Genomic DNA, 57,671 nt, shown 5'->3' with positions numbered 1-57,671 from the left:
AGATGGGGTCATTGCAGATTTCGATATTACAACTCAGTTATTGAAACTAATCATGCAAAAAGCTAGCAAAAAGTTAGGTACTGCACTTCGAAAACCGACTGTCATTGTTTGTACTCCTTCAGGTGCAACATCTGTCGAGCGTAGAGCAATTCAAGATGCCGTTCGACAAAGCGGTGCCAAAGAAGTGCAACTTATGGAAGAGCCTGTTGCTGCTGCAATAGGAGCTGGTCTTCCCGTCAATGAACCTGTTGCGAGTATGATTGTGGATATCGGCGGAGGTACGACAGAAGTTGGAATTATTTCGTTTGGCGGTGTAGTTGCTTCTAACACGGTAAAATCTGCTGGTAATCGAATGGATGAAGCGATTATCCATTTTATTCGTAAAGAATATAATGTCATCATTGGAGAACCAACTGCCGAAAATATAAAAACAACAATTGGACATGCATTGGTCCCCCATACTGTAGAACAAATGGATGTCCGCGGAAGAGATGTGGTAACCGGTTTACCTAAAACAATCCATCTTTCTTCCACACAAATTCAAGGAGTTTTGAAAGAACCGCTTGAAATTATTTTAGAAGCAGTCCGAGCAACACTTGAAATATGCCCGCCTGAACTCTCCGGGGATATCGTAGATCACGGTGTAGTACTTACAGGTGGAGGTGCTCTTTTAAAAGATATAAAAGAATGGCTTTCAAGTGTTATTGAAGTACCTGTTCATCTTGCACCTGAACCTTTACAATCAGTAGCAATTGGTACAGGGAAGTCTTATTTTATATCTGAACGCAAACAAAAAATAGCAAAATAAAGATCAAACAAATGACAAGCAATCCCCTTTCATTTAGTATAAAATAAAAAGATAAATTAATTTTAGGGGGAACATTATGTCACAGTTAGATGAAATTTTATTATTCAATAAGTCTTTTGTAGAAAATAAGCAATACACGCCATACTTAACTACGAAGTTTCCAGACAAACGAATTGTTATTTTAACATGTATGGATACTAGACTTACGGAAATGCTTCATAAATCGATGAACTTTAAAAATGGTGATGTCAAAATGGTAAAGAGTGCTGGCGCCGTTATTAATCATCCCTTTGGCGGTATTATGAGAAGTTTGATCGTAGCCGTTTATGAACTTCAAGCAGACGAAATTTTCGTCGTTGGCCATCATGATTGTGGCATGAGTGCAATCCAACCAGATAAAATAGTAGGGAAAATGATCGAAAGAGGTGTAGATCCTCATACTTTCGATGTATTAAAATACTCAGGTGTTAATATGGATAAATGGTTAGAAGGCTTTTCAGATGTAGAAGAAAGTGTTTTACATAGTGTGGATATGATACGAAATCATCCACTCATTCTACCAAGCATTCCTGTTCATGGACTAATTATTGATCCAACTACCGGACGTTTAGATTTAGTCACAGATGGTTCTATCGACAAGAAATAAAATATTTCCCGGGAAATCGACACATAAAAGCCAGTTGTTCAGTAATGGAACAACCGGCTTTTTAATTTTTTATAAAGACTCTTACCCTTTCAATATTCTTCACTCAGTGAAGCATACATATAATGGTCTTCCCACTTACCATTAATAAATAGAAGTTTACGAAGTAGTCCTTCTCGTAGGAATTCATTTTTTTCCAACACTTTAATCGATCCAGCATTTCGTGGAGACACATACGCCTCAATACGGTTTAAATGGACATGTTCAAAACCAAATGATTTGACCATATGCACTGCCTCAGATGCTATCCCTTTTCCAACAAATTGTTCATCCATCGAATAACCAATTAATCCACTTGAAAAGGGCATTCTTTTCAGGCTATATAAGGAGATATGACCAATCATTTTATCCGTATTATGCTCGTATATACCAAAACCAAACTCTCTTTTTTCTTGCATCAAAAGCAGGGATTCTCTAATCTTTTCTCTTTGAACTGTAGTAGTATAGTAGTCATCTCGATGCAAAGGTTCATAGACGGACCAATAATATTTGTTTCGGTAAACAAGATCCGCTAAACCCGGTGCATCTTTTATATTTAACGTCCGTAAATAACAAGTATCCCCTTCAAAGTAAATCAAGCTTTTTCACCCTTTTGCATTAGTCAATTGAATAAATTCGTTTACATCTTGAATGCAAAGATTGATACCTTTTATCCAAAACGGTTCTTTCGTAATATCTTCTCCTAAATGTTTCATCGCTAAATCTTCCACCGTCATCATAGCTGTATCTTGAAGTAGAGCAATGTATTTTTCTTCAAAATTAGCGCCTTCTGAAATAGCTTTTGCATAAATACTTAAAGAAAATAAATATCCAAAAGTATATGGGAAGTTATAGAATGGTACGTCAGTAATATAAAAATGTAATTTAGAAGCCCAGAAATGTGGATGAGTTGTTTCCAGTGCATCGCCATACGCTTCTTTTTGAGCTGCTTCCATTAATTCATTTAATCTAGTTGCAGAAACGAATCCATTTTTATGTTCCTCATAGAATCTAGTTTCAAACAAGAAGCGTGCATGAATATTCATAAAAAATGCAACGCTACGCTGAATCTTATCTTCTAAAAGCGCAATTTTTTCTTCATCTGTTTTTGCTTCTTTTACCGCAGCATCTGCAACAATCATTTCGGCGAATGTAGAAGCCGTCTCCGCTACTCCCATTGCGTATTGACGATTCATCCAATGGACTGGTCTTAAAGCATATGAATGGAAAGCATGTCCCAATTCATGCGCAAGCGTCGAAACATTGGACATAGATCCACTATAGGTCATGAAAATACGAGATTCCTCTGATACTGGCATTCCTGTACAAAAGCCTCCTGGACGTTTGTTTGGACGATCTTCCGCTTCAACCCATCCTTTTTCAAAAGCATTTCTTGAAAATGCCGCAAGTTTAGGACCAAACTCTTTGAAATGCTTCAAAATAAACTCCGCACCTTGTTGGAAGTCCATCTTTTCTGTAGAAGCACTCACCGGGGCATCCAGGTCATACCAATGCATTCTTTTTTCGCCTAGCATAGACGATTTTCTGTTTAAATATTCAACGAATGGTGCTTTATTTTTGGAAATAGCACCCCACATTGCGTCCAGTGTTTCTTGTTTCATGCGATTGATTTGCAAAGGTTCCTGTAAAACGGAATCCCAACCTCTTTTTTCATATATAGCTAGTCTAAATCCTGCCAGATGGTTCAGTGTTTTAGCGAAAAAGTCTTCTTTCTCCGTCCAAGCAGACTCTAATGTATCAAATGTATCTTTCCGAATTGTAGCATCTTCATGCGAGCTTAAATTATTGGCTTGTCCAACAGATAACTCTTTTTCCTCTCCATCCATAGTTATTTTAATACGCATGTCACCTACTAGTAAATCGTATAATTGGCCCCAAGCATGATATCCATCAACACTAAGCGTTGTTATCATATTTTCTTCTTTATTGGAGAGCATTTGCTTTGATTCTTCTCTCCACTCGTTTAATACAAATGCAAATATAGAAAGTTCCTTTGTTTGAAGCAAATCTTGCCAAATAGATTCTTCCGCCTGCCCAAGCACTTGCTGGATCGTAAGCATCGCTGAAGATAGTTTTGCATATAGAGCTCCTACTTCTCCTTCTAATAATGCAGCATGCTTATCCCTTGTATCTTGTGCTAACAAGCAGCCGATTACTGCCCCACCTTCAGATAAATTTACCGCAATATCCTTCAAATTTTCAATCGTATGTACTATTTTACCTACATCTTGAATGGAGGAAGGTGTACAAAAACTTTTAAGCTCCTCTTCAAATGCCACCAATTTATTCTTTACTTCATCTAAGTGCTTTCGAAGTTCTGTTGAACTACTTCCTCCCACAAAAAAGGAATCTAAATCCCATACAAGTGAATAAGTTTCTGTATTCATTCAAATCTTCCCCCTCTAATGACAATATATTTAGAAATTTAGTATACCATGTTTTCACCTTGCAATTATGCGGTTTTCGTCACATAATATTCATATTTGCAATTTGTCCTCTCATTATTTCAAAGGTATACTTACTATATAGAAGGAGGAGATCGAATGGTCAAAATAATCCTTTTGATTTTAAGCTTAATCTCTACAATCACTGTGCATATACTTGCAAACGCACTCCCTATAAATAATCAAACAACTGAAAGTATTTTAAATAGACTTCCTATATTTTTCTCACCTGCCCATCATGTATTTTTTATTTGGATAATTATTTATCTATTATTGGCAAGTTGGATTTGGAATAGTATAAAAGAGTATCGTGCTACACAACAACTCCCTTTGAAACGAGTTTTACTCTTTGTCGTTACTTCTATTTTTCATAGCGCATGGATTCTTTTTTGGCATTTTGAGCTGTTTAATTACTCTCTCATTACACTATTTGTTTTACTTGGAACCTTATTTTTACTTTATATGACTTATCCAGGAAAACAACAGAATTGGATGAGCAGATTGCCTATTTCCATTTATTTTGGTTGGGTTTTTATTATGATGTTTATCAATCTTGATTATCTTTTAACTTATTATGAATTCAGTGGTTTAGGAATTACAAAGTCTCTATGGACGGTTATTTTCTTGACTATTGCCACGGCTATTGCCCTTCACTTTCGGTATCATTACGAAGACCGTTCGATTGTAATCGTTTTTATTTGGGCATTTTTAGGATTAGCTGTTCGTCATCTGTTTAACGAGCTACTCATATCTACTGCCTCTATATTTTTAAGTAGTGTGCTTGTTGCAGGCATCCTATTCATCAAAAAAACGCCATCGAAATAATTATTTCGAGTGGCGTTTTTGAATTGCTTAATCTAATTTTGTTAGTAAAATCGGTCCTTCTTTTGTTACAACAATTGTATGTTCGATTTGAGCTACCAATGATTTGTCAGGTGTGACGAATGTCCATCCGTCCCCAGACTCTACAATATGTTCTGCTTTTTCGGAGATAAATGGCTCTACCGCAAGTACCATACCTTCTTTTAAAATCGTTGGGTCCCATGCATCGTAATAATTTAATACATGTTGTGGTGCTTCATGCAGTGATTTCCCAATACCATGACCTGTTAAGTTCATAATAACGTGTAAATCATTGTCTTTTGCTTCTCTTGCCACTGCTTTACCGATTTGGTTTAAGCGAGCACCTGTCTTCACTTTTAACATCGCACGGTTGAAGGCACTTTCTGCTACAGTACATAGTTTTTCTTTTTCTGGGTAGCCGTCTCCAACTACAAAAGAGATACCTGTATCCGCAAAGTACCCTTCATAAGAACCTGACACGTCAATATTGACCATGTCACCTTCTTTTATGACACGTGAACCTGGAATACCATGGGCAACTTCTTCATTTACACTAATACAAGTATATCCTGGGAAATCGTATTCCCCTTTTGGTCCTGAAATTGCCCCAGTTTCTGTGAACATTTTGCCTGCAATTTCATCTAGCTCTTTTGTTGTGATACCTGGTTTGGTTGCAGCCTGCATCGCATCGCGTACTTCTGCCACAATTCGGCCGATTTTTTTTAACGCTTCTAACTCTTCATTTGTTTGTACAATCATCTATATAAGATCCCTTCTTCATTAACTGTACGATAATCATATCATATTTATAGTCTATTCGGCAGTAAAAGACGTGGTGCTTTTACGAACAGAATTGTGCAAATAAATACCGCAACTAAAAATACTGGAATCATATAAGTAGAATTATAAATGATTGAATATAAAATAGGGTTTTGATCTCCGGCAAATTCGCTAAAAAATAGAAAACCAGACGTTACATGTGCTAAATAACGGAGAAATGCTGCAACAAATGTACCAGCAATAACAGCTATAATCATTTTCTTCGTATCTTTGTTTTCTAATGCTTTCATAAATGAAGGTCTAAAGAAACCGGCAAATCCTGCCACCATAAATGCGATAAAATAATCGATTGCTACTTGTAAAACGACAATTTCAAAAGAAAGCGGTGCCGGGTAAAAACGGCCAGTTACTACTTGCAATAAACCAATTAAAAATCCAGTAATTAGCCCCGCCACAACTCCACGCCTGAAAGCAATTAAAATGATCGGTACAAGTACGAAGGTAACTGATCCACCTTGCGGCATACCAAACCCAATTAAGTCTAATACGTATCCTAAAGCTGCAAAAATAGCAATTTCCACTAATAATAATACACGTTGATTTCTCATTGTAATCCCCTTTTTTTGCCCACAAAAAAAACGACACCCGGGATAGACCCAGACATCGCGCGATTGTCAGTTTCCATCCACATCCCTACGCAAGTTTGAACTTACAGGTTCGAAGGGTACGATCTCAGCCGCATAAGCGACGCCCCTTGTGGTTATGAATTATTTAGTTCGAATTCATTGTAGCCCAATAAAATTAGGAATGCAACCCCTCTTATTTCATTGGTATACTTATAGAAATAATAGATAACGGAGGGTTATTCGAATGATAGAGTTATTAAAAGATTTAATCCGCATAAAAAGTGATGATTTAGAAGGTGCAAACAAAGCCCTGCTATTTTGTAAATCTTGGTTAGAACAACGTGACATTACTCCGACAGTGTATGAACATGATGCTAAACTTATGCTAGTTGCAGAAATGGGTAGTGGGGACGAATGTATTATTTGGAATGGGCATGTGGATGTGGTACCAGGTAATCCTGAACAATTCATACCCTTTATGGAAGGTGACCAGTTATTTGGAAGAGGTTCTGCCGATATGAAAGCGGGGGTTGCTGCTATGATGCAAGCATTTTATGAGCTTTCATTAGTTCCCCAAAAACTCACGAAAACAATACAATTACATATTGTGACAGATGAAGAAACGTTCGGAGATACATCTAAATTCCTAGTCGATCAAGGATTTCACGGAGATTTCGTCATTTGCGGTGAGCCAACCCATTTACATATAGGACTGCAAGCAAAAGGAATTATTCAATTAGATGTCATACTAAAAGGGAAATCCAGCCATGGAAGTCGTCCATGGGAAGGAATCAATGCAATAGAGCACGCTTTCTTATTCGATCAGGAAATACGTAAACTCTCTTTTTTAACGGCAAGTAATGCATTTTATGATTATCCTTCTTTAAACTTGGCAAAAATACATGCAGGTGAAAGATTCAATGTTGTACCAGACGAATGTATTATGTCTTACGATATTCGCTTTGTTCCGGGACAACATGCAGGAAGTATTATAAAGGAAATAAAGGATACAGCTAGCAGTCTCTTTCCAACTAGCGAAGTAATCATCCATTCCACTGCTCCGGCAGTAACGACAGAAGAAAATAATGAATATGTAAAAAGACTGCAACAAATAACGACTGGTATAAGGAAGCTGCCAACTAATTTATTTGGCCAACATGGATCTGCCGACACTCGTTTCTATGCGGAAAAAGGGGCTGGTGCCATTGAGTTTGGACCGAGCGGTGCTGATTGGCATGGAGAAAAAGAATATGTTACTATCTCGTCTGTAAAGCAATTTAAAGAAATTTTAGTATCATTTGCTTTGGAATGAACCGTAGTTTCTAAAATGGAAAGGAGATACAATACGTGCATAATAGTAAAATGTTAAGTGCTCTATCCTATTTTAGCGTATTATTTGCACCTTTTATTGTTCCGATTATTGTCTTTTTTGTTTCGCAAGACAAAGAAGTGAAGCATCATGCAAAAAAGTCATTAATCTCGCATATTATACCAGTCATTTTAATGATTATTTTATTTATTATCATTTTTGCAACTGTAGTTCCAACCTCGTATTCGATGAGCATGACCTTCGAACAGCCTTCTTTTTGGGCGGCATCTGGTCCCTTAATATTTATTCTTTTATATGCAATTGTTTATATTATTGTTTTAATATGGAACATTATACAGGGTATTCGCGTGTTGAGATAATGTTTATGGTACACTCATAACGGGAATATAAACAGCATAGAGAACAGCATGGGAGAGATCATGATGAAAGTAAAAGCGATCGTAAAAACTGCAATTAAATTGGCTCCAATCGTCATTCCAATTGTAAAAAAAGCAATACAAGCTAAAAAAACGACGAAATGATCAAAAGCTGTCTCCTGTAAATGGAGACAGCTTTTTAAATGTATGGTTTTAATGCTGTTAATGATAGATAATTATCGAAGCCTTCTATTCTGGAAACTGGTGATGTTACGGTTTCTTTTTGGCTGTTTATAATTTCTTCAAATGATAGAGGATTCGGATTTGGCAACTCGTTTGGTCGTACTTGTAAATTTTTATTATAATGTACGAAGAACGCGTTTGCCATTAGACGATATCCTTCCATCGAAGGATGCACATCTGCCGGATTCGGAATAAGTTCTTTTGCTTTAGGTGCAAATGCTTCTTCTACTGATATAAATTTCGCACCATTACTTTCTGCTTGCATTTTTAATATGGCATTTAATGTATCCAATTCTCTTTGAACACCTTGTTTTTGCGATTCATGTGCATGTGGATAAGCAAAATAATATCCCATTACATAAATTTTAGCTTTCGGAGCAGCTTCTTTCACTTCGTTTATAATTTCGGTGATATTTTTCCTTACACTATTTAATGCAAAATCAGCCGGAATTTGTTGATACGAAAGCGAGCCGTCCGATGGGTTTGCTTGAACAAGTCTTAGTAAATCATTTGCACCTGCAGAAATTGTAACAAGCGTCGCATTTTTTAGTAGTGCTTTTGCTTCTTCCGACTGCACCGTGGATAATACATCAGCAGTAGTGAACCCAGGAAAAGCCAGTTCTTTCGAATAAAACGCAAGCTGACGCGAACGTTTCAATTCTTCAGCTATTAAATCTGCATAACCAGCATCAATCGCACGGTTTGGGGTTTGTCCCGCAGCTAAGGAGTCACCGATCGCAATATACACTTCCGAACCCTTTGCTTCAACCGGTAAAGCCGAAAAAGGAAGCAGTAAAAAAACGATTATTATAAACCATTTCTTCATGCAATGTTCAACTCCTTAAAATGCCCATGTACCTTTCCGGAAAATAGGCTCCATTGTACCATCTTCTAGTTCACCCATAATATCCATATCTGCGCTGCCAATCATAAAATCTTCATGGACAATCGATGTATTAAGTCCAAGTCGTTCTAAATCTTCGTGAGATAATCCACGAGCTCCCTCCACACAAGTTGGATAAGCTTCCCCGATGGCAAAATGATTCGATGCATTTTCATCAAACAATGTGTTGAAGAACAATACATTCGACGCAGATATAGGAGATTCATGCGGAACTAATGCAATTTCTCCTAAATACTTAGCACCTTCATCAGTTTGTGTTAGTTCGTGTAAAAGTTCCTTACCAATTGATGCCTCTATTTTTGTAATGGCACCATTTTCAAAAGTTAACGTGAAATCATCCACGATATTTCCTTGATATACAAGGGGCTTTTTATTTTTCACATAGCCATTTACACCAGTTTTTAGAGGAGCTGTATATACTTCTTCCGTTGGCATATTGGCAATATAAGGATCATTTTGTGCATTTTTACTAGCCCCTGTTAACCATATATGGTCTTTCGGTAACTCTACTTGAATATCGGTTTCTTCTGCTTTGTAATGGAGCTTTTTAAAACGCTTTGCATTTAAAAGCGCGGCACGTTTTTCTAAGTTTTCAATATGTTCTTTCCATTTTTGTACCGCATTACCTTCCCCAACTCTCACTACTTTGAAAATAAGTTCCCATAATGCTTCCATTTGCTGTTCAGCATCTAACTTAGGGAACACTTTAGCAGCCCATTTTTCAGAAGGTATTGCAACGATGGACCAAGTAATGACATCATTCATTACTGCTTTTCGATAGTTTTCCAACGCTTTTCCGGATACCTTTTGAAAATTGGAAATTCTGTCAACTGACACACCTTCCAATAAATCTGGATTGTCCGCGTCAATCCATAATAATGCACCTTTGTTTTCGATTAACTCGTCTCGTTGCATTGCTAACCATTTTGGATATTCATGAAATGCTTGATCTGGGGCTAAATCGTAAAATGCACGAGCGTTTACTTCGTCCGTATAGTTGACGTCTACTCGTTTTGCTCCTGCTTCATACGCTTTTTTTACAACAAGCCGAGTAAACTCTAGGGTTTCTGTTGTTGTTCCAATTAATAAAGGCTGATCCTTTTGAATGTTTAAGCCAACTTTTACAACTAGCTCTGCGTATTCTTCTAGTTTTTGTTGGAAATTCATCTTTATTTCCCCTTTTTCTCTACTGTTTTAGAGTTTCCTTCTATTAACGCACCGCGATGCCAGATTTTTTGAACCGGTTTACTCGGAAGTTCTTTTGTCCATTTTTTATACGTTTTCTCATCTGAATAAGTTAATAAAGTCAATACTTCCCCATCTTTTCCTGCGCGACCAGTGCGCCCTGAACGATGTAAATATTGTTCGATCGAATGCGGGACATCTACATGAATAACATGAGTTAAACCAGAGATATCGAGACCACGTGCAGCAACATCTGTCGCTATTAATATGCTCACTTTTCCATTTTTAAAATCGTCTAATGCTTTTTTACGTTCTTCTTTTTTCATTTCTGAATGAAGTGAAACGATCGGTGCATCTCTATACGATAACTTGGAATCTTTCATCAATAATTGGTCTAAACTATTTACAAATGCAAGTCCTTTCATGCCTTCTAAATGCGAGAGTCTTCTTAACAGATCCGTTTTATCGCGAGTCTCTGTTTTAACAAAACTATGGATGACTTCGCCTTTTGCAGGAATCTCCTCCGCCGATACTTGAATACGAATAGGATTATTCATCATTCTTTCTGCCACTAGTTCAATTTCATCGGTTATCGTAGCAGAAGTAACAACTAACTGTCTTTCAACAGTTGCATCGATCAAGCCTTTGACAGTTGTTCGGTGTTCCCTACTTAATAGTTGGTCCCCTTCATCGAGAACAATCGTTTTAATTTCATGCATTTTAAGTTTTTTCGTTTTTACAAGTTCTTGCAGTCGCCCAGGTGTTCCTACTACAATTGTCGGCTTCTTTTTCAATGTGTCAATTTGTCTTTGGATATTAGCTCCTCCGATTAATTGTGCAACGGTAATGTCTGTACCTGCAATCCACTCGCGAAAAACTTCAATAATTTGCATGCCAAGTTCTTGAGAAGGTACAACGACTAATGCTTGTACTTGCTTCTTCGTAGGATCTACTTTTTGTAAAAGCGGAATAACGTAAGCTAATGTTTTTCCTGTCCCAGTTGGAGATTCTGCTACTATATCTGAACCATCCAACATATGTGGGATTAGTTTGGTTTGTATTGGCATCGCAAATGCGAAATTTGCCTTCTCCCATTTTTCTCGTAATGGTTCCTTTAAATTTTGTAAAAAAGTCAAGTTTTATTCCACCTCATCTATGTTTGATTCAAGTGTACCACACTTTTATTATCGGCAATTAGCGTTTCATAATTGTTAGAATTCATAAAAAAAGTGCCTGTCATATCGGCACTTTTTAACTTTCTTCTTCTGCTATATATTCTTTCATTAATTCATAATAATTTAGTTGGTACAATTGTCTTCCATTAATTTTAAATACGCCTTTCTTCACTAAATCCTCCATCATTTTATCTCGTTTTTCTTCCATTTTTGATTCTTTCGTTTGCATGTTCATAGATGTCTCCTTGCATAGTTAATACTGTGTATGTTTACCCGTTTAAGAAAACTTTAAACTATTTTTTAAACGCTTTCGAAAAAACTGGAAAACGCTTATGGATGAATAAATAACATAAATATCCGAAAAAAGCACCTAATGTATTTAACCAAAGATCGTCCACATCGCTGCTCCTATTTTGAGGAATTTGCGTAATTTCAATAAAAAGCGATATACATAATCCAATGATCACTGTATTCGGAAAATATACCAACCTTCTATAAAGCAAGGGCAATAAGAAACCGATAGGCATAAACAAAATAATATTCCCTAGAAAGTTAATATAAAAAGGTTGCCAAAACCCTAAATATACAATTGCATTATAAGTCTCTTTTACAACGCGGAACAGCTGTAGGTTGACGGCTGTTCCGTAAATTTGCTCCGCTCCTGACTTCGGAATAATAGTTTGCGAAAATAAGCCAATAAGTACACATACAAATAGAAGAAAACCGATTTCGTGCAAACTTTCCTTTACATTAAACCCTCTCTTTTTCCAACGAGCGATACGCCAAATAATTACAATCGGCAGTGCTATACAAATAAAAAAGAACATATCGTCTAAGTAAGCTATAATGATATTCATTTAATCACCTGCTAACAATTCCTCTAAAAATTTTTCACGATGGTCTAAAAAGTATTTGGTTATTTGGTAATGACCCGTCATTTCATATTCTACCTCTTCAATTTTGCCATGATCAAAACTAAGAATGGTTGCATTAGGATAACCTAAAATAATCGGTGAATGCGTTGCAATGATAAATTGACAACCTTCTTCCTCCACAAGATCATGCATAATGCGTAAAAAAGACAGCTGTCTTTGTGGAGATAACGCGGCTTCTGGCTCGTCCAATAAGTAAATAGCACGACCATTGAAACGATTTAAAAATAAGGAAAGAAATGATTCCCCATGCGATTGTTCATGTAAAGATTTCCCACCATAACTATCTAAAACACCCGGAATCTCCCTTTCCAGTTCGTCAATATGCGAAGCGAATTGATAAAATGATTCTGCTCGCAAGAAGAAACCATTCGTTACTTTCGGCATCCACGACAATCTGATATATTCTCCTAGTGCGCTTTCGGCAGCATCTGCTTCATACAAATTATTTTTGCTTCCACCAGCCATATTAAACTCACAATTATCCGCAATACCTTCTAGTAAAGTCGATTTACCCGTTCCATTTTCACCAACTAAGAAGGTCACACTACTTGTCAGCTCAAGCTCTGTTAAATTTCTGATTGTTGGAATCGTAAATGGATACTGATTTTCTACGTTTTCTGCACGATTCAATATCGAAACTTTTTTCAAAAACATATGTATCCCCTCCTGCTCATACTATCTATTAATAACTTCGAAAGGCTGTGAACCTTGAATCTACCCACTCGCATTGAAACAAAACATATCTTTAAACATTCGCCTAGTGTAAATATCTACTATCCCATTGTAACTAACTTAACCCATCCACATATAGAAAAAAAGATTAATGCGGATATTATTACCGTTTTGAATAAGCTTTTAATCGAACAAGGATTTTACAATGAAAATTTAGTAGAGATGATCGGCTACTTTGAAATAAAAAATAATCAACGCAATATTTTGAGCTTATCTTTGATTGTATACTCTTTTACCGGTGGTGCACACGGTCTAACTCTTTGCAAATCCCTAACTTTTGACGTCACGACTGGTAAGCAATATGCTTTAAAAGATTTATTTAAACATGACAGTAATTATGTAAAAGTTTTATCGGAAATAATAAAACAGAAAATGGTCGCATGGGATGTTCCTTTATTAGAAGAATTTAACGAAATGAGCCCCGACCAAGACTATTATATTGCCGATCATAGCCTCGTGATTTATTTCCAAGTGTATGAACTGACGCCTTATGTATTTGGCTTTCCTTATTTCCCAATTGCGATTAAAGATATAGAGGGCATCATTCGACCGGATGGACCTCTCGATAAAATGCTAGCATTCTAGTGACAGTCTCTCTTTACTAAGGTAAAGTATTAGTAAAGGGGGATTTACTATTGAAAGCACTATTTTTTGACTTAGATGATACGTTATTATGGGATAATAAAAGCGTGAAAACCGCATTTCAAAAAACATGTGCGCATGCATCCACTAAAGTAAATGTCGATGCAGCGTCACTAGAACTTGCCGTTCGAGAAGAAGCAAGCGCCCTATATGATACATACGAAACACGTCCTTTTACACAAATGATTGGCATAAATCCGTTCGAGGGATTATGGGGCACTTTCGATGACCCAACCGAAGATTTTCAAAAGATGAAAGCCATTATTCCCGAATATCAAAAACAAGCATGGACAAATGGATTAAAAAAATTGGGAATTGAAGATCAAGCACTTGGATTGGAGCTCGCTACCTATTTCCCAAACATGCGTAAAGAAAGTCCGTTTATATATGAAGAAACTTTCGAAGTACTTGATCAATTAAAAGGAAAATATACACTTCTTTTAATGACAAACGGTTCGCCTAGCTTACAAAACACAAAGCTAGAAATCTCACCAGAAATCGCTCCATACTTCGATCATATAGTCATTTCCGGAGCATTCGGAAAAGGAAAACCAGATCCATCGATATTTCAACATGCCTTAGATTTAGTCGGACTTACAGCGGATGACGTATTAATGGTCGGGGATAATTTAATGACCGATATACTCGGCGCATCCAAAGTCGGTATGAAATCTGTTTGGATCAATCGAGAGAATAAAGCGGCAAGTGATGAAGTAAAGCCTACTTATACGATTGAGAACTTAAGAGAACTTTTAGCGATTGTTGAATAAAGTAAAAGCTAGTCCAAGGTTTGGTGACCTTGAGCTAGCTTTTTTACTGGTTTCCGTTAGGGCATGCGCGCATAGCGGCGGTTTTTGCTCGATTAAGCACTTTTTATGCTCGCTCCCCTTGGATATGCGCGGATATCCTCTTTCTTTGCTCGTAATCGGGTTTAATTACAAATCAATCGGCGTTGCATCATAAATATCCTCTAAGCCTTTTAATTGCTCCACACCTGTTTCTTCCACATGCTTATCAATAGAAAGCATCATAATCGCATCCCCACCAACTTCAGAACGGCCAACTTGCATCCCTGCGATATTAATACCTTCCGTTGCAAGTAGCGTTCCTACGCGACCTATAGCACCTGGCTGGTCTTTATGGCGAATGAACAATAAATAACCTTCTGGCACTACGTCTACAACAAAATCATCCACACGCACGATTCGTGCTCCTAGACCGTTTAACAGAGTACCGGATACTTTACGTGTTTCCGTAGCTGTTTTCACTTCGACAGTTATCAAACTAGTGAATCCTTTAGACTTTGTTGTTTTATGCTCATTTACAACAATGCCAATTCGATCAGCAAGGAATTTAGCATTTACATCATTGACTGATTCGCCAAGTTTACTTTTCAATAAACCTTTCACTGCATTTCTTGTCAGTGGACCTACCGTCATATTAGCTAACTCACCAGAGTAGTAAATATTTAATTCTTCTGCTACACCGTCTGCTAAGTCACTTAAAAAGGCACCAAGTTTTTCTACTAGGTTAAAGTATGGTTCAATTTTTGCCATAATATCTTTTGGTACAGATGGAAGGTTTACTGGGTTCTTCACAACTCCACCTTGTAAAAAGCTTACAACATCATAAGAAACATCCACTGCAACAATTTCTTGTGCCTCTACTGTACTTGCACCTAAGTGAGGTGTTGCGATTACTTGCGGTAGCGTAAGAAGCTTATGATCTAAAAACGGCTCTTCTTCAAATACATCTAATGCCGCTCCAGCTACTTTTCCTTCTACAATCGCATTGTACAATGCATCTTCGTCGATAATGCCCCCGCGTGCACAGTTGATAATTTGCACGCCGTCTTTCATTTTTTCAAATGCTTCTTTATTAATTAGATGACGCGTTTCTTTCAGTAGTGGTGTGTGCACTGTGATAAAATCAGCAGCACTGATTACTTCATCGATTGTCCCAAATTGAACGCCTAGTTTTTCTGCTTTTTCCGGTGTCAAAAATGGATCATAAGCAATCACATTCATTCGTTGACCTTTTGCACGCGCTGCTACTTCTGCTCCTATTCTCCCTAGGCCGACTACACCTAGTGTTTTGTTTTTAAGCTCCACCCCAATAAAAGATTTGCGATCCCATTTTTGATTTTTCAAAGCATGGAAGGCTTGTGGAATATTGCGTGCAAGAGACATAAGCATGGCTACTGTATGCTCGGCAGCTGAGTTTGTATTGCCGTCTGGTGCATTTACAACGATAATTCCACGTTCTGTTGCTGCAGGTAGGTCGATATTGTCTACCCCAACGCCAGCTCGACCTATGATTTTTAGTCTTGTACCTTTTTCAATAATTTCGCGAGTTACTTGCGTTTGGCTGCGAACAAGTAATGCATCAAACTCTCCAATTCGTTCTCCCAGTTCTTCTGGTGATAAATTCGTTTCTATCACAATATTAAAACCTTCTGCTTGTCTTAAAGGATAAATGCCATCTTCACTTAGTGGATCACTTATTAATATATTGAATGCCATTATTTATTCTCCCCTTCATTTAAATAGATTTGTTGTGCTGCAGCTGTAGCCTTGCCTAGTTCGATATCTTTTCCGATTTTCTTTAATGCTATTTCAACTGCACTAATAATTTGAAGCACATCCGCAGGAGAGCAATATCCCATATGGCCGATTCGGAAAATCTTGCCGGTTAAATGCTGTTGACCACCTGCAATAGAAATCGCAAATTCTTGCTTCAATATTTTTCGGAATTCCTCTGCATCGAAATCTTCCGGCTGAACAGCAGTTACAGTTGGTGAAGCATCTTCATCCGTTGTTAATAATGGAATATTAATCGCTTCGAACGCAGCTCGAGTCATTCTTTTTAACAAATCATGACGGCTGTATACATTTTCTAATCCTTCTGCCTCGATTAAAGTAAGCACTTGTTCTAGACCAAATAGTAAAGAAAGTGCAGGAGTGAAAGGTGTTGTATCTTTCAATAAGTTGTCTCTATATTTCTTTAAGCTAAAGTAAAATCTAGGTTGCTCATTTTCTTCGATCACTTTCCATGCACGTTCACTAGCGGCAACAAACGTTAAGCCAGCTGGCAACATGAATGCTTTTTGAGAGCCGGTTACCATTACATCGATTCCCCACACATCCATTTTCGTTTCAACCCCACCGACACATGAAACACCGTCTACTACGACTAAGGCTTCTGACACTTCCTGAATCGCTTTTGCAAGTCGATCAATCGGATTAAGTACACCTGTAGATGTTTCGCAATATGTAGAGAAAACAACTTTTACTTCTGGATGCCCTGCCACATAATCTTTTACTTCTTCCGGGTCTAATGCTTTCCCCCACTCCACATTTAACACATGCGTTTTAATATTGTAGGCCTCACAAATTTTTGTAAAGCGATCGCCAAATGCTCCTGTCACAACAACAAGTACTTCGTCGCCTGGTTTCACTACATTGACTACAGCAGTTTCTAATCCCGCTGTTCCGCTCCCTGCAATAATCGCTACTTCTTGTTCTGTTCCAAAAACACGTTTCAATCCAGGAGCAATATTCTTCAACATTTGTGATGTTTCTTTTCCTCTATGCCCAATCATTGTTTGGTTCATTGCCCGCTGGACACTTGGTGGAATTGGGCTCGGCCCTGGAATTCTTAAAATGGTTTGATCTTGTAACATGTTCATTCTCCTCCCTATTTTGAAAAACAAAAAAGCCCTTCGCTCCCTACATATACATGTAAGGGGCGAAGAGCTTGTAATAAACTCACGCGGTACCACCCAAATTTACTGCAAAAAATCTGCAGCCTCAATAGAAATATGCTTAACGCGCATTGCACGGATGAACCTACTAGATCTTTCAGCTCACCAATTCAAGAGTGGAACTCTATAATCGAAATCACTGATTTGCACCACCCATCAGCTCTCTTAGATTTCAAATTATAAAACTTGTCTCTATCCAAATTGTTTACGTGTTATTGAATTTAAATCCATATTATCAGAGTAATTTTTATTGTCAATATAGTAAAAATATTTGAAAGCGTTATCATTTAAAATTCGTATTTAAAAACGTTGATTTAGCGCCTTTTTCAATAATAAAAATTTTTAATGAAATTTTATAATTCGTGTTTCATTAATCAATGTATAAAATCACCAACTATTAACAACATATAATAAGTAATAATCGAACTTTAAATGTTTTTAAAATACTTTCGTTCGTGTTAGAATGAATTTACTTTTATTTGTTCCGACAAATATGTTGACTAAAACAACTATAGTTTGTACACTGTATAAAATCATTTGTTTTTTCTGGAAATACACTCACATATTAAAAGTAAGGATTTGATAAAATGAAAGTAAGTAAATTTGGTGGGACATCTGTAGCAAATGCGGAACAGATAAAAAAAGTAGCAGCAATCGTAAAAGCAGACCCTTCTCGGAAATTCGTAGTCGTGTCAGCACCTGGAAAACGATACGATGCTGACAAAAAGGTAACGGATTTATTAATCGAATTAGCAAATGCGGCACTACATAATGAAAACGTCGAAGAAAAATTGCAAAATGTGGTTCAGCGTTATAGAGAAATCGCAGAAGGACTTGGATTAGATCAAACGATTGGTGATGTGATTGAAAAAGACTTACGCACTCGTACCCACGAAGATAAAGCTAATATAGAACTATTTGTAGATAATATAAAAGCGAGTGGAGAAGATAATAACGCGAAACTTATTTCTACATATTTTACTAGCATTGGTATGCCAGCCCAATACGTTAATCCGAAAACAGCAGGTTTAGTCGTGAACGATTTACCGGAGCGTGCACAAGCATTACCCCAAGCTTACGACAATTTAAGCACACTACGAAACAGTTCGGAAATCATCGTATTCCCTGGATTTTTTGGCTACACAAAAGGTGGAGTTCTTCGCACATTCGAACGTGGTGGTTCCGATATAACCGGATCCATCGTAGCAGCGGCAGTACAAGCGGAATTATACGAAAACTTTACGGATGTCGACTCTGTTTTTTGCGCAAATCCAAGAGTTGTTAATAGTCCTGCAGAAATCGAAGAAATAACATACCGCGAAATGCGCGAACTTTCTTATGCAGGCTTCTCCGTTTTCCACGATGAGGCTTTAATGCCTGTTTATAAAAGCGGGATTCCTGTTTGTATAAAAAACACAAACAACCCTTCTGCTCCAGGAACAAAAATCGTAGCAGAGCGAAAAGCTAACCGTCGACCCGTAACTGGAATTAGTGCAGATAATGGGTTTTCTATTTTGTACGTAAGCAAATATTTGATGAATAGAGAAATCGGTTTCGGTCGTAAACTACTTCAAATCTTAGAAGAAGAAAATATCTCATACGAGCATACGCCGTCAGGTTTAGATGATATCTCCGTTATTATGCGAAGCCATCAACTGACACCTGAAAAAGAAGTGCGTATTATAGACCGTGTTTTAAACGAGCTTCATGCAGAAGATGTGCACTTCCGCCATGAATTTTCGATGATTGTAGTTGTTGGAGAAGGTATGAACAATAGCACGGGACTCGCAGCACGAGCGGCAACTGCTATTTCTAGAACTGGTGCCAATATCGAAATGATTAACCAAGGATCATCCGAAGTTAGTCTTTCATTCGGTGTTCATAGAAGTAATGAAGACAAAATATTACGCGAACTATATAGTGAATTCTTTGCACCTGTAACAGTCGGATAAATAATCATAACCTCCAAGAAACGTGGATCTTCTTGGAGGTTTATTCATGATGCGTATGTTATAAGAATGTTACAGGTGCCTGGCACCCGTAACATACTTGTCAAAGACATGGCATATGGTTCAAACGGTTTGTTTTCACATAATGAACGAGTGTCATTTTATCATTTACTTTCCATTGCTCATCCCTTTGCACATAGCCCATTTTTTCATATAAATAACAGTTTCTTTGTTCCTCTAATATTGTATCCAATTCCCAGCTCTTCGCTTCTGGGTATAAGCTTTCAATACGCATTATCACTTGTTGGGCAATACCCTTCCCTTGAAATTCATCTAGAATATTAATCATATGAAGTCTCATAACACCAGGTGACTTTGGATACACATGTACGCTTCCGATAAGCGAATTTCCTAGCGTTATTTTAAAGTAGTCGCCAGTTTTCAAACGCTCTTCAAAACGCTCAAACGTCTGATTTACCGGGGTTGTTTCATGATCTTCATATTTTGCATACAAGGGTGTAAATACTTTTCTTTGTAATTCAAACAACTCTTCCGCATCTTCCGCAGTTGCTTTTCTTAGCGAAATCTTAGATTGAATTATTGTAAATAAAACCTCTAGAATATGATATGGAATAAATTCTCCGCTTTGAACTAACTCCAAAATTTCGTCCATAGAAGCCCATTTCGCATCCGCCACTTCTTCATATTGTAGGCTCAATTCCCCTATATCTACATTTTGCATAACAAGAAAATGATCGTCAAATCCCCTTGGAAACTTGATTGTAAATAAAATCTCTGAATTGGACATCTCTAAGTCAATTCCAAGCTCTTCTTTTACTTCCCGGATTGCAGCCTCTTCACTTGTTTCACCTGCAAGTGCTGATCCGGCAGCTGCACAGTCCCACATATTGGCCCAACCTATTTTCCAAGGCTGTCTTCTTTGGATTAAAAGTTGCCCCGCTTCATTCATTATCCAAACATGCACGACTTGATGAAAATCTCCTTCCTGCAAATCCTCACCACGGATATGCATTTTCCCTGTTTTTTCACGGAATTCATTATAAATATCCCAAATTTCCATTTTCTCATCACCCCTATATTTATTCGATAATTATACCATTTAAATCACTTTTGATTGACATCATGATTTATTTATGGGATAATGCGATATGTTGACAATTTTGGTACGGCATAAATTTTAGAAATTTGGCATTCTGCTTTATGTGTTTTTGATAATACTTATTCACACTGGCGCGGCTATAGGGTCGCAAGGACGTAAAAGAAGGTAGGGTTTACGTTGCTTAGGTTAGAAAGCAACCAGTGGAACAATTTACCGCGGCATTGAAAGGGAACTCTTTCATGTAGATTATTCCCCGAATTTTTTCGGGATGAAATTTAAAATTCAAAAGTTATGTTATACCTATACAAAATCAAGGGGTACTCTTTCATTAGAGTGCCCCTTGTCCAATTTACGCAACTATTTCTTTTTGTTTTTTCTCATATTCTTTAAACATCACTAAGTAAATGAATCCACTAACTATCGCTAAAACCGCCAGTATAACAAACGTCCAAGTAAAGCCGATCCACGTTACAAGCGGGAATACTAATGGTGCAATCGTTCGTCCAATCGTGTACCGTAAACTTGCCGCTGCAAAATATTGACCACGCATATCGGCAGGTGCTAGTTTAGACACAAAGCTTTCTTGCAATCCTACTGTCGCGAGCTCCCCAAACGTAAATATCGCCATCGCGAGAACGAAGACCCAGAAATTTGCGGTCATCGGGAAAATCAGCATTGCAACCATGTATAAAAACGACGAAAGAAAGAACACCCATTTTTCTGGATATTTAGTCATCCATCTTGATACAAATACCGTTAATAACACAACTAATAGCCCATTCTCGGATAATAAAATACCGAAAGAACCTTCACCAGTTATAGACCATTCCCTACCAAAGAAATTCCCTAATACTTGCTTATCGATTACTTCTTTCATATAAACAGGTATCAACATATCTAACTGCATGAACGTTTGTGCAAGCAAAATACCGGCAATGATAAAAAGGAGAAACACTCTATCCTTCACGATTAATCCATAAGCCTTCACTTGATCGACTACCACTTGCATCCAGCCATTTCCGCCTTTAGCAGCTAGTTGATTTTTCATCTCTTCTGGTAATGTTTCTTCCGTTAACAATCGAAGTGCCAAACCAACTAAACAAAATATAATACCAGCAGCAAGCAGTAAAATAAAGCGATGTTGGAAAAACAGTACTGCTCCAACGATTGGCCCAATTACTACCGAAATATTGATAGATGTATAGAACACTGAAAAAACAGTACTCCTCTGATGCTCCGGCACAACGTCTGCAACAATTGCCTGACTTGCGGGATGATAAAACGATCCGGCTACTCCTGCTATTGTAAAAGCTAGGAAACTGAGCATTGGAGAATCCAACCAAGGTGAGTTGGCGAACGCGAAAAGTATAAACGCTCCCCCTTCTACCGTTGCGGAAAAGAACAACATGGTTCTTCTACCAAACCGATCCGCACAGTAACCCCCGATTAAATTTGCCGCGACAGAAAATACTTGTGAAATGACAAGTAATATTCCAGCCATACTAGTTCCAAATTCATCCGCAAAATAAATAGCAAGAAACGGAAACACCATCCAAAAACTTAAATTACTAAAAAACTCGCCGAACAATCGGACTTTTAAAGGCCTATCCCAATCCCTAATTCTCATCTTTTTTTCCTCGTATCTTATAGATTATACAATCCTATCATAATACTTCGGATTTCGAAACAGAAAATTAGGCTTTTACATATGTTTTACAAACAAAAAACTGTTCTCAGGCAAAATGGACCTTTAGGATAGCATAAGTTTGCTCTTTTTTAATAAAATTACCTCACATGTAGTAGCGATAAATCCAATAAGTGGATAAGGGCAACTAATCGAGCATTGAAAGCAACCAGTTCTATTCGAAAAGCAACTAAATCAACGCGAAAGCAACCAGATCCGCACGAGAGCAACTAAATTGCCGATGAAAGCAATCAATTCTTAAAATAACAAGTTTACTTAGTATGGAGATGACAATGACTACGACGCATTCCCTCTATAGCACGCATTAGTTTTCGCCTATAAAAAAGTGCGAAGGTATAGGAACCTCCGCACTTTATTGGTTATATTATTTTCTAAAAGGAATCATATTAAAGATAATGTTCAGCACGATTGCCGTTACACTGCCAGCTACAATTCCGTTACTTGTTAAAATTCGGAAGCCATTCGGAAGAGATACAAATAAGTCTGGAACTACTGTAACCCCAAGTCCCATACCAATCGAACAAGCAATAATCATCGAATTATCCCCTGAACCTGACACTACTTTACTAAGCATTTTTACGCCTTGGGCCACTACCATCCCGAACATAGCAATCATTGCGCCACCAAGCACAGACGCTGGAATAATAGTAGTTAGCGCGGCTATTTTAGGGATGAACCCGAGTGCTATTAGCATACCGCCCGTTATGTAAATAATATTTTTCGTTTTAACACCCGACATTTGCATTAAACCCACGTTCTGCGAAAAAGTAGTATATGGGAATGAATTGAAAATACCACCTAATAACACGGCAATACCTTCTGCACGATAACCCTTGGCCAAATCTTTTCTCTCTATTTTTTTCTCGAGAATATCACCAAGTGCAAAGTAAACGCCGGTCGATTCGACCAACGACACCATTGCTACCAATATCATCGTAAAAATTGGTGACCATTCAAAAGTCGGTGTACCAAAGTAAAATGGCTGGATCATATGAAAATAACCTGCTTCTGCTACAGGTGAAAAATCTACTTTCCCCATAAATATCGCTGCAACGGTACCAAGAATAATACCAAGTAAAATAGAAATTGCCTTAACAAAACCAGTTGAAAAACGATAAAGCAACACGATGAAAAGTAATGTACCAAATGCTAATGAAATATTAGAAATAGATCCAAAATCACTTGCACCTTGACCTCCACCCATATTATTAATCGCAACAGGAATAAGTGTAATCCCAATAATCGTTACAACCGAACCGGTTACTACCGGCGGAAAAAACATCACAAGATATCCAAAAACTCCACTTACCAATACTACAAAAACACCCGATACGATAATCGCTCCATAAATAGCGGAAATACCATATTCCCCGCCGATTGCAATCATTGGACCTACTGCTGTAAAGGTACACCCTAAAACAACAGGTAATCCAATACCGAAAAAGCGATTGCTCATTACTTGTAAAATGGTTGCAACACCGCACATTAAAATATCAATAGCAACTAAATAGGTCAACTGCTCCGAATTAAGACCAATCGCCCCACCTACAATAAGGGGAACAATAACCGCTCCAGCATACATAGCCAGAACATGTTGAATACCAAGTGCTGTATTTCTTAAAGTATTGTTCATGAGATTGGGTCTTCCTCATAAAAAGCAACTTGTCCACCAGTTAAAGATTTAATATTCGCAAGAGATTCTACTCGAATTCCTCTTTCACGAATAAGATTACCACCTGTTTGGAACCCTTTTTCAATGACTATTCCTATACCCGCATTTTTAGCATTTGCCTGTTCTAAAATCTCAATCAGTCCAAGAGCCGCTTGTCCATTTGCCAGGAAATCATCAATGATCAGCACGACATCATCATTGTTGATAAAATCTTTTGAAACGGAAATTTCATTCGTTTCATTTTTCGTAAAGGAATGCACTTTCGACGTGTATAAATCCCCGGATAAAGTTAGTGATTTACGTTTGCGAGCAAAAACAACCGGAACGCCTAAAGCTATACCCGCAAACATAGAAGGTGCGATACCTGAAGACTCGATTGTTAAAATTTTCGTAATGCCCGCTTCTTTAAAGCGTGCAGCAAATTCTTCTCCAATTGCCTGCATTAGCACAGGGTCGATTTGATGGTTCAAAAATGTATCTACTTTCAACACATTTTCAGATAAGACTTTACCCTCTTGGACAATTTTTTCTTTTAATAATTTCATATTCATTTGATTCCCTTCGTATTAAATTTTTCAAACAAAAAAGCCCGAAGACCTTGTCCATCCATACGAGGAGTGGAACAATGTCATTCGAGCTTATAAATTCGAATTAAAATAAAAGAAATCATGACAACTTGGCCATAATTTATTTATTTCACTGCCACCCATAGTCGGCCCATTTACGGTAAGCCGGTAGAAACTTGCAGGCCAYATCCCTGCGATTATACGAGTTATTGCTATTTGAATATTTCCCATTATAGCACGACAATTTTCTAATTCAATGAATACAAAAAAGTTGGAGGATTCACAAAATTCCATTGCAGTTTGTTACAGGTGCCAGGCACCTGCAACAAACTGCAACACGCCTGTAATACATCTGCAATATTTGTTATATTTTATTTTCCGCTTTTAATGATTTGAATGCATGGATGAAGGTTGCTGGGTTAACTTGGATATTATAAGAAAATACCCCTTGGTTTGTATGTAAGTATAGAATCCCTCCTCCAAATGAAAAGGTTTTATGTGAGATGTCGTGGACGTTACTAAGCTCAAATTGATGGCTGGTCGAAATAATTTTTTCCGAATTTAGTTGGAGTTTATGCTGTATTTCAATTTGCTGCATTTGAAAATAAAAATCTATTTTCCGCTCAATCTCTATATAAATAATGGAATGCTCACTCAACATATATCCCTCCTATATCACCCTATAGTCTATCATGCTTTACTTATTACTATTCAATACAAGGTACTTTCACAATTAACTAAGGGCTATCTCGCATAGAGATAGCCCTTAATCTTGAATAAAACTAAATAAGCGTAACGAACTCCTTTGTTTGAGCTTCTAGCTTTTCAGAAGCTGTAGAAATGCCTTTAAACTCCTCAAGTGCTACACGAATTTCATCTTGACTCTGTTCAATACTTTGCTGTGTCTTTCCATTACTTTGCGTCACTTTGTTCACTTCTTTTGTAATACCTTCTATGTTTTCACGGACTTCTACGATGGAATTTTCTACTCTTGCTGCAAGCTTTCGAACTTCTTGTGCAACAACATTAAACCCTCTTCCATGTTCGCCAGCTCGAGCAGCTTCAATTGCTGCATTTAGTGCAAGTAGGTTCGTTTGTGCCGCAATTTCTCTAATTGTTTGAACGATGCCTCGAATGGAATCAGCTTGTACTTGTAAGTTTTCTAATGTGGCAGTGTTTTCTTTTGAAACACTAGCAATTTCATCGATTCTCCCTAACAATTCTTCATTTCTTTTAATACCCATTTCTGCACGTGTACTTAAATCCCCGGACATTGCATTAAGTTCTTTCGTTACGTCGATTATCTTATTATGTCGATCTGTAACATTCGTAGCTACCTTCGTTACGCCAAGTACTTGACCACGCTCCCCAAAAATAGGCATATACGTTGCTTCTAACATAACACTGTTTCCATTAGCATCCTTGCGCTCTACTTTATCGTGAAATGTCTTTCCAGCATCTAAATCTTTCCAGAACTTTTCATATTCATTACTATTCACATACTTCCCGAAACATAAATCACGATGGCTCATTCCCAACATTTTTTCTTTCGCATAGCCAAGTTCATTGGCAAAATTATCGTTCACATATGCTACTCGACGGTCTAAGTCAAACCGAATAATCGCTAAGTTTTTTTCTAATGCATTTACAACCGTCATGTCATTTACTTCTTCCACTTGAGAGAAACTCATTCTACTAAACCCATCCTTTTTCCAATTAATTCGGAGCATATGCAGATATATCAAGTACTGTTTCTTGCCCCAATGCAAATCTAACAAGTTCAGCACCAACAAATGGTCCCGCTGTTAAACCGGAAGCTCCTAGACCATTTGCAAAATAAATCGTTGAGAAACCAGGTAAATTTCCTATTACCGGAAGAAATTCAGGCGTGTATGGTCTAAACCCTACTCGTACTTCTTTTACTTCGGCATTTTCTAAAGATTTTGCAATATTTATAGAATTATCGAGTAACTCTCGCTTTCCTTCCTCTGTTACACGGATATCATAACCAGTATTTTCTTCGTAAGTGGAACCAGCTACTACCTTCCCATGATCAAATGTAAGTAAATACTGGTTGGATGGAGGCAACACAACCGGCCAGTCCCCTGTGTTTTCATCCTCTATATGAAAGTGCATAATTTGTGCTTTCTGAAAGCTTACTTTCATATTCACTCCTAGTTTTGATGGAATTTCATTGCCCCAAGCGCCGGCAGTGAGAATAATTTTATCCGCTTTTAATTGGCTTCCATTTACGAAAACATTACCATCCAGAAGCTGCGCATCGCCATAAATCACTTCCGCTCCTAGCTTCTTCGCTGCGTTAATTAAGGCATCTCGCATTGCACGCCCATCCACCCTAGCAGCCCCTTCGACGTATAAAGAAGAAAAGTCTTCCGAAATAAGTGGAAATAAAGACTTCGTTTCACCCGGAGAAAGAATTTTCAAGTCACCAATCTCCGGAGCTTCTTCCCGTTTTTCCATTGCACGCTCGAACATTTTTTGTAGCTTTTTCGCATCATTTTGCAATGCTATTGCTCCTACTTGTTTATAACCAGTCGAAGTTTCCCCTAATTCCTCGATCTCTTTTACAAGCTGTTTATAGTATTTGGCACCATTTCGAACAAGTGCATACCACTTTTTATTTCTTCTTTGAGAAATCCAAGGGCAAATTATTCCCGCGGCCGCTGCTGATGCTTGCCCTAAATCCTGTCGATCAATTAATGTAACTTTCACGTTCTGTTTTGCCAGGTGATACGCCGTGGAGGCACCTAAAATTCCTCCACCTATCACGATAAAAGAAGCCATTTATTACTCCACTCCACTTTCTAAAATAGAAAAAGTACCATTCTCACAATCGATTTCTGCCAAAGCTCCATACGGTAAGGCAAATTTCGGCTCGGTATGACCAAAGTTCAAATTGTATAGAATAGGCAAATTCGTTAACTCTAACTCTCTCATAATTTTTACAATTGACTCTTTATACTCTTCGTAATATTTTTCTTTCAAAGGTTTTCCGAAAATGATGCCCTTTGCTTTTTGTAAAATTCCTTGTGAACCGTAGTTCCGTAGCCAATATTCGATATTCGAAGGTTCTGGCATTTCTTCGGACGTTTCGAAAAATAATATACTATCCTTCCAATACGATTGGTCTGGCCAAAGAGACGTTCCTTTTGCAAATTCTAATACTTCGATGCATCCTCCGATTAATGTTCCTTGAGCTATGCCACTTCCTTGCAGCACCTCATAACCTTTATTGGGATACATTTTTCGTTTTGTATATTTGTTTGTTTCAATCCATTCCAGGCGGTCACTGGTCCATTCAAGCGCTGGTTTAATTTCCCCGATTACTTCATTTGAAAATAAAGTCTTTTTCAAAGCTTCCACTGTGTAATCATGCATTTCTACATTTTCGGCGAAGTCCATTAATATGGCAGGACCGTAAAAAGAAGAAATTCCCGCTTTGTGACAAAACAAATGAGTCACAGTAGAATCTGAGTAACCAATGAATACTTTCGGATTTGATCGAATGACATCAAAATCAATATATGGAAATAGGCGAATGCTTTCACTCCCGCCAATATTGGAAATGATTCCTTTAATCGAAGGATCCTTAAAAGCATCCATCAAATCCTCTGCTCTTGCTTGTGGATTTTCATATAAATAATCAGCGCCTTTTAAGCTATTTGGCATTGCAATGACCTCAAGACCAAACACTTTTTCTAGTCGTTCGACTCCTTGTTCATACCTCCATGTTAAATCAGGTTCCCCTGCACCACCCCAAGATAAACTGATCGTAGCTACTTTATCGCCCGCTTGAAGCATTTTTGGTTTTTTTAGCATCATCATAAATTCCCACCCTTTTTGTATAATTATAGCCGAAACATTCCATTTATTATTGTCTAAACTTAAAGAATTTGGGTATAAGATAATTATATCAGTGCGAATGGAAGTGAACGAGATGAAATGGCAAGGTAGAAAGCGGAGTGCCAATGTAGAAGACAGACGTGGTAAAGGCAGCGGAAAAGCAATTGCTGGTGTTGGCGGAGGTTTAGGATTAATTATAGTGCTTATCGTAACCTTGCTTGGTGGAAATCCAGCAGATTTAATTGGTAATTTAGGTGTAACCGAGCCATCTAGCTCTGTCCCATACGAGGAAACGGCACAAGAAAAAGAACTAGCAGAATTTGTATCTGTTGTGCTCGCGGATACAGAAACAGTTTGGACCAAAATATTTCAAGAAAATGGCTTACAATATACAGAACCAACGCTTGTTCTTTATACCAATAGTGTAAATTCGGCATGTGGCGCTGCAGGTGCATCTGTCGGTCCTTTTTATTGTCCAGGTGATCAAAAATTGTATATCGATTTGAGCTTTTATCAGGAATTGCAAGAGAAATTCCATGCACCTGGGGATTTTGCCATGGCTTATGTGATCGCTCATGAAGTAGGTCATCATGTACAAACACTGCTAGGAACTACGGAGGAAGTAATGCCCCTTCGACAAAAGTTAAGCGAAGAGGAATTCAATAAATACCTTGTTCGGTTTGAACTTCAAGCAGATTATTTCTCCGGAGTATGGGCAAAACATGCACAAGGAATGGGCTTGTTGGAAGAAGGGGATTTAGATGAAGCACTGACTGCTGCAAGCGCGGTCGGTGATGACACATTGCAAAAACAAGCAATGGGGTATGTCGTACCAGAAAGCTTTACCCATGGTACTTCTGAACAGCGTAAATCCTGGTTCTACAAAGGCTATGAAAATGGAACCATACAGGGTGGAGATACTTTTAAAACCACCTCCCCTTAAAGCAGATTCTTGTGAGTCTGCCTTTTTCATTGAGGTAAATGCTCGTCAGTCACGAAACTCTCTCAATTCAGTTAAAACATATACTTACAAAGCCTTTCAAATATTAATTTGAAGGGTTTTTGGCATGTTTCAAATGGCTGGTGCATACACTCTTTTTATTGCCTTGTAATATTAGACATCTACTTTGTAATGTTATTGGTAAATCGTCGTAATGTTCCTGTAATACAACACTGCTAATATATGGAGTAGACTAAATAGCAAGGGGTAGAGTATTTGAGAAAAATTCTTGGGACACTCATCATCACATTTGCATTATTGGTTAGCGGAACTTCAACAGGTGTGGCAGCATCTTCATCGCACACCGTACTAAAAGGGGACACATTATATAAAATTGCGAAAACATATAATGTATCGATCTCCAATTTAAAATCATGGAATAACTTAACATCTGATACGATTCAACCGAAACAAAAACTGAAAATCACTACTACAAAACAAGCTGCAAAAACAAAAAATCCTTCTCGCTCCGATTCAGAGGATAAAGTCGTGAAGGAGATTGTTGTATCCGCTAGTGCATTTACTGCGAATTGCAACGGTTGCTCTGGGACTACAAGCACAGGCATTAACTTAAAAAAGAATCCGGATATTAAAGTAATAGCGGTTGATCCAAAAGTCATCAAGCTCGGAACAAAAGTTCATGTAGAAGGATATGGATATGCTATTGCAGGCGATACAGGTGGAAATATTAAAGGAAACAAAATTGATGTGTTTTTCTCCTCTAAAAGCGATGCATATAAATGGGGACGTAAAAACGTAACGATTAAAATATTAGAATAACCAAATGGGGTTGTGCCACAAGAGATTATTATTATCTTTGGTGCAACCCCTTTTCTATTCACTAATAACTAAAACTTTATTCTAAGCCGAAATCGCGAAGAATTACTTTATTGGTTATCCCTTCAATTACTGATTCATAATATGAATTTTCATGGGGCACGAAACTAGCTATCGTTACTAGTTTATTAACAGGGATCCTTGTTCCTGCTTCACTTATTACAAAACCTTCTATTTCTAGATTATTCGATTTCCCTGACCAAAGCTCCGTAAATTGCTTGAATTCCGCTCGAACAACTCCTGAAACCTCTTCTGTTTGAAGGACAAAATCATCAAAATCTAAATTGCATGTATAAACATAAACATTGGCCAACTCTTTATCAATAAGTTCACCCATAGTCACCGAATAATCCAGTATCCCAAGCGAAACTAATTCCTCAAATGACACCATAATTCCAAGCTCTTCCGCCACTTCTCTAACGCCATCACGCACGGTCTCCGAAGCTAATAAATGACCTGCAGCCGTAATATCTAACAATCCAGGATAATCCTTTTTGGATTCACTTCTAATTTGCAAATAGATATAATCTATTCCTTCTTCCCTACTGATAAACCAACAATGAAACGTTTCATGCCAAAGTCCAAGCTTATGCACTTCATGGCGTGCAGCCGTTCCGATAGCATTTCTATTTCTATCAAAAATCTTTAGCAATTCCTCTTCCACTTCTATTTCCCTCCCTCCTTTTATGACAATCTTGTTACGGGTGCCTGGCACCTGCAACAAGATTGTAATCATCCATTTATGAGATTTACAAATTCATTAAGTTTGTCTAATGAGATCAAATTGTGATTACATTTATGACTGTCTTGGCAAATATAATTGCCCCTCTTAATATAAGCATCTTGTGTTGCGCCTTTTACTGCAGAGGTAAACATTCCAATTTCCTCGATGCGATTGCATAGCGCACAAATACCTTTCTTGTTGGAGATTGTGTAGTCTCCTATAATTCCAACTAGTTTACCTTGATATTCTACAATAAGGAATTTTTTGTTGGAGCCTTTATCCAACCATCCTAAATAAGAAATCTCCCTAAAATCTATATTTTCTAGTGAAGGAGTTTTTAGTTTCTTCACTTTTGGAAATAACTTTTTAATGGTTTGTTCTGTTACTTCTTTAAAAGGGATGACATAAGGTTTTATATGTGCCAATAATGCTTCGGCATCTGCTTTTTCTTTTATTTCTATAATGGGATGTAGGAATTGTCTTTGTTCTTCATTTAGATTTTCGAACAAATTGGATATTTTTTCGCTAGTTATGGACTTTAAAGCATTTAATACGCGCTGATCGTTTACCGTAGAATGACCATTTATTAATGCTTGCCCTTGATTTTTTATGAAATTAAATTGATCGTTTCTAATAAAAGGATGCATACTTATCTCTCCTTAACACATTTTTACTAATGTTTTCTACTAGTTTATTGTAGCGGGAAGTTATCTTTTAATAAATGGAAAAGACGATTGGGAAATGTTCTTTGCATACAAAAAGCTGATAATCCTTTTATGGATTTATCAGCTCAGTATAAATTACTTTGTATAAATTATCTTTTTAATCGTTTCAACGGATAGAAAAAACTCTTCCGCTAATTGAACCATCGAAGTTCCACTCTTATAAGCTTGTTTAATCGAATAATTTCTATCGTCGATTCTCTGTCTTTCTCCAGATAATGTTCCCCACTGCTTGTAGTTGTTATCAAGTTTCGGAATATAAATAGTTTCCCCTTGTATATACTTCTGGATTTCCTTTACAAGATCTTCAGGTAATACAGAAGTTGCTTTTACATAAGTCATGTTGCTCGCTCCTTATCTTTTTTAAACTTCCAATAAGGTGCAAAGCCGACATTATGAAATGGCGATTAAAGGTCTTCCCACGCAAAGTATCGCCTTTCTATAATTAGGCTTTGCATGAGACGTTGCACTATCTGGCATTCTATTATTATTTGCCACGAAACTCACCTCTCTTTATTCATAGTTTATAACAAGCATACATGGATTACCAAATACATATAGTTTTAAAAAAGAGATTCTAAACTATATAAGGAGTGATCCATTTCATGAAAAGATATTTTATAATATTGGCTGCTTTTATCATTTCTACTATCTTTAGTACAACCGTTGTAATAGCAGCCGAAACACCTTTGCCCCATCTCATAGCCTTCCAAGATCACTTGCTCGATTTTAGTGAAATCAAAGTAATCAATCAAGATCCAAAAGTTCCACTTGAGGAAATTGCAGCACATCTAGATATCCCTTTTGAAATAGAAAAAGGCATTACTTACATACGAAAAAACGGAATAGAAATTAGTTATAACGAAAAGTCACAACTAACATCTAAAGACGGGGTAGCACTCGAGTGGTCCCCAATTGTTAAAGTGGATGGCAAACTTTTTATCAGTGTAGAATATATGGCAAATGAAATAGGATACAAAGTGAAAAACTTCGAAAAACAGAAAACACAACGTATCTACAAAGAAGACTGGACTCATATGTCGCACGCAAATTTTGAAGGCTATTTAGAGAAACTTTTGAATAAAAAACAACCTTCAACGACCACTTCAAAAGCAAATGTCTACTTAACGTTTGACGACGGTCCCAACAAATTTACTGCTCTCAATAATTCCATATTAAAAAAATATAATGCCAAAGCAACTTTCTTCTTTTTAGGAAACCATATGAAAAAGAACGCATCCATTATCAATTCAGTAGTAAAAGATGGTCATTATATCGGAACGCATAGCATGACACATGATAAAAGCAAAGTTTACCTTTCTTCCAAATCTTTCATAGACGAAATGATTGAAGGAACGAAACTAGTCAAAAAAATGACTGGGAAAGACACAAAACTTGTCCGCACACCCTATGGCAGCAAACCACATATAACAACTGCTATGAAAGCCAAGCTAATAAAGAACGACTTTAAACTATGGGATTGGGACATCGATTCGAACGACTGGAAATACACCGATAAAGAAGCAAATAAAATTGTCCAAAATGTCCAAATCGGAGTAGAAAAAGCCTACAAATCCGGAGACGGTGACATCATCATCCTTCTCCACGACCGTAGCCAAACAACAAAAGCACTACCGCAAATAATAGAATGGCTTCAAAAAGAAGGCTATACACTCAGAACATACGAACCAGACCATCATATCGTACAAAACTTCCTACGAGACACTACCCTTTAAGCAATTATGACAGATATGTTACGGGTGCCAGGCACCCGTAACATATCTGTCATAATGATAATTTTACTTTCGCTCGTTTTTCAATTGTTCTAATAATCCTCGTACTTTTTTTCTTTGGTTCTCTGTTTCTTCTTCTAAGTGTTCCACTTTATATCTGTTATTCTCGACGAGGATATGCACAATATACCCTTCTTTTAAGCTCACGTCTAGTTCAGAAATAGGAATATGCAGTGTTTTTGTTTCACTCGGGTATTTTAAGAATACCGCGAGTTCCCCCTCTACTCGATCGAGTGTGTATTTATTTGAGTTCACTCATCACTACCCCCTTCTCATTTAGTAACTGCGCTGCGTCGCCTTCGTTTCTCCACATTTGTCTATTTGTCCATTTCAAATGGCTTGCGTCTTCTAATGCATCTGGACCACTTGTAATATAGATGGTTTCTCCTGCCTCGATAGATATATTCGGAAAATTATACACTTGGTTGCCCGCAACAGAAACCAATTGCCATCCTTCTAAATTAACTGCCTCCTCCCCCTGATTTGTAATACCAACGATTTCTTCACGCACATCTTTTTCTGAAATATAAAGCGGTGTTTCTGCCACGTTTTCTTTTTCGTTTGGAATAGAATCCGTCTCAACAGTGTAATCTCTTCCATCCGTTTTCACTACAATATTTCCAACTTCCGCAGTACTATAAATGTCCGAATTTACTTTTTTCAATCTAGTCACAACTTCCGGAGTAGGGTGACCATACATATTATTCTCTCCATAACTTAAAATCGTCACTTCCGGTTGAACCTCCCGAATAAAAGCATCCGAACTACTCGTATGAGAACCATGATGCCCAGCTTTTAAAACAGTAGATTTCAAATCATATTCGCTCAGCATACTTTTCTCCACACCTGCATCAGCGTCCCCGGTTAATAAAAATGAAACATCCTTATATTGTACCTTCAACACAATAGAAGCCTCATTATTATCATCATCTTTCTCCCCAGTATTTAAAACAGTGACTTCTATACCCGAATCTAAAGGAATCGTATCGCCTACATTTGGCACTATAAACGGGATATGCTTGTCCAAAATAAGCTGTAACATTTTCTCATACGTCTCCGTAGTATGCTCTTTTCCCGAATCTACGAAGTTTTTAATCGAAATAGAGTTTAACACTGCGAGCAGTCCACCAATATGATCAGCATCTGGATGTGTCGCTACAACATAATCTAACTTTTCCACGCCCTGTTGTCGCAAGTATGTCACTACATCTTTTCCCACTTCCTTTTTCCCACCATCGATCAGCATATTCTTTCCTTCAGGAGATTGAATAAGGATAGAATCTCCTTGTCCAACATCTATAAAATGAACGCTCATTTCTTTTTTAGCCTTTGTTTCAGTTGAAGATGTTTCTATTTCTGTTTCTTGACTTTCATTTTTCGGTTCTAGTGTGCAGCCAAATGTAATAAGAAGCAACAACACACTAAAGATCGATAGTACTTGTTTCATTTAAACCCTTCCTTCTTAACACCAGTTCCTAATATACTTTACTAATTTACAGAACTATTTATTTCCCCAATAGTGTTACAGTTATGTTACTGGTGCCAGGCACCAGTAACATAACTGTAACACTCTCTTGACAAACACTCTACTTTTGTCATAGAATTATCAATTGTGATTACAAATCACGTGGTTCGAGAACCTCCCACGGAAAAAAACTAAGGAGAAATGAATAATGAAAACGAAAACTCTTGCAATAAGTGGTATTATTGCAGCTTTATATGTTGCGGTTTCGCTTCTAATTGCACCTTTTGCATTTGGTGCAGTACAATTTCGTATTGCCGAAATGTTCAATCACCTGATTGTCTTTAATAAAAAATACTTTTTTGGAATTGTACTTGGTGTAATCGTAACGAATATGTTTTCCCCTATGGCTGCATATGATTTAACATTTGGGGTAGCACATTCGATTATTACTTTATCACTTACTATTTTTGCAACTAAGTTTGTTAAAGGACATGTTGCACGTATGGTATTCAATACGCTCATCTTCACGTTTACAATGTTTATCATTGCATTTGAACTACAGCTTGCATTTGATCTACCATTTTTCTATACATGGTTAACAGTTGCAGCTGGTGAATTCGCTGTATTGGCAGTAGGTATTCCGATTATGACTGCTTTAAATAAGCGATTAAATTTTAAAGCAATGATTTAAATAATTTACACCCGGTTCCCAAATCAGAACCGGGTGTTTTTATATTATTTCTCAATCAAACCTTTCTCCACTAAGAAATCATGGGCAACATCTTCCGCTTTTTCTCCGTCAATATCTACTTTTGCATTCATCTTTAACATATMCTCTTCCGAAATTTTCCCGGCTAACTCATTTAATACTTTTTCGAGCTCTGGAAACTTCTCTAAAGCTTCTAAACGTACAACAGGAGCTGCGTCATACTTAGGGAAAAATCCTAAATCATCTTCTGTTGTCTGTAATTCAAAACGTTCAATTCGTCCATCTGTAGTAAATGCTGGAATAATATCTACTTCACCATTTTTTACAGCTTCATACATTAAATTCGGATCGAGGCTTTTCGTTTCCGTGAATGTAAATGGATAAGAGTTGATCAAATCATCAAATCCGTCACCTTGCCGTTCATAAAAAGCATGGGGGGCTCCAAATACCATATTCCCAAACCTAGAAACTTCCACAAGATCAGAATAAGTCTTTGCATCATAATCTTTGTCTTTGGCATACGCCAATGTATAGGTATTTTCAAAACCAAGCGGACTTAACCAAGTTGCTTGAAACTGCTCTTCATACCCTTTCTTCACTCTTTCCAACACACTTTCCGAGCTTTCCCCTACTTCAGACGCCTCTTTTAACACATCTTTTAAACCTGTTCCCGTGTACTCCACATATAAGTCAATATCACCTTTTTCAAGTGCTGGTGTCATAATCGCCACTTCCCCGAGTCCTTCTTTATACTCCACTTGATAATCTGTACTRGCCTCAATATATTGCCCTAAAATTTGCGGCAATATATATTGTTCTGTCCAAGGCTTCCCACTGATAACGAGCGCCTCTCCCGAATTCGAACAAGCACTTAGTAATACAATTGCTGCCATTCCAATCATGACCAACATTTTCTTCATTCCTCATCATCCCCTTGTATTTATTCCTTTTGGTGTCGCTTTTTTCTCGATCCACTTCAAAGCAAGGTCAAACAAAATGGCTAATAAAGCAACTGGTAAAGCCCCTGCTAAGACGAGCGCATTATTATATGATTGTAAACCTCTATAAATAACATCCCCTAGTCCCCCTGCCCCAACAAAAGTAGCTAGTGTCGCAATTCCAACCGTCAAAACAGTTGCAGTACGAATTCCTGCCATGATAAATGGCAAAGCAAGCGGAAACTCAATCTGCCATAACAACTGATTTGTCGTCATTCCCATTCCGCGCCCCGCTTCAATAATCGAATCATCTATGGAGGTTATGCCAGTATATGTATTTCTTAAAATAGGTAAAAGTGCGTAAATAATTAAGGCAATTAAAGCAGTCAACGTGCCTATCCCAATGAGTGGCACTAGAAATCCAAACAAAGCCAGACTAGGAATGGTTTGAAAAACAGCAGTCACCCCAATAATCGGTTCCGCAAATTTTCGATACCTCGCAACAAAAATACTTAACGGCAAGGCAATCCCAATACCTATCGCTAACGCAATAAAAGATAAATAAATATGTTGTAAAAAGGAAGCTTGTATTAAATCTGCCCTACTTTGAATCGTCTCTAAAAAAGTTTGCATTCACGATACCTCCTCTTTTGCAAGGATTGCACGTAGAAGAATGGATTGGTCTACAAATCCCAGCTCCTTCTTTCCCTTTTTTACAAGCAACTTTTTCGTTCCTTCGTTTTCTAATAATGCAATTGCTTCTTCTACTAATATGGAGGCATCTACTACTAGATGGGAGGATTGTTCGTCTTGTTCAAAAAAAGATATAAACTCCTCAAGCGTACGCTTTCCAACCGATTTTTTTCGATTAATACGTTCCACACCTATGAAGTTTTTTACAAAATGATTGATTGGACTTTCGATTAGTTCTGTAGGTGTACCTATTTGCTCAATTCGACCATTTTTCATCACAACAATGATATCTGCTATTTTTAAAGCTTCATCCATATCATGTGTAACAAATACAATTGTTTTCTTGAGTTTTTTTTGTATTTTTTTCGTTTCTATTTGTAATTGCTCACGGCTAATAGGATCTAAGGAGCTAAATGGCTCATCCATTAAAACGATCTCTGGATTTCCAGCTAACGCCCTTACCACTCCAATTCGTTGCTGTTGTCCCCCACTTAGTTCTAGTGGATATTTAGTCAAATATTGGTTAGGATCGAGACCTACCATTTGCATTAGTTCATAGATCCTTCCATACGTTTTTTCTTTTGGCCATCCTTTGAGATTCGGTACAAGCGATACATTTCTTTCTATGGACATATGTGGAAACAAACCTATTCGTTGAATAACATAGCCAATTGTTTTTCGAAGTTCCACTGCATCTAGAGAAGAGACTGCTTTCCCTTCTACATATACTTCTCCGGAGGTTGGAACTTCTAAACGATTGATCATTTTCATCAATGTTGTCTTGCCGCAACCACTTGGACCGATAATAGCAACTAACGCTTCAGCGGGAATGGACAATGTTATATTGTTTAATGCCTTCGTGCCGTCTTCAAATACTTTCGTAATCTTATCAAATTGGATCAACTAGGCTTTCCCCCTTAATACACTATATTTAACTGTAACTCTGTATACCCTAAAAAAGTTTTATTAAATCATAAATAGAACAAAAATGTTAAAGTGCCCGTCTCTGATCGATATAACAAACACGAACGATGAACAGAATGACTCACACAATAGAGATACTGCGTAGTAGCGGGTTGTATGAAGTGTCCGCAGGGATTTTTGCAGCAGGGCGGACGCTTTCCGTAGGGTGAGCGTACGACTGCAGCGAAAATCACAGCGGTCACTAAGACACAGTATCTCTATATCACGCATAATATAATAAGTGCCATACCCTATGCTACTCCAAAAAAGCCATCTATTTTTCTGGCAATTAACATTTTACTATATAAAGAAAAACCGGATTCTAAATAATATAGAATCCGGTTTATTTCTTTAAGCTTTCATCCCCGTTACTTCCGCAACTATTTCATACGAACGGAGTCGAGCTTTATGGTCATAAATCGTTGAATTAATAATTAACTCATCCGCATCTGTTTCTTCTGCAAATGCTTGAAGCTTCTCTTTTACTTCCTCTGGTTTTCCGATAATCGTCGATTTCAGTTGGTTTAGAATACTTTCTTTTTCAAGCGGATTCCAAATTCCTTCCATCGTTTCAACTGGTGGTTGGATTTGGCTAGGTCTGTTTCTGATTAAACTTAAAAATTGTTGTTGATGCGTTGTCGAAAGTATTTTTGCCTCTTCTGTTGTATCCGCTGCAACGACGTTAACACCAACCATCACATATGGTTTGTCCAATACTGCTGATGGCTCAAAATATTGACGATAGCGTTCAAGTGCTGGCAAAGTATTTTCGGGAGAAAAATGACTGGCAAATGAAAAAGGTAATCCAAGTTGGCCAGCTAAAGTAGCACTGAAGCCACTGGATCCAAGTAACCAAATAGGAATATCTTGCCCCTCACCTGGTATTGCTCGTACTTTATTGAATTTAGAATTAGCATCTAAATACCCGCGTAACTCCTCTAGTTGCTGAGGAAAGTCATGCCCACTACTTCTGGAATCACGTCGCAATGCCATCGCTGTTAGCTGGTCCGTTCCTGGAGCTCTACCAAGCCCTAGATCAATTCTTCCCGGATACATCGCCTCAAGCGTACCAAATTGCTCTGCGATAACTAAAGGCGCATGGTTTGGTAACATAATACCACCGGAACCTATCCGAATTTTTTTCGTTGCCGCTGCAACATACCCCATAACTACGGAAGTAGCCGAACTCGCGATACCTGGCATACTGTGATGCTCCGCAAGCCACACACGATTATATCCCCACTTTTCTGCATGCTGTGCTAAATCTTTTGTATTTAGAAATGCTTCTGATGGAGAGCTACCTTTCGTAATAGGAGCTAAATCTAATACGGAATATTTGATGTTTCTGAATGCTTTTGTATTGCTCAATTATCTCGTCCCCTTATTTTTAATAATGGTCTCAGTTAAACGATAGCGTACTCTTCTAGAAAAACAAAATAATTGAACCTAAAAATAGCATTACACATTCTAATAATTTTACCCGTTTCTAAACAAAAAGAGGTCATTTTCACAATAGAAAATGACCTCTTTTTGTTTCATTATTCTTTTACAAAGTCAATCGTACTTCTTACCGTATCAATTGGTCGAACTAAGCTTTCTATCTGATCACGTTTTGGTTCTAAAAACGGTGGTAAAGATAGCTTTTCTCCAAGTGTTTCGTAAGGTTCATCTCCCATAAATCCTGGACCATCCGTCGCAAACTCAAACAAAATTCCATTTGCAACTCTTGCGTATAAACTTTGGAAGAAGAAGCGATCAACAAAACCAGAAGTTTGGAATCCGAAGCTTTCCATTCTAGTCGTCCATTCATCTAACACCGAACGATCTTCTACACGGAAAGCTGCATGGTGGACTGTACCAAACCCTTGTCGTCCTGGAGGAAGAATAATATTTTTCTCTACAATGACTTGGGCACCATTTCCGCCTTCCCCAACTTCAAATAAATGCAAAGAACCTTCTTGTGCAATCTCTTTAAATAGCATTACTTTTTCCAATACTTCCTTCATATAATCGAATTCTGCAATTCGAATATGAATTGGTCCAAGCCCTGTAATTGCATACTCTAAAGGAACTGGTCCATTTTGCCATGGTGTTCCTGATGCAATACCTTCATTATGCTCATCTGACACTAATTGATATTGTTGGTCATCGAAGTCTACGAATGAGAGAACTTTTGTACCGAATTGGTCTTGAATTCCAGTATGTTTTACTTCTAAACGATCGAAACGTTTTACCCAATAATCTAATGCCGCATCGCTCGGTACGCGGAATCCTGTTTTATAAATTTCGTTTGTTCCATGTGTCCCTTTTGGAATGCCTGGGAAATCAAAGAAAGTCATATCTGTTCCCGCTCCGCCTACATCATCAGCGAAAAACAAGTGATACGTTTGTATATCATCTTGGTTCACAGTTTTTTTGACTAAACGCATTCCTAATGTATAAGTAAAAAATTTATAGTTCTCTTCTGCACTACTTGTAATGGCAGTAACGTGGTGCATACCTTTTAAATGATTCATGTTATATTCCTCCTATATTATGATTCCTTTAATTAAAATATCTCTAATTCAAAGTAATTTTAACATGAGAAAAAAACCTTGTCAATCAAATAGAAACTGTCTCCAAAAATGTAACCATTGGAGACAGTTTCTATTTTCAATATGTCCATATAAGATAATAATATTACATGTCTATTTCATTTCCTATTTGTTGCTCTTTCGCTTTGGCATATACGCCTTTTGCAACGGCTAAATCAAAGTATGCAGCCCCAACAGATTTGAAAAAAGTAATTTCTTCTTCATTTTCTCTACCTTTTATCGCATCTACTACAAGCTTTCCTAATTCCCCATGAATTTGCTCAAATGACCATTTTCCTTTTTCTTGTGCATCGATTAGTTCACCGGCTTCTTCTTTTACTCCAGCTAAATCATCCACCACAATTTTTGTTGCACGAGTAATCGTCCTTATGTCTACTTCATGCATATGCGGTAAGTAAGAACCTACCCCATTTATATGTGCGCCAGGTTTTAAATCTTCTCCATTAAATACGGGATCGATTGCACGCGTTGCACAGTTAATAATATCTGCTTGTCTGATAGCGACCGCTACATCTTCTATAACTTCACATGAAGTTTCTACACCAAACGCATGGAGTTTTTCTCCAAATGCTTTCGCTTTTTCTGGATTACGGTTTACAAGTAGAATGCGCTCGATTGGACGAACAGCAAGGACTCCTAACACTTGCTCAAATGCCATCGCTCCCGTTCCAATTACAGCTAATACTTTTGCCTCTTTTTTTGCTAAGTAATTTGTTGCTATCCCACTTAATGCACCAGTGCGAAGTCTCGTTAAATAGGAGGCGCTCAACATAGCTATATGTTCCCCATTTGATCCATCTGAGAGTAAAATGACTCCCTGTGTTGTTGCTTTGCCTTTCGCTGGGTTATGTGGAAAAATGGTGACCAGCTTTACCGCCGCCACTTCATCTTCTAAGTCCGCACTTGGCATATATAATGCGGAAGCTTCTTGCTTCGGAAAGTCGATCACAGTACGAAGAGGGCTAGCAATCTTATCTTCTTCCTTGGCTTTTAATACTTTGGTGATATCTTGAATTGCATCCTTCATAACATAGGTATGCATAATTTGTTGTTCATTTACTACTAACATGAAAAAAACCTCCATTAATTAAGAAAAACTCGTCTTTCACAAACCTTAGCGAAAGACGAGATATTTCCTTTTATCGCTTTACTTATTATGCTTTGCCCAATGCATTGGAAACGTTAGAATTCTCTTTTGAGTTTTCAGCATCTACTTTGCTAATATCATCCAAATTCTCTTGGCTGCGATCTTTTACAGCCCATATTGCGATCAATGAAATAACTGCAGTGAAAATAATATAGCACGCAACTGGAATATAAGAATCATTAAACTTCAATAGTAAGCTTGCCGCAACGAGCGGAGCAGTACCACCAGCTACCGCTGCACCGATTTGATACCCTAACGTAATTCCTGTATATCGCACTTTAGCATCAAAGATTTCCGAGAACATCGTACCTAATACCGCTGTAATCGGAGACCAGATAATACCTAAACCAATAATCGTTGCAATCACTAATAATGCAACAGATTGCTGATGCAACATCCAGAAATAAGGGAATGCAAATAAAATCATTCCAATCGTTCCAGCAACATATAGTTTTTTGCGACCCACTTTATCCGACAGGCTTCCCATAATCGGGATCAAAATCGTCGTAACAATTGTAGCGATCATCACCGAGTTTAACACTGCAGTTCTGGAGAAGCCTAAATTTGTTGTTGCGTACGATACGACAAAGGTACCGAAAATATAAAATGGTGCAGTTTCTACTACTTTCGCACCGATTGCAATTAGTACTTCGCGCCAATGATACTTTAACGTATCTACTATCGGCAGTTTTGGAATTTCTCCTGATTCTTGCACCTTTTTAAATGATGGCGTTTCGTCAATTCCTTTACGAATCCATAACCCAAAAACAACTAATAATGCACTAAAGATAAATGGAACACGCCAACCCCAAGTCATAAATGAACCTTCAGGCAATAATGTCATGATCGATAATGCAACAGTCCCTAGAACCATCCCAATTGTTACACCCATTTGAGGAATAGCCCCATATAAACCACGTTTTTCTTTCGGCGCATACTCAACCGCAAGAAGTAACGCTCCTCCCCATTCTCCCCCAATACCTAAACCTTGTACAAGACGAAGGGTTATTAAAAGAATCGGAGCCCATACACCGATTGCTTGGTAAGTTGGAAGTAACCCCATACCAAATGTTGCAACTCCCATTAAACTTAACGTAATTACAAGCGTCTTCTTTCGCCCAATTCTATCGCCAATATGACTAAAAATAACCCCTCCGAATGGACGTATAAAGAATGCTAATGCAAATGATGCATAGGCAAGAATAGTTCCCACCGATGGATCTTCCGTAACAAAAAATAACTGGTTAAACACTAGAGCTGCTACTGTCCCGTACAAGAAGTAATCGAACCATTCGATCGAACTTCCTACTAAACTAGCAACCCACACTTTCCTCATTTGTTTTGGATCCACTTTACATCTCCCCTTTTAAAATTGAAGTGACACTTTAACTCTCCCAGTTCTATTGTAATTAATCTAAAATATTCTGTCAATTCGATATTGAATATTATAGAGATACTGCGTCGTAGTCAGTTAGATGAGGTGTCCGCTGAGATTTTCCACTTTATTCAATTTATTCATCCAGAAAACGGCTAAGGGCAACAGATCGGTCCCTTAAAGCAATCAATTCTATTCCGAAAGCAATCAAACCAACATGAGAGCAACCAAATTGCTGGTGAAAGCAACCAATTCTCAAAAAAGCTCTTCACTTGGATTGAGACGCCGATGACTAAGACGCATTATCTCTATTAGCCGTCCTAAAAAAAATAATGTATGATTTAAATTAAGAGTATTACAAAAGGGGTAGTAAATATGACTTCTAATTCTATAGGAAAGATATTAAAACAATTACGTAAGGAACGAAAACTTACCTTAAAGAATCTAGCTGAACTCACAGGCGTCTCTATTAGCTTCTTATCCCAAGTAGAACGTGGAAAATCGAGTGTTACGCTAGAGTCTTTAAAGAAAATAGCGGATGCATTGAAGGTAAATCCAACTATATTCTTTTCCGACCATTCCCAAACCGATAACTTAGATGCCATCAGACAGCAATTTTATTATCAGGATTTATCAAATGGAATTGTCGATGCTTCCTATTTACCAATTTTAGTCACACTGCAACCTGGGGAAAATAAAGGGAATGCTTTTTCACATAGTGGGCACAAATTTTTAATGGTAATAAAAGGGACGTTAACGGTGGTAATTGACGGGAGTGAAGAAAGCTTAGAAGAGCAACAATCTACTATGTTCGATGCAAATAAAACGCATTATTGGTATAACTTAACGGAAAAACCGGTACGATTTTTAGTCGTATCCTCGAAATAATATAAAAAAACTTCCAATAGAATCAAACTATTGGAAGTTTTTCATTACATTTATATCAAGGAAAGAAAATCATTTGAATCGCAAAAATAACCCCGAAAATGTATATAATCGGATGTACTTCACGACCTTTACCACTTACAAGTTTAAGAATAGGGTACATAATGAATCCAACCGCAATACCTGTTGCAATACTTCCAGTTAAAGGCATCGTTAAAATGATCGCAAAAGCCGGAAATGCATCATCGAACTTTTTCCAATCAATTTTTGCAAGTCCCTCCATCATATAACAGCCAACAATGATCAAAGCAGGAGCTGTAATGGCTGGAAGCGATGAAATGGCCGACACTAATGGGGAGAAAAACAAAGCAACGAAAAATAGAATTGCTACTACAAGTGCAGTTAATCCAGATCGTCCTCCTGCTGCTACTCCAGTCGATGATTCAATATAAGCAGTAGACGGGCTCGTCCCAAAAGTTGCTCCAACAGTTGTAGCAAACGCATCCGCAGCAAATGCAGATTTCAATTTTGGCGATTTCCCATCCTTCATCAAACCTGCCTGCTCTGTCACACCTATCAACGTTCCAGTTGTATCAAATATCGTCACAAGTAAAAATGAAAATACGACAGCATATAAACCACTCGTAAACACACCCGGAATATCTACATCAAAAAACACGATGGATGGCGGAGTCGAAACTACCCCGTCTAACTGTAACATCCCCATAAAATAACCGATAATTGCAGTAACGAACATACCAACAAATAGCGCCCCTTTTACTCGAAGTGCTATTAATATGATTGTTACAAACAAACCAATAATCGATAAGACTGCAACTGGATCATGCAAATCACCAAGCGTTACAAGCGCGTCACTATTTCCAACAACCACTTTAGACATTTTCAATCCGACAAATGCGATAAACAGCCCTATACCAGCAGTAATTCCATACTTTATGGAAGTAGGAATTGACTTAATTAATACTTCTCGTAACTTTGTAAATGTTAATAATAAGAAAATAATACCTGCTATCAAAACTGCTCCAAAAACTACTTGGTAACTAACACCTTGCGTAGCGACAACACTTGTAAAATAAGCATTCATCCCCATACCTGGTGCAATCGCAATTGGATAATTCGCAAACAAAGCCATGATTAATGTTCCTATGACTGCAGCAACAATCGTCGCAATAAATACTTGATCGAAAGGAACCCCCGCTGCCGAAAGAATTGCAGGGTTAACGAAAATAATGTATGCCATCGTTAAAAAAGTAGTAAAGCCTGCCAATACTTCTGTTCTCACATTTGTACCTAATTCACTCAATTTAAAAAAACGTTCCATGGCTCCTCCTTAAAATAAAAAAATCCAACTAAAAATGGATAGACTAAGTCTACCCATTCATAGTTAGAAATTAACGGTTCCTACTAGAAACTCTCAGACCATATTACTGAGAATATACGAATGTCGCTTGATTCTTTAATTATCTTACTCCGAACAATATAATATACGAACAATAACTAGATGTCAATATTAAATGTTCGGTTATAGATCCTGCTGATTGTGCAACAACTATTTATTTAACGACCGCAATTTTCCGCGCTAGCCACAACCTACATGAGCCAACTCACGCTTAGCTATGGTGCGGCACCGTCACCTTTGTCTCATATCAAGTAAAGAGCTATGGTAAGAATTGGTTGCTTTCGTGCTGATTTGATTGCTTTCTGAATAGGATTGGTTGCTAATAATGTTCAATCTCTTGCTCTATGCCATTTACTGGATTTAAATAATTAAAAAGACGATCCCCCATTTAATAGCTCAATGGAAAACCGTCTGTTAATTAAGTTAATTTACTTTTATTTTCCCTTTCCAATACATTTCTCGCAGTAAGAACTTTTGGAGTTTACCTGTTGCTGTTTTTGGTAATGCCTCTACGAATTCAAATGATTTTGGTGTTTTGAAATGAGCCATATTGGTTCTACAATAGTCGATCATCTCTTGTTCTGTCACATTACTTCCATCTTTCAACACGATAATTGCTTTTGGAACTTCTCCCCATTTTTCATCTGGGACAGCAATAACAGCTACTTCTAACACGTCAGGATGTTTGTATAATACTCCTTCAATTTCTGTTGAAGAGATATTCTCCCCACCTGAAATAATCATATCTTTTATTCGATCTTGAATTTCGATATATCCGTCTGGATGCGTTACCGCTAAATCACCAGTATGGAACCAGCCATCCACAATTGCTTCTGCTGTTTTTTCTGGATCCTTGTAATAACCTTCCATTACTACATTTCCTCTTGTAACGATTTCTCCAATTTCCTTGCCATTCCAAGCAACTTCTTTGCCATCTTCCTGACTGACAACTTTTGTTTCTCCGTTAAAAGCTAATTCAATTCCTTGTCTTGCCTTAATCGTCGCTTGTTCTTCTGCTGATTTATCATCAAAATCCTTTTTCCATTCGCTATATAAAATGAATGGCGACGTTTCTGTAAGTCCATAAACATGCATCATGTTGAATCCAAGAATTTCTTGGGCTTTTCCAATAAGTGCTGCGGCTGGTGGTGCTCCAGCTGTAGCCATTCGGGGATTTGTTGTAATTTGCACTTCTTTTGCTTTCGGTTCATTTACCAACATATTAACAACAGTAGGTGCACCACATAACAAGCTAATTTTGTGTTTTTCAAATAAATCCAAAATAAGCGGTGGATCTACTTTACGCAAGCATACATGTGTTGCTCYGGCTGCTGTAATTGCCCAAACTCCCCCCCAACCATTGGCATGGAACATTGGCAATGTATGCAGATATACATCATCATGATTCACATTTAGATGATACATAAAGTTTGCCGCATTTAAATAATTACTCCGATGTGTCAGCATAACCCCTTTTGGTTTAGAAGTGGTACCACTTGTATAGTTCAATGTAAGTAACTGATTTTCATCGATATCCACTGTTGGTAGGGAAGCATTTTCGAAGTCTTGATTGATAAAGTCTTCATAATATGTACCTCCCAATGTGTTGGAATGTCCTTCCACTGCAACAACAATTATTTTTTCTAGTGATAAACTAGGACGGATACCTTCTATCAAATGACTATATTCTTCATCCACGATAAGCATTTTAGAATCACTATGTTTAATAATATATTCCAAGTCTTCTGCATTTAATCGGTAATTTAAAGGGACTTGTACCGCACCTAGACTACAAATTCCATAAAAAGTTTCTAACATATAATGCGTATTTGGCAACATGACTGCAATATGATCACCATTTTGAATACCTGCATTCACTAAAGCAGCAGAAAGTTTATCCGTACGCTCCCCAAACTCCTCATAAGTAAACTGTTTATCTCCATCTATTACTGCTACTTTTTTCGGATAATATTTAATCGCTCTTCTTTTCCAATCTAATGGTGTTAATGCAGCAAACATTCTCTCCAGCTCCCTTTTATAAAGTAATCTCTTTTTTTGTAAATGCATGTATTGCTTCTTCGTTCAATCCTATTTCTTTCAAAATTTCTTCTGTATGATTTCCAGTTTGCACACCGGCAAAATGATATTGCGCTTTTTCACTAGAAAATTTTATTGGAAAGGCAATCTGGCGCTGTGTCCCCCCATCTTTCTTTGGTACAGAAACGACCATTTCTCTTGCCTGTAGCTGTGGATGATTTACCGCTTCTGCAAAACTCAACACCGGTTCAATACATCCATCAAAATCATCTTCTAAAATAAGTAACCACTCTTCTAAAGTTTTTTGCTTAATAGTTTTTATTAAAGTTTCTTTAAAAGCTTGTTGGTCCTCTACTAGTGCACTGCTACTTAGTTTGATTAAACTAGGATCGCCAATCAACTCACAAAGCATTGCTTGAAATTGTGGTTCCAAACTACCTATAGAAAGATAGCGATGATCTTTCGTTTCATAATAATCATAGAACGATCCACCGTTTAACAATAATGACTCTGGATTTGGTTCTTCTTTACCTACTAGATATCCTGGACCATACATTGCATTTAACGAAAAAGATACATCTGTAAGGCTTATATCAATTTGCTGACCTACTCCAGTTTTTTCACGGTGATAGACAGCTGCTAAAATTCCAATTACAGCAGGCATGGAACCTCCTGCAATATCCGCAACTTGTACACCAGCTGGTACAGGAATCTGATCTTTTCTATGGGAGTAACTCGTTACACCTGCCAAAGATAAATAGTTAATATCATGTCCTGCCCGATTATGAAGAGGACCGGTTTGACCGTATCCTGTAATGGAGCAAAAGATTATTTTAGGATTTATCTCTTTTAACTTTTCATATCCTATTCCTAATTTATCCATTACACCTGGACGGAATTGTTCTATCACAATATCGTATTCATGGATTAGCTGATAAATAATTTCTTTCGCTTCCGGTTGTTTCAGATCCAATGCTAAAGATCGTTTAGAACGATTTAAATGTCCAAAAGTAGCCGATACTTCACCGTCCATTGGTCCTAAATATTTTACTAAGTCCGCACGATTTGGAGCTTCCACTTTCACCACATTTGCTCCCATATCAGCTAACATCATAGTAGCAAATGGTCCAGGTAGTAAGGTCGAAAAATCTAATACTTTTAAACCATTTAAGATCCCCAAATACTCACCCCTTCAAAATATCGAATATTATAAAATTTACAAATTTTCTATCTACTATACTATTGTAGTGAATATTGTATACGTTTTCAAGAGTCCTTATATCAAAATGATCTGCTAGTTTTCTTTCTATTATTCCAGGGAATACATAGGAGAAAATAATAGAAGTAGGAGGAAACACTTATGGTTAGAAAGTCGAAGAAACAAATTTTCATTAGCTTTGTAATTTTATTTACGCTAATTTATATAGCCGTTATTTTATGGCATACATATAAACCTCTTCCTGAGGGAGTCTCATTCGCGGGAAATGTACATCAAACAGATACCGTTGAATTCATTACAGATCTTACCTATGCACAAGATCAAGAAGGAACTGGCATGGTACATGAAAATCATATTTTTGATAAAGTAAATGAAATGATTGATGAAGCTGAAAACTTTGTAGTTGTCGATTTCTTTTTATTTGATGGTTACTACGATGAAGACGAAGATTTCCCTAAAATTGCAGACACCATATCAACTACCCTATCCAATAAAAAGAAAGAGAATCCTAATATGCCAGTAGTATTTATTACAGATCCACTTAATCGTGGTTATGGTTCTTATGAAAATAAATGGTTCCAAAAAATGAGAGATGCGGGTGTAGAAATAGTCTATACCGACTTGGATCCATTGCGAGACTCAACTCCGATATACTCAGGCATTTATCGAATATTTTTTCAGTGGTTTGATATTGGTGGAAAGGGTTGGATAGCAAATGCGATGGCAAGCGACGCTCCTAAAATGACAATTGCGTCGTATATGACCTTATTAAACGTAAAGGCGAACCATCGAAAAGCAGTCATAACAGAACAGGAAGCAATGGTAACATCCTCTAATCCGCATGACGCGAGTGGATTCCACGGCAATATTGCATTAACAGTAACTGGTCCAATCATTAATGATATTTTAAAATCAGAAGAAGTCGTTTCCTTATTTTCTGGAGGACCTAAACTTCCACGTGTCAAAGTAGATGAAATAGACGGTGAATATGAAGTGCAGTACTTAACAGAGAAGAAGATATTGAATAAGTTGCTGGCAGATTTGGCGGACACGAAAGAAGGGGATAAAATTTGGCTTGGGATGTTTTTTGTAGCAAAGCGAGATATTGTAAATGCATTAATTGAAGCAACCAATCGAGGAGTGGATGTGAATCTCATTTTGGATCCAAACGAGAACTCATTTGGCCAAGAAAAGTCTGGACTGCCTAATAGACCAGTTGTACAAGAGATGGTGGAAGACACAGAAGGCAAGATGAATATTCGTTGGTACAACACCGTCATTGGCCAATATCATACGAAAGCTATTTGGATTCAAAGTGATGAACATACGATAATTTCAAGTGGATCGGCAAACTATACGGAACGTACATTGGATAATTATAATCTAGAAAATAATTTGCGTGTAATTGCTCCAAATGATAGCAAGCTTGTCTTGCAAATGGAAGATTATTTCGAACGTCTTTGGAACAATGAAGATGCCATGTACACTTTGGACTTAGAAAAATATCAAGATGGATTTACTTGGTGGCAACGTTGGATTTATTCGTTACAAAAGTTTTTTAAAGTAACAACATATTAAAAATATAACCCTCTACCTGTAGACTAAAATCTTTAAGGTAAAGGGTTATTAAATTATAAATCAAAACCTATTTATAAACGTTTTACCTTATATATTCTATCAACCAGCAATCACGATACTCTCCTTCGTGAAGTTCATTTTTAGGCAAGAGCTTAACCTTCTTAAACCCACATTTTTCATAACAATGGATAGCTCTTTCATTCCATGTTTGAGGATCCATCACTACTCTGTCTGCGTCATTTTGTTTTACTAAAAACGCTACCATGGAATTTACTAAAAGTGTTCCAATCCCTTTGTTCCAATATGCAACTTCTCCTATGAATTGGTCCATACCATATATAACCTCTGACACTTTAGTATACCCGTATATCTCCTGTTCATCACTATCTACTTGGTAGTATTGGATATATCCGATAGGAATTTTGTCAAACTCCACGATACAACGTACTACTCCGGATTCACGATTGTAATACTTCTCATGCACCTTCTCTAAGTCAAATGCATTGTCTCTTCCTTCATAATATTCAAGCACAATAGGATCAGATAACCATTTAACTAATAAAGAATCATCCTTTAATTCTAATAGACGAACAGATAACTTGTCGTTTTGAAATAACATCTCATCATCCCTATCTTTTAATTTCGGGGAGCAAATAACATAACGGACACACCGATTATGCATATTAAAGCTCCAATCCAATCATATGTATCTGGTACTTTTTTATCGACACCCCATCCCCAAAGGACGGATAATACGATAAAAACACCGCCATAAGCCGCGTAAACTCTACCGAAAGAAGGGAACATTTGAAATGTAGCAATAACACCATAGAGAGCTAGTGCTACTCCTCCAAAAAGTCCTAAATATACTGACTTACCTTCTCTCAACCATAGCCATATAAAATAACCGCCCCCGATTTCAGCTAATCCTGCTGCCAAAAATAGAGCAATCACTGTAACCAAAATAGCCTCACCCTTTCGCTTTACCCCCAACCTTTACAAACATCGACCCATTCCCGTCCTCTTGCATATGTAAATAACTCATCACACGAAAGTTCTATAGCACTATTGCTGCTCCCACATGCAGGAAACACAGTTTCAAACCGTGTTAATGACTCATCTAAGTACACCGCCACCTCTTCCGGAATACCAAATGGACAAACGCCTCCTACTGCATGTCCTACCTGTTCGAGTACTTCATCTGGAGTTAACATTTTTGCTTTGACTCCAAAAGTTGCTTTGAATTTGGCATTATCGATTTTAGCATCACCTGCAGCTACTACTAAAATACAGCCGTCTTCCTTCTTAAAGGATAATGTTTTGGCAATACGTGCACCTTCTACATTTAATGCTTGCGCAGCTAACTCAACTGTTGCACTAGATGCCTCATATTCCAAAATTCTTTCTTCAATCCCAAATTCCTTAAAATAATCTTTTACTACTTCGATTGCCATCTTTCACACCTCTTATTTTCAATATTTCAATATCTCTTATAATCTTACCATTGTTTTGTATAAAATTTAAAAGGGTAACCAAAATGATGGTTACCCTAGTTGCATTACGCTTCTGGTTTAAATGTTTTGCAATCTGTTTCTTCACTATTAGACGCTTGTTTTCCTTTATTACTTACGACATAAATGGCGGCGGCGTTACATTTGTTTCCAGATCCCCAATACGTACAGTTGTTTACTTCACATAGAACATCTTTAGCCATAGGTATCACACCTCCTTCTTTTCTTAGCATGAACAATTAAAAGAAGATTAATACGAAACATGCTAAGATTAAGAAAGCGAAAAGGAGGTTGCATACATGCATAAGCTTGAATTCGAATCATCATGGGACAAAACGATATCCAATAAAGATCGCCAAAAAATTGAAGCAGTCTTTCTCGAAACTTGCCAATCTAACAATCAACGTATTCAGTTAACGCCACTATGGCAAGCTTTCAATCATAAAGGTGAATTATTAGTAACCGTGCTCATTCATAACTTCACTATGCATCCTTATTCATTTCAAAACACTAAACTAAAATACATCCAGGCTAATGAAGTTTGCATCGAACATTCCTTCACATTGCCTTCTCTGAGCATAGAATMAAAAAGTAGTACACCATGGACATTTATTTTTCCAAATGAAATTCTGAACAATAAACTTCCCCTTGACAATGGTTATTTGGAAATTATTTAATACTGGACCCCGATAAGTTAGTATTTTCCATTGATTTTCGATGCAGCCGTCGACTCCTACCGAGGCCAACATGATGTTGGTTGTGAAGGCACATCGCTTACCCGGTGGAAAGCGTACGACTGCAGCGAAAATCCCAGCGGCCACTACGACGCATTATCCCTATAATGCGCAACATCACTGCTCACTTTTACTTTGTTCTGCACTACTATTTTGGTCTTCAACTATAAATTCATACTGGAAGCGTTATGAAGTTTTGTTCTAGAAGATTAACAATTTCCTCATAACTAACCGGCTTACTTATATAATAACCTTGTATCAATTCACAGTTATAACTTCGGAGCCTTTCAAATTGTTCCCTATGTTCCACCCCTTCTGCTACAACTTGTAAGCCTATCGTATGCGCTAAATGGATAATTGTCTCAATAAATTTGCCGTCTTTTTCAGATAGCAGCATTCCGTCTACAAAGCTCTTATCAATTTTCACATGATTGATCGGTAAGCTGTTTAAGTAACTTAAAGAAGAATAGCCTGTTCCAAAATCATCGAGATGAATGGATATTCCAAGCTTCTGTAGTTCCTCTAGCTTTTGTTTATTCAAATCAAATGATTGCATCAAAGAAGTTTCTGTAATTTCAAGCTCAATCCAATTAGGCTGAACACCTGATGCGTCGATTATTTCTCTTATATTATGAACAAAATCTTGTTGCATAATATGAACCGCCGAAATATTGACTGCTATTCTAACTGGTTGTTCCCTATTTCTGTTAATCACTTGAATTGTGTTGCATGCTTGCTTTAATACCCATTTGTCTATTTCTACTATTTGACCAGTCATTTCAGCAACTTCAATTATTTGTAGAGTATTATAGTTAGACAGCGCAGACGTTTTTGTTCGTAATAATGCTTCTATGCTCGCTATTTTTCCTTTACCTGGATTAAATAATGGTTGGAAATACAACTCGAAGTCATTATTATCTAGACATTCCCGAATGCCAAGCTCTATTTTAAACTTTTCCTCTAGTTGCTTTTTCATTCCCTCATCAAATATTCTATAGCCATTTTTCCCGTAACTTTTTGCTTCATACATGGCCATATCTGCCAATTTCAACAATTCTTCAGAAGTGATAGCATGAACTGGATATAAGGAAACACCCACACTTGCAGTAATATTTAATATTCTAGATTCTACTGAAATAGGCATATCAAATTGCTCGATAATTTTTTCCACTTCGTTTCTTGCTTGTTCTAATGATTCTAACTCATGTATTACTACGATAAATTCATCGCCACTTATGCGAGCAACGTCTTTATTTTTCGTTGACAATGCATTTAGTTTTTTGGCCACTTCTGTAATTAGCTTATCTCCGAACGAGTGTCCAAGTGTATCATTCACAGTTTTAAAGTTATCTAAATCGACAAAAACTACCGCTTTTAAGCACTCGGAATCATCGTTTTCTAGTGATTCTGTAAGCAGTTCTTGTAAGCTTCTTCTATTCAATAGACCTGTCAGCGAATCATATGATGCTAAATGGTTAATCTTATTTTCTCTTGTTTTTATCGACATAATCATACTATTGAAACCATTCGCTAACCGCTCTATTTCTTCGTAATCCTTTACGTTTGCTTGCACATCATAATTTCCGTTTTCCACAGAAACCATTAGCTTTCCTAGTTTTTTTAAAGGGCGGACCCCTCTTAGCGTCGCAAAATAAGCAATAACACCAAATAGTAGGAGACAAAATAGGCCAATTGCTAGTATCGGTTGTTGTCTTTTTACAAGGTTATGAATGATCTCTTCTTTACTTATCGCCGTAACAATACTCATATCATTTTGTACGATTGGGTGAGAACGTAAAAGATACTCCTTATTCTGCACAATATATGGTACATAATTTTCTGCTGTATCCTTTCTCATTTTGGCGTGTTGACTACCAAATAGTGTTTCACCAATTAGGTGATTATCACGATTGGCCAGTATCGTACCATTCCTACTTAACAACAGAACCAAGCCGTCTTCTCCGATTTTCGAATTACTGATTTGACTACTAATTTCTTGAAGATTCATGTCTAGTGCAATAACCCCAAGCGTCCCTTTAGGACCCACTACAGACTTAGAAGCTGTAATAATAATTTCCTGCGTCACATAGTCAAGATACGGTTCTGTCCAATATACTTTTTTTGTATTTTGCATAGCAAGCTTGTACCAAAGTTGTTCTTGTGCGTGGTAGCTATCAGGAATATCTTTATATTCTCCCCTATAAAATTTACCATCCGCTAAACCATACATGATTTTCCCATTTACATTAGAATTTTTTTGATACTCTTCTATCATGGACATAATTTCTTTTTCACTGCTAGAATAATTGTTTTGCAGTAAAAGAGACTGACTAAGCTGCTCCAATGTATTCTCAACGGTTGAAAATTGATATCCAAAAGATAACAGCGTTTGCGTTAAGACAGATTCCGCTTCATTTTTGTATAGCTGTTCTAAACTTTCATTTAGATTTTTGTATGACAATAAAATGAATAAAGACATGGTGACAATACACATCAATACGATCAAAGTCGTTGCCCAAAACTTAATACTTCTTATTTTCAAAAGTTCCACCCACTTCCCTGCTCGTCCCTATTAATCCCCTTTTAAAAAATATTTGTACATATACTCTTTCCCAAGAATAGTTGCTATATTTCTTATAGGATTATAATATTTATTGTCTACTTCTATGTACTTCTCAATCGTATTATCATAACTATTTAAAGTCTCTGGTTCATCCGTATGTAAATCCAACATAGCTTTGGAAAAACGGTTTTGTATCTCTTTGTCTAATTCGCTCCTTGCAACAAACGGGGATCCTGGTATATTTTCCGATTTCCATATGACCTTCATATCTTCCGGCTTTACGATTCCTTTTTCTATCAAATTACTATACTGAACGCTACTAATGGCTCCAGCATCTACCTCATTTTGGAGAATATTGGCTAGCACTTGATCATGAGAACCAGCGTATACTATTTCGTCGAAAAATGTTTCATATGTTATATTTCTACTTTTCAATAATGCGTAAGGAAGAATAAATCCGGATGTAGAGCCAGCGTCAACGAATGCAAACCTCTTACCTGCTAATTCTTCAATCGAACTAATCCCTGAATCTTTTGGCGTAATGATAAGTGAATTATAGTAAATGCCGGTATCTTTTCTTTGTTGAACGATTAATGGAGTCAACTCCATTTCACTTTCAGCCGCAACATAAGAAAAAGCACCATACCAGCCAATATCGATTGTTTCATTCTTCATTCCTTCTATCAAACTAAGGTAACTATCGGTAGCTTCCATTTCAATAGGAATGCCTAATTGTCCTTCTAGATAAAGACGAATAGGTTCAAATTCCTTTTCCATTTCCCTTGCATCTTTTACCGGTATCATACCGATTGTCAATTTTTTAGATGCTGTATTGCAGCTTGTTAATATCAAACTTACTAAAAAGATACTACATAAGAATACGAATTTTCTACTATTCACCTCTTCACGCACCTCACCTAATAGCCCATTTTCAATAGTTACTATTATACTATATTTTTGTTAAGTGTTTATTAATTTTTTATGTGTTTCCAGTAACTAATAGGTAGTAGTTTATACATATTCGTATTTTATTGAATAGGTTATTAAAAGGGAAAATATATGTAAGGGGAGGGTATGAATTTGTCACGAAGAAGACAGCAGCGTTTTTGTATATTTCCGGGATATAACTGGTGTGGACCTGGTTGTAGCGGTCCTGGTGCTCCTATCAATGATGTAGACGCAGCATGTAAAGCACATGATGAATGCTACAGTAAAGGGAGAGATCGATGTGAATGTGATCGTGAGTTTCTCGAGAGGCTACATCCTAAAATAAATCCATACACACAACAAGGTAGACATGCTCGGTTACTTTATAACTATATGAAATTGCAATCCAGTTTTACATGCAACTCTTTTAAAAAATCGAACTAATATACATCTCTAGCCCTGCAAAAAAGCGCAAGCGCCTATCTCTATTTGATATAGCTAGTGTGAAGGATAAATGGAATGTCGCGCATAATAGGGAAACTGCGACATAGTGCGTTGAATAAAGTGTCCGCTGTGATTTTCGCTGCAGCCGTACGCTTTCCACCGGGTGAGCGATAAGCCATCCCCGCCTCCCTTAGGCGTACGCCTGAGATGTCTCATTTGCCCACTCATCCGGTAGGAGTCGACGTCTGCAGCGAAAATCAAAAGAAATTGTCCAATTATCAATACCATCCCGTTAAAAAACAAAACTTCAACCAGTTTTCTCATTGGATTCATCCAATAAATGGCTTAGGGCAACCAACCGATCACTGGGAGCAACCAGTTCTACTACGAAAGCAACTAAATCAACACGAGAGCAACCAAATTATTCGTGAAAGCAACCAATTCTCAAAATGTGGCAAGTGTACTAGGATTGAGACGTTTTATTGGGATAGCGCACCTTATTAACCGCTAAGATTTTCACTGCCGGGAGGACGACTTCCACTGGGAGAAGTGAAAATTAATGGAAACAACATACTTATCAATGCAGACCAGTTGAAAAAACGAAATTTTACCCAGTTTTTCCATTACATGCATTCAGTAAATGGATTAGGGCAACCAACCGATGACTGGGAGCAACCAGTTCTACTACGAAAGCAACTGAATCAGCACGAGAGCAACCAAATTACTCGTGAAAGCAACCAAATTACTCGTGAAAGCAACCAATTCTCAAAATGGCTCTTTACTTGACGTGAGACAACTATAATTCCGACCTATTATAGGAATTATATGTCTAAAAGCCCGCCGAACACGCCTGGCCAGCATCTACTCKACTAGTTTGTCRTGTTCAAAGGCGAGATTGTCGCGTTCGCAGTGGATATTGTCTCGTTCAACCATTTATTGTTAATATGGGATCTCAATAATTTGGCAATTTCCATTGATTTTCGCTGCAGGGCGGCGACTCCAACGGGATTAAGTGAGCATAATGAGACTAAGTGAGCATAATGAGACT

57 protein-coding genes, 1 pseudogene, 4 riboswitches and 1 other annotated feature (1 of these 63 running past the window's edge) are annotated in these 57,671 nt (G+C 37.4%); of the genes and pseudogenes, 16 read left to right on the top strand and 42 right to left on the bottom strand.

Annotation, left to right across the window (positions count from 1 at the left end; all coding sequences use genetic code 11):
* Positions 1-808: the 3' portion of a rod-share determining protein MreBH gene (gene mreBH, locus AC1DFT_RS13720; protein ID WP_478159315.1), read on the top strand. It extends 200 nt beyond the left edge of the window; only the last 808 of its 1,008 coding nucleotides appear in the window; the start codon falls outside the window, past its left edge; it ends in the stop codon at positions 806-808.
* 76 nt (positions 809-884) lie between these two features.
* Entirely contained in the window at positions 885-1,454 is a 570-nt protein-coding gene (locus tag AC1DFT_RS13715; RefSeq protein WP_478159314.1) for a beta-class carbonic anhydrase, read from the top strand.
* A gap of 89 nt (positions 1,455-1,543) precedes the next feature.
* On the opposite strand, the gene AC1DFT_RS13710 is transcribed toward AC1DFT_RS13715, so the two are convergent.
* Both AC1DFT_RS13710 and AC1DFT_RS13705 read right to left on the bottom strand, forming a co-directional pair.
* Entirely contained in the window at positions 1,544-2,089 is a 546-nt protein-coding gene (locus tag AC1DFT_RS13710; RefSeq protein ID WP_478159313.1) for a GNAT family N-acetyltransferase, read from the bottom strand.
* 6 nt (positions 2,090-2,095) lie between these two features.
* Positions 2,096-3,898, bottom strand: coding sequence for a M3 family oligoendopeptidase (locus AC1DFT_RS13705; protein ID WP_478159312.1), 1,803 nt, complete (start codon positions 3,896-3,898; stop codon positions 2,096-2,098).
* Positions 3,899-4,054: 156 nt separating this feature from the next.
* On the opposite strand from AC1DFT_RS13705, the gene AC1DFT_RS13700 reads away from it, so the two are divergent.
* Positions 4,055-4,780 carry a tryptophan-rich sensory protein gene (locus tag AC1DFT_RS13700; RefSeq protein ID WP_478159311.1) on the top strand — a complete coding sequence of 242 codons (726 nt, stop codon included), beginning with the start codon at positions 4,055-4,057 and terminating at the stop codon, positions 4,778-4,780.
* Positions 4,781-4,807: 27 nt separating this feature from the next.
* Here the strand turns inward: AC1DFT_RS13700 and map are convergent, their stop codons facing one another.
* Together map and thiT are read right to left on the bottom strand one after the other, a co-directional pair.
* Complete coding sequence (gene map / locus AC1DFT_RS13695; protein ID WP_478159310.1) at positions 4,808-5,557, bottom strand: type I methionyl aminopeptidase; 750 nt, start codon at positions 5,555-5,557, stop codon at positions 4,808-4,810.
* A 47-nt stretch (positions 5,558-5,604) separates the two neighbouring features.
* A complete protein-coding gene (gene thiT, locus AC1DFT_RS13690) occupies positions 5,605-6,186 on the bottom strand; it encodes an energy-coupled thiamine transporter ThiT (RefSeq protein WP_478159309.1) in 582 nt (193 codons plus the stop codon).
* Positions 6,187-6,251: 65 nt separating this feature from the next.
* A riboswitch (TPP riboswitch) is annotated at positions 6,252-6,343 on the bottom strand.
* 105 nt (positions 6,344-6,448) lie between these two features.
* Between thiT and AC1DFT_RS13685 the strand changes: the two genes are divergently transcribed.
* Positions 6,449-7,516, top strand: coding sequence for a M20 family metallopeptidase (locus AC1DFT_RS13685; protein ID WP_478159308.1), 1,068 nt, complete (start codon positions 6,449-6,451; stop codon positions 7,514-7,516).
* 50 nt (positions 7,517-7,566) lie between these two features.
* Positions 7,567-7,893, top strand: a complete 327-nt coding sequence (locus AC1DFT_RS13680; protein ID WP_478159347.1) for a magnetosome magnetite crystal formation protein family — start codon at positions 7,567-7,569, stop codon at positions 7,891-7,893.
* 196 nt (positions 7,894-8,089) lie between these two features.
* On the opposite strand, the gene AC1DFT_RS13675 is transcribed toward AC1DFT_RS13680, so the two are convergent.
* The 6 genes from AC1DFT_RS13675 to AC1DFT_RS13650 form a co-directional block, all read right to left on the bottom strand.
* Positions 8,090-8,959: an SGNH/GDSL hydrolase family protein gene (locus AC1DFT_RS13675; RefSeq protein WP_478159307.1), complete on the bottom strand. Its 870-nt coding sequence runs from the start codon at positions 8,957-8,959 to the stop codon at positions 8,090-8,092.
* A 15-nt stretch (positions 8,960-8,974) separates the two neighbouring features.
* Entirely contained in the window at positions 8,975-10,204 is a 1,230-nt protein-coding gene (locus AC1DFT_RS13670; RefSeq protein ID WP_478159306.1) for an aminopeptidase, read from the bottom strand.
* Between the two features lie 2 nt (positions 10,205-10,206).
* A complete protein-coding gene (locus AC1DFT_RS13665) occupies positions 10,207-11,358 on the bottom strand; it encodes a DEAD/DEAH box helicase (protein WP_478159305.1) in 1,152 nt (383 codons plus the stop codon).
* Between the two features lie 115 nt (positions 11,359-11,473).
* On the bottom strand, positions 11,474-11,632 hold the full coding sequence (locus AC1DFT_RS13660; protein ID WP_478159304.1) for a Fur-regulated basic protein FbpA: 159 nt from the start codon (positions 11,630-11,632) through the stop codon (positions 11,474-11,476).
* A 58-nt stretch (positions 11,633-11,690) separates the two neighbouring features.
* Complete coding sequence (locus tag AC1DFT_RS13655) at positions 11,691-12,254, bottom strand: VanZ family protein (protein WP_478159303.1); 564 nt, start codon at positions 12,252-12,254, stop codon at positions 11,691-11,693.
* The gene (locus AC1DFT_RS13650) at positions 12,255-12,986 is read right to left on the bottom strand and encodes an AAA family ATPase (RefSeq protein ID WP_478159302.1); all 732 of its coding nucleotides are present in this window, start codon (positions 12,984-12,986) and stop codon (positions 12,255-12,257) included.
* Positions 12,987-13,040: 54 nt separating this feature from the next.
* Here AC1DFT_RS13650 and AC1DFT_RS13645 point away from each other — a divergent pair, with 54 nt between their 5' ends.
* The gene (locus tag AC1DFT_RS13645) at positions 13,041-13,649 is read left to right on the top strand and encodes a DUF3298 and DUF4163 domain-containing protein (RefSeq protein WP_478159301.1); all 609 of its coding nucleotides are present in this window, start codon (positions 13,041-13,043) and stop codon (positions 13,647-13,649) included.
* A gap of 50 nt (positions 13,650-13,699) precedes the next feature.
* On the top strand, positions 13,700-14,476 hold the full coding sequence (locus tag AC1DFT_RS13640; protein WP_478159300.1) for an HAD family hydrolase: 777 nt from the start codon (positions 13,700-13,702) through the stop codon (positions 14,474-14,476).
* Positions 14,477-14,641: 165 nt separating this feature from the next.
* Here the strand turns inward: AC1DFT_RS13640 and serA are convergent, their stop codons facing one another.
* Both serA and AC1DFT_RS13630 read right to left on the bottom strand, forming a co-directional pair.
* Positions 14,642-16,228 carry a phosphoglycerate dehydrogenase gene (gene serA / locus AC1DFT_RS13635; RefSeq protein WP_478159299.1) on the bottom strand — a complete coding sequence of 529 codons (1,587 nt, stop codon included), beginning with the start codon at positions 16,226-16,228 and terminating at the stop codon, positions 14,642-14,644.
* Positions 16,228-17,388, bottom strand: a complete 1,161-nt coding sequence (locus AC1DFT_RS13630) for a pyridoxal-phosphate-dependent aminotransferase family protein (protein WP_478159298.1) — start codon at positions 17,386-17,388, stop codon at positions 16,228-16,230. The genes serA and AC1DFT_RS13630 overlap by 1 nt, the downstream gene beginning before the upstream one ends.
* A gap of 58 nt (positions 17,389-17,446) precedes the next feature.
* Positions 17,447-17,677 (bottom strand) — a binding site (T-box leader).
* A gap of 379 nt (positions 17,678-18,056) precedes the next feature.
* Between AC1DFT_RS13630 and AC1DFT_RS13625 the strand changes: the two genes are divergently transcribed.
* On the top strand, positions 18,057-19,421 hold the full coding sequence (locus tag AC1DFT_RS13625) for an aspartate kinase (RefSeq protein ID WP_478159297.1): 1,365 nt from the start codon (positions 18,057-18,059) through the stop codon (positions 19,419-19,421).
* A 100-nt stretch (positions 19,422-19,521) separates the two neighbouring features.
* Here AC1DFT_RS13625 and AC1DFT_RS13620 read toward each other — a convergent pair whose 3' ends face one another.
* The 9 genes and pseudogenes from AC1DFT_RS13620 to AC1DFT_RS13580 form a co-directional block, all read right to left on the bottom strand.
* Positions 19,522-19,965, bottom strand: a complete 444-nt coding sequence (locus AC1DFT_RS13620) for a GNAT family N-acetyltransferase (protein WP_478159346.1) — start codon at positions 19,963-19,965, stop codon at positions 19,522-19,524.
* 51 nt (positions 19,966-20,016) lie between these two features.
* Positions 20,017-20,499: pseudogene (locus tag AC1DFT_RS13615) on the bottom strand (NUDIX hydrolase); the annotation flags it as partial.
* Between the two features lie 388 nt (positions 20,500-20,887).
* Positions 20,888-22,165, bottom strand: coding sequence for an MDR family MFS transporter (locus AC1DFT_RS13610; protein ID WP_478159296.1), 1,278 nt, complete (start codon positions 22,163-22,165; stop codon positions 20,888-20,890).
* A 442-nt stretch (positions 22,166-22,607) separates the two neighbouring features.
* A complete protein-coding gene (locus AC1DFT_RS13605) occupies positions 22,608-23,876 on the bottom strand; it encodes a nucleobase:cation symporter-2 family protein (RefSeq protein WP_478159295.1) in 1,269 nt (422 codons plus the stop codon).
* Positions 23,873-24,460 carry a xanthine phosphoribosyltransferase gene (locus tag AC1DFT_RS13600; protein ID WP_478159345.1) on the bottom strand — a complete coding sequence of 196 codons (588 nt, stop codon included), beginning with the start codon at positions 24,458-24,460 and terminating at the stop codon, positions 23,873-23,875. The genes AC1DFT_RS13605 and AC1DFT_RS13600 overlap by 4 nt, the downstream gene beginning before the upstream one ends.
* A gap of 144 nt (positions 24,461-24,604) precedes the next feature.
* Positions 24,605-24,706: riboswitch (purine riboswitch) on the bottom strand.
* A gap of 139 nt (positions 24,707-24,845) precedes the next feature.
* Positions 24,846-25,142, bottom strand: a complete 297-nt coding sequence (locus tag AC1DFT_RS13595; protein WP_478159294.1) for a hypothetical protein — start codon at positions 25,140-25,142, stop codon at positions 24,846-24,848.
* A 121-nt stretch (positions 25,143-25,263) separates the two neighbouring features.
* On the bottom strand, positions 25,264-26,172 hold the full coding sequence (locus AC1DFT_RS13590; RefSeq protein ID WP_478159293.1) for a methyl-accepting chemotaxis protein: 909 nt from the start codon (positions 26,170-26,172) through the stop codon (positions 25,264-25,266).
* Between the two features lie 25 nt (positions 26,173-26,197).
* Positions 26,198-27,286, bottom strand: coding sequence for an NAD(P)/FAD-dependent oxidoreductase (locus AC1DFT_RS13585; RefSeq protein WP_478159292.1), 1,089 nt, complete (start codon positions 27,284-27,286; stop codon positions 26,198-26,200).
* A gap of 3 nt (positions 27,287-27,289) precedes the next feature.
* On the bottom strand, positions 27,290-28,321 hold the full coding sequence (locus tag AC1DFT_RS13580; RefSeq protein ID WP_478159344.1) for a S66 family peptidase: 1,032 nt from the start codon (positions 28,319-28,321) through the stop codon (positions 27,290-27,292).
* Positions 28,322-28,439: 118 nt separating this feature from the next.
* On the opposite strand from AC1DFT_RS13580, the gene ypfJ reads away from it, so the two are divergent.
* Both ypfJ and AC1DFT_RS13570 read left to right on the top strand, forming a co-directional pair.
* Entirely contained in the window at positions 28,440-29,288 is an 849-nt protein-coding gene (ypfJ, locus tag AC1DFT_RS13575; RefSeq protein ID WP_478159291.1) for a KPN_02809 family neutral zinc metallopeptidase, read from the top strand.
* A gap of 273 nt (positions 29,289-29,561) precedes the next feature.
* Entirely contained in the window at positions 29,562-30,125 is a 564-nt protein-coding gene (locus tag AC1DFT_RS13570) for a 3D domain-containing protein (protein WP_478159290.1), read from the top strand.
* 76 nt (positions 30,126-30,201) lie between these two features.
* Here the strand turns inward: AC1DFT_RS13570 and AC1DFT_RS13565 are convergent, their stop codons facing one another.
* The 3 genes from AC1DFT_RS13565 to AC1DFT_RS13555 all read right to left on the bottom strand — a co-directional run bounded on the left by AC1DFT_RS13565 (position 30,202) and on the right by AC1DFT_RS13555 (position 31,970).
* Positions 30,202-30,846: an NUDIX hydrolase gene (locus AC1DFT_RS13565; protein ID WP_478159289.1), complete on the bottom strand. Its 645-nt coding sequence runs from the start codon at positions 30,844-30,846 to the stop codon at positions 30,202-30,204.
* 68 nt (positions 30,847-30,914) lie between these two features.
* A complete protein-coding gene (locus AC1DFT_RS13560; RefSeq protein ID WP_478159288.1) occupies positions 30,915-31,553 on the bottom strand; it encodes a FusB/FusC family EF-G-binding protein in 639 nt (212 codons plus the stop codon).
* A 153-nt stretch (positions 31,554-31,706) separates the two neighbouring features.
* Positions 31,707-31,970, bottom strand: coding sequence for a CD3324 family protein (locus AC1DFT_RS13555; RefSeq protein ID WP_478159287.1), 264 nt, complete (start codon positions 31,968-31,970; stop codon positions 31,707-31,709).
* Positions 31,971-32,233: 263 nt separating this feature from the next.
* On the opposite strand from AC1DFT_RS13555, the gene AC1DFT_RS13550 reads away from it, so the two are divergent.
* Positions 32,234-33,364: a polysaccharide deacetylase family protein gene (locus AC1DFT_RS13550; protein ID WP_478159286.1), complete on the top strand. Its 1,131-nt coding sequence runs from the start codon at positions 32,234-32,236 to the stop codon at positions 33,362-33,364.
* Positions 33,365-33,427: 63 nt separating this feature from the next.
* Here the strand turns inward: AC1DFT_RS13550 and AC1DFT_RS13545 are convergent, their stop codons facing one another.
* Together AC1DFT_RS13545 and AC1DFT_RS13540 are read right to left on the bottom strand one after the other, a co-directional pair.
* Positions 33,428-33,676 carry a DUF3006 domain-containing protein gene (locus AC1DFT_RS13545; protein ID WP_478159285.1) on the bottom strand — a complete coding sequence of 83 codons (249 nt, stop codon included), beginning with the start codon at positions 33,674-33,676 and terminating at the stop codon, positions 33,428-33,430.
* On the bottom strand, positions 33,663-34,868 hold the full coding sequence (locus tag AC1DFT_RS13540; protein WP_478159284.1) for an MBL fold metallo-hydrolase: 1,206 nt from the start codon (positions 34,866-34,868) through the stop codon (positions 33,663-33,665). Before AC1DFT_RS13540 ends, AC1DFT_RS13545 begins: the two co-directional genes overlap by 14 nt.
* A gap of 174 nt (positions 34,869-35,042) precedes the next feature.
* Positions 35,043-35,087, top strand: a riboswitch (PreQ1 riboswitch).
* A 7-nt stretch (positions 35,088-35,094) separates the two neighbouring features.
* Here AC1DFT_RS13540 and AC1DFT_RS13535 point away from each other — a divergent pair.
* The gene (locus AC1DFT_RS13535; RefSeq protein WP_478159283.1) at positions 35,095-35,577 is read left to right on the top strand and encodes a QueT transporter family protein; all 483 of its coding nucleotides are present in this window, start codon (positions 35,095-35,097) and stop codon (positions 35,575-35,577) included.
* 44 nt (positions 35,578-35,621) lie between these two features.
* On the opposite strand, the gene AC1DFT_RS13530 is transcribed toward AC1DFT_RS13535, so the two are convergent.
* The 7 genes from AC1DFT_RS13530 to AC1DFT_RS13500 form a co-directional block, all read right to left on the bottom strand.
* Entirely contained in the window at positions 35,622-36,515 is an 894-nt protein-coding gene (locus AC1DFT_RS13530; protein WP_478159282.1) for a glycine betaine ABC transporter substrate-binding protein, read from the bottom strand.
* Between the two features lie 6 nt (positions 36,516-36,521).
* Entirely contained in the window at positions 36,522-37,166 is a 645-nt protein-coding gene (locus tag AC1DFT_RS13525) for an ABC transporter permease (RefSeq protein WP_478159281.1), read from the bottom strand.
* Positions 37,167-38,129, bottom strand: coding sequence for an ABC transporter ATP-binding protein (locus tag AC1DFT_RS13520; RefSeq protein ID WP_478159280.1), 963 nt, complete (start codon positions 38,127-38,129; stop codon positions 37,167-37,169).
* Between the two features lie 411 nt (positions 38,130-38,540).
* Entirely contained in the window at positions 38,541-39,557 is a 1,017-nt protein-coding gene (locus AC1DFT_RS13515) for an LLM class flavin-dependent oxidoreductase (protein WP_478159279.1), read from the bottom strand.
* A gap of 170 nt (positions 39,558-39,727) precedes the next feature.
* Positions 39,728-40,705 carry a ring-cleaving dioxygenase gene (locus AC1DFT_RS13510; RefSeq protein ID WP_478159278.1) on the bottom strand — a complete coding sequence of 326 codons (978 nt, stop codon included), beginning with the start codon at positions 40,703-40,705 and terminating at the stop codon, positions 39,728-39,730.
* 163 nt (positions 40,706-40,868) lie between these two features.
* Positions 40,869-41,852 carry an ornithine cyclodeaminase family protein gene (locus tag AC1DFT_RS13505; RefSeq protein ID WP_478159277.1) on the bottom strand — a complete coding sequence of 328 codons (984 nt, stop codon included), beginning with the start codon at positions 41,850-41,852 and terminating at the stop codon, positions 40,869-40,871.
* Between the two features lie 85 nt (positions 41,853-41,937).
* A complete protein-coding gene (locus AC1DFT_RS13500; RefSeq protein WP_478159276.1) occupies positions 41,938-43,281 on the bottom strand; it encodes an MFS transporter in 1,344 nt (447 codons plus the stop codon).
* Between the two features lie 399 nt (positions 43,282-43,680).
* On the opposite strand from AC1DFT_RS13500, the gene AC1DFT_RS13495 reads away from it, so the two are divergent.
* Positions 43,681-44,193 (top strand): helix-turn-helix domain-containing protein, encoded by a 513-nt coding sequence (locus tag AC1DFT_RS13495; RefSeq protein ID WP_478159275.1) that lies wholly within the window; start codon positions 43,681-43,683, stop codon positions 44,191-44,193.
* 55 nt (positions 44,194-44,248) lie between these two features.
* Here the strand turns inward: AC1DFT_RS13495 and AC1DFT_RS13490 are convergent, their stop codons facing one another.
* From AC1DFT_RS13490 to AC1DFT_RS13480, 3 genes are all read right to left on the bottom strand, one after another.
* Positions 44,249-45,532 (bottom strand): NCS2 family permease, encoded by a 1,284-nt coding sequence (locus AC1DFT_RS13490; protein ID WP_478159274.1) that lies wholly within the window; start codon positions 45,530-45,532, stop codon positions 44,249-44,251.
* A 40-nt stretch (positions 45,533-45,572) separates the two neighbouring features.
* Positions 45,573-45,672, bottom strand: a riboswitch (purine riboswitch).
* 361 nt (positions 45,673-46,033) lie between these two features.
* The gene (locus tag AC1DFT_RS13485) at positions 46,034-47,629 is read right to left on the bottom strand and encodes a long-chain-fatty-acid--CoA ligase (RefSeq protein ID WP_478159273.1); all 1,596 of its coding nucleotides are present in this window, start codon (positions 47,627-47,629) and stop codon (positions 46,034-46,036) included.
* A 16-nt stretch (positions 47,630-47,645) separates the two neighbouring features.
* The gene (locus AC1DFT_RS13480) at positions 47,646-48,827 is read right to left on the bottom strand and encodes a CaiB/BaiF CoA transferase family protein (RefSeq protein ID WP_478159272.1); all 1,182 of its coding nucleotides are present in this window, start codon (positions 48,825-48,827) and stop codon (positions 47,646-47,648) included.
* 180 nt (positions 48,828-49,007) lie between these two features.
* Between AC1DFT_RS13480 and AC1DFT_RS13475 the strand changes: the two genes are divergently transcribed.
* On the top strand, positions 49,008-50,444 hold the full coding sequence (locus AC1DFT_RS13475) for a phospholipase D family protein (protein ID WP_478159271.1): 1,437 nt from the start codon (positions 49,008-49,010) through the stop codon (positions 50,442-50,444).
* Between the two features lie 82 nt (positions 50,445-50,526).
* On the opposite strand, the gene AC1DFT_RS13470 is transcribed toward AC1DFT_RS13475, so the two are convergent.
* From AC1DFT_RS13470 to AC1DFT_RS13455, 4 genes are all read right to left on the bottom strand, one after another.
* A complete protein-coding gene (locus tag AC1DFT_RS13470) occupies positions 50,527-51,063 on the bottom strand; it encodes a GNAT family N-acetyltransferase (RefSeq protein ID WP_478159270.1) in 537 nt (178 codons plus the stop codon).
* Between the two features lie 17 nt (positions 51,064-51,080).
* Complete coding sequence (locus AC1DFT_RS13465; protein ID WP_478159269.1) at positions 51,081-51,407, bottom strand: YnfA family protein; 327 nt, start codon at positions 51,405-51,407, stop codon at positions 51,081-51,083.
* Positions 51,408-51,427: 20 nt separating this feature from the next.
* Positions 51,428-51,898: a YbaK/EbsC family protein gene (locus AC1DFT_RS13460; RefSeq protein ID WP_478159268.1), complete on the bottom strand. Its 471-nt coding sequence runs from the start codon at positions 51,896-51,898 to the stop codon at positions 51,428-51,430.
* A 104-nt stretch (positions 51,899-52,002) separates the two neighbouring features.
* Positions 52,003-52,158, bottom strand: coding sequence for a DUF1540 domain-containing protein (locus AC1DFT_RS13455; RefSeq protein WP_478159267.1), 156 nt, complete (start codon positions 52,156-52,158; stop codon positions 52,003-52,005).
* 96 nt (positions 52,159-52,254) lie between these two features.
* Between AC1DFT_RS13455 and AC1DFT_RS13450 the strand changes: the two genes are divergently transcribed.
* Positions 52,255-52,632: an SLAP domain-containing protein gene (locus tag AC1DFT_RS13450; RefSeq protein ID WP_478159266.1), complete on the top strand. Its 378-nt coding sequence runs from the start codon at positions 52,255-52,257 to the stop codon at positions 52,630-52,632.
* 229 nt (positions 52,633-52,861) lie between these two features.
* On the opposite strand, the gene AC1DFT_RS13445 is transcribed toward AC1DFT_RS13450, so the two are convergent.
* Both AC1DFT_RS13445 and AC1DFT_RS13440 read right to left on the bottom strand, forming a co-directional pair.
* Positions 52,862-55,231, bottom strand: coding sequence for an EAL domain-containing protein (locus AC1DFT_RS13445; protein ID WP_478159265.1), 2,370 nt, complete (start codon positions 55,229-55,231; stop codon positions 52,862-52,864).
* A 30-nt stretch (positions 55,232-55,261) separates the two neighbouring features.
* A complete protein-coding gene (locus AC1DFT_RS13440) occupies positions 55,262-56,152 on the bottom strand; it encodes a phosphate/phosphite/phosphonate ABC transporter substrate-binding protein (RefSeq protein WP_478159264.1) in 891 nt (296 codons plus the stop codon).
* Positions 56,153-56,326: 174 nt separating this feature from the next.
* Here AC1DFT_RS13440 and AC1DFT_RS13435 point away from each other — a divergent pair, with 174 nt between their 5' ends.
* Entirely contained in the window at positions 56,327-56,623 is a 297-nt protein-coding gene (locus tag AC1DFT_RS13435) for a phospholipase (protein WP_478159263.1), read from the top strand.
* Positions 56,624-57,671 lie beyond the last annotated feature (1,048 nt).

This window comes from Psychrobacillus sp. 05T411 (genome assembly GCF_056396485.1).
The sequence above is the reverse complement of the archived record's forward strand: the minus strand, read 5'-3'. Positions and strand labels throughout refer to the sequence as shown.

Coding starts and splice junctions, on each gene's coding strand:
- AC1DFT_RS13655 (WP_478159303.1), bottom strand. CDS start 12,254: ATGAATATCATTATAGCTTACTTAGACGATATGTTCTTTTTTATTTGT.
- AC1DFT_RS13505 (WP_478159277.1), bottom strand. CDS start 41,852: ATGTTAGTAGTAAATGAACAACAAATTATGCATACCTATGTTATGAAG.
- AC1DFT_RS13705 (WP_478159312.1), bottom strand. CDS start 3,898: ATGAATACAGAAACTTATTCACTTGTATGGGATTTAGATTCCTTTTTT.
- AC1DFT_RS13510 (WP_478159278.1), bottom strand. CDS start 40,705: ATGAATCATTTAAAAGGTATGCACCACGTTACTGCCATTACAAGTAGT.
- AC1DFT_RS13495 (WP_478159275.1), top strand. CDS start 43,681: ATGACTTCTAATTCTATAGGAAAGATATTAAAACAATTACGTAAGGAA.
- thiT (WP_478159309.1), bottom strand. CDS start 6,186: ATGAGAAATCAACGTGTATTATTATTAGTGGAAATTGCTATTTTTGCA.
- AC1DFT_RS13610 (WP_478159296.1), bottom strand. CDS start 22,165: ATGAGAATTAGGGATTGGGATAGGCCTTTAAAAGTCCGATTGTTCGGC.
- AC1DFT_RS13460 (WP_478159268.1), bottom strand. CDS start 51,898: ATGGCAATCGAAGTAGTAAAAGATTATTTTAAGGAATTTGGGATTGAA.
- AC1DFT_RS13680 (WP_478159347.1), top strand. CDS start 7,567: ATGTTAAGTGCTCTATCCTATTTTAGCGTATTATTTGCACCTTTTATT.
- AC1DFT_RS13630 (WP_478159298.1), bottom strand. CDS start 17,388: ATGTTACAAGATCAAACCATTTTAAGAATTCCAGGGCCGAGCCCAATT.
- AC1DFT_RS13475 (WP_478159271.1), top strand. CDS start 49,008: ATGGTTAGAAAGTCGAAGAAACAAATTTTCATTAGCTTTGTAATTTTA.
- AC1DFT_RS13700 (WP_478159311.1), top strand. CDS start 4,055: ATGGTCAAAATAATCCTTTTGATTTTAAGCTTAATCTCTACAATCACT.
- AC1DFT_RS13650 (WP_478159302.1), bottom strand. CDS start 12,986: ATGTTTTTGAAAAAAGTTTCGATATTGAATCGTGCAGAAAACGTAGAA.
- AC1DFT_RS13490 (WP_478159274.1), bottom strand. CDS start 45,532: ATGGAACGTTTTTTTAAATTGAGTGAATTAGGTACAAATGTGAGAACA.
- AC1DFT_RS13455 (WP_478159267.1), bottom strand. CDS start 52,158: ATGGCTAAAGATGTTCTATGTGAAGTAAACAACTGTACGTATTGGGGA.
- AC1DFT_RS13435 (WP_478159263.1), top strand. CDS start 56,327: ATGAATTTGTCACGAAGAAGACAGCAGCGTTTTTGTATATTTCCGGGA.
- AC1DFT_RS13580 (WP_478159344.1), bottom strand. CDS start 28,321: ATGCTAAAAAAACCAAAAATGCTTCAAGCGGGCGATAAAGTAGCTACG.
- ypfJ (WP_478159291.1), top strand. CDS start 28,440: ATGAAATGGCAAGGTAGAAAGCGGAGTGCCAATGTAGAAGACAGACGT.
- AC1DFT_RS13600 (WP_478159345.1), bottom strand. CDS start 24,460: ATGAAATTATTAAAAGAAAAAATTGTCCAAGAGGGTAAAGTCTTATCT.
- AC1DFT_RS13550 (WP_478159286.1), top strand. CDS start 32,234: ATGAAAAGATATTTTATAATATTGGCTGCTTTTATCATTTCTACTATC.
- serA (WP_478159299.1), bottom strand. CDS start 16,228: ATGGCATTCAATATATTAATAAGTGATCCACTAAGTGAAGATGGCATT.
- map (WP_478159310.1), bottom strand. CDS start 5,557: ATGATTGTACAAACAAATGAAGAGTTAGAAGCGTTAAAAAAAATCGGC.
- AC1DFT_RS13560 (WP_478159288.1), bottom strand. CDS start 31,553: ATGCATCCTTTTATTAGAAACGATCAATTTAATTTCATAAAAAATCAA.
- AC1DFT_RS13685 (WP_478159308.1), top strand. CDS start 6,449: ATGATAGAGTTATTAAAAGATTTAATCCGCATAAAAAGTGATGATTTA.
- AC1DFT_RS13540 (WP_478159284.1), bottom strand. CDS start 34,868: ATGAAACAAGTACTATCGATCTTTAGTGTGTTGTTGCTTCTTATTACA.
- AC1DFT_RS13535 (WP_478159283.1), top strand. CDS start 35,095: ATGAAAACGAAAACTCTTGCAATAAGTGGTATTATTGCAGCTTTATAT.
- AC1DFT_RS13660 (WP_478159304.1), bottom strand. CDS start 11,632: ATGAACATGCAAACGAAAGAATCAAAAATGGAAGAAAAACGAGATAAA.
- AC1DFT_RS13470 (WP_478159270.1), bottom strand. CDS start 51,063: ATGTTATTTCAAAACGACAAGTTATCTGTTCGTCTATTAGAATTAAAG.
- AC1DFT_RS13605 (WP_478159295.1), bottom strand. CDS start 23,876: ATGAACAATACTTTAAGAAATACAGCACTTGGTATTCAACATGTTCTG.
- AC1DFT_RS13590 (WP_478159293.1), bottom strand. CDS start 26,172: ATGAGTTTCTCTCAAGTGGAAGAAGTAAATGACATGACGGTTGTAAAT.
- AC1DFT_RS13675 (WP_478159307.1), bottom strand. CDS start 8,959: ATGAAGAAATGGTTTATAATAATCGTTTTTTTACTGCTTCCTTTTTCG.
- AC1DFT_RS13595 (WP_478159294.1), bottom strand. CDS start 25,142: ATGTTGAGTGAGCATTCCATTATTTATATAGAGATTGAGCGGAAAATA.
- AC1DFT_RS13585 (WP_478159292.1), bottom strand. CDS start 27,286: ATGGCTTCTTTTATCGTGATAGGTGGAGGAATTTTAGGTGCCTCCACG.
- AC1DFT_RS13715 (WP_478159314.1), top strand. CDS start 885: ATGTCACAGTTAGATGAAATTTTATTATTCAATAAGTCTTTTGTAGAA.
- AC1DFT_RS13670 (WP_478159306.1), bottom strand. CDS start 10,204: ATGAATTTCCAACAAAAACTAGAAGAATACGCAGAGCTAGTTGTAAAA.
- AC1DFT_RS13625 (WP_478159297.1), top strand. CDS start 18,057: ATGAAAGTAAGTAAATTTGGTGGGACATCTGTAGCAAATGCGGAACAG.
- AC1DFT_RS13555 (WP_478159287.1), bottom strand. CDS start 31,970: ATGACTTATGTAAAAGCAACTTCTGTATTACCTGAAGATCTTGTAAAG.
- AC1DFT_RS13525 (WP_478159281.1), bottom strand. CDS start 37,166: ATGCAAACTTTTTTAGAGACGATTCAAAGTAGGGCAGATTTAATACAA.